We start from the raw sequence: 55073 nt of genomic DNA on the forward strand, positions 1-55073 counted from the left end.
ATTAACTTCTATCCATGGCTTTATTTGATTTATTCAAAAATAAGAAGAAAGGTAAGGGAGATGACGCGGTAACCGCGAAACCGGCTCGTGAGACAGCGACCGCTGAAACACGCGCGCGCGCAAAGCAATCGGGCACGAGTGCGGAGGCAAAAGAGAAAAAGCAAAACCGTGCGACGAAGGCAGCGGTAGCTAACACCCGTGATGCCGCAGAAGGTGGCGAAGTATACGCCCCGCTTATCTTGAAGCCATTTATCACAGAAAAATCTTCTTTTATGAGTGCCGACGGTGCATATGTTTTTGCAGTGAGTAATGACGCTACGAAAAACGAGATCAAAAAGGCCATCAAAGAAATGTACAAGGTTACTCCAAGGCGAGTAAACATTATGACCCAGACATCTAAGACCCGTTATCTTCGCGGTCGCATAGGTGTTCGCGCACGTCCCAAGAAGGCGATTGTCTTTTTGAAGAAGGGTGATAGAATCGAATTCGTGTAAAACCTTAGTCTATGAAGAAATTACGACCAACAACACCAGGGCAACGAGCCACCATTCTCCCCAGCTATAACGCTGTTTTGACTGCAAGCAAGCCTTTCAAGGCTCTTGTACGTGGCGGCAAAAGACATGGAGGTCGCGGCAATACTGGCCGTATCACAACCCGGCACAAAGGAGGTGGGCACAAGAGACGTCGTCGTCTTATTGATTTTCGTTTTGATAAAAAAGACATCCCTGCTCGCATCGAGACCATTGAGTACGACCCAGACCGCAGCGCGTTTATCGCTCTCGTTCTTTACAATGACGGAGAACGCCGCTATATCCTCGCGCCAAAAGGTATGCGCCCCGGAGACGCGTTTATTGTTTCTAAGACCGCAGAGTTAAAGCCGGGCAACCGTACTGTTTTAGGAAATATTCCCGTTGGTACTTTTGTACACAATGTTGAGCTCCAACCAGACGGGGGTGGCAAAATCGCAAGATCGGCGGGAGGTTCTGCGCAAGTGATTGCACACGCAGGAGCGCACACGCAACTCAAAATGCCTTCAGGAGAAATACGCAAGGTTTCACGTGTGGGATGGGCGACTTTGGGTGAGGTATCTCACGATGAGCACAAATTGCGAAGTCTCGGCAAGGCTGGGCGTTCGCGCTGGAAAGGTATTCGTCCGACTGTTCGTGGCGTTGCCATGAACCCTGTTGACCACCCACACGGTGGTGGTGAAGCACACCACTCGATAGGGTTAAGATCAGGTCCCAAGACGCAACAAGGAAAGCGCGTTGGAGGAGTGAAGACTCGCCACGTCAAGAAGTATTCCCGCAACCTTATCATGCAAAGACGCAAGAATGCCCGCGAGCGTAGGCGCTAAAACTCTTTCTTTTGTTTCTAGCATACTCACAAAATCACAAAACCAGGGTCCGGCTATAGCCGGACCCTGGTTTTGTATTGACTTTTACCTAGGCGTCATATAGGATACCCTGAAGGCCCGCAAGGGCTCATTTTAACTGATTTGCTATGGTGCGTTCATCCTATAAAGGTCCCTACGTTGACCCAAAGCTCATAAAGAAAGTTGAACAGCAGAAACCTCAGGGCGGGGTTATTAAGACATGGTCACGCGACAGCCAAATTGCACCCGAAATGGTCGGGTACACCTTTGGTGTTTACAACGGCAAAGAACACCTTCCAGTTCAGGTTACGGAAGAAATGGTGGGGCATCGTTTGGGTGAATTCTCGCCAACGAAGAAGTTCTTGCGGCACGGAGGCAAGATGCAGAAGGAGTTGGAACAGAAGAAGCGTGAGTCAGAGATTGCTGCGGCTGCAGCGGCGAAGGTTGAAAAAGCTCCTGCTGAGAAGAAGAAATAATCTAGAAAACCATGAAGGCCTTTTTACGAAACTATCGACAGTCACCAAGAAAAGTTCGGCTTCTCGCCGATCTTGTTCGTGGCAAGGAAGTTTCCGATGCTCTCGTTGTCTTGGAAGCGGCAGTGAAGCGTGGCGCGCTTCCCTTGCGAAAACTCTTGAGCTCAGCGATCGCTAACGCAAAAAAGAATAACGGCGCTAACGAAGGGGCGCTGTATATTAAGGAGATTCGTGTTGATGAAGGGCCGACAATGAAGCGTGGAATGCCTCGCGCATTTGGTCGTTCAGCGATTATTCGCAAGCGAACATCCCATATCTCTCTTGTCCTTGGAGAAAAGATGCAAAAGGCAGAAACCAAACAACCCGCTACGTTAAAAAGTTAACAGCTTTATTTCATGACACACGTCGTCCATCCATACGCACACAGATTAGGCATACTCCGTGACTGGAAGTCGCGCTGGTTTAAAAGTGGTCCGCAGTATAGAGAGCAGTTGCGTGGCGACACACTCTTGCGTGAATACCTTGTAAAACGCCTACGTGCTTTCTACATTGCGTTAATTGAGATTGAGCGAAATGGCAAGATGACTAAGGTTATCATCTCTTCTTCGCGCCCCGGAATGATTATCGGCAGACAAGGCGAAGGCTCTCTCAAATTGAAGAACGATATTGATGAGTTCGCTCGAAAGAAGAAGTTAAATCTCGGAGAATTTAAAATCGAGGTGACAGAAGTGCGTTCCCCAGAATCAAATGCGGCAGTGGTTGCCTACATGATCGCAGAAGGCCTTGAGAAGCGCCTTGCATTTCGCCGCGTGCTTAAGCAAACAATGGATAAGGTTATGGCGAACAGACAGGTCAAAGGTGCGCGTTTCGCGCTTTCAGGACGTCTCGGGGGTGCAGAAATGGGACGTCGCGAGGCCCTAAAACAAGGGAACATCCCACTTCAGACGCTCCGGGCTGATGTTGACTTTGCTCGAGAAAAAGCGTACCTTCCCTACGGTGTCATTGGTGTGAAAGTGTGGATTTACAAAGGCGAAGTGTTTGAAAAAAGCAAGGAAAAGCCCCGAAGATAGAAGGCGTCGACTTTAAACTTCAACCATGTTATTCCCCAAAAAGGTAAAACACAGAAAATGGCATCGAATGCGCAGGAACCCAAAAAAGGTGCGCATCGAGACGCGAGGTACGACAGTTGCCTTTGGCAACTTTGGCCTGAAGGTCATTGCGCCCGGTTTCATCCGTTCTAACCATATTGAAGCGGCTCGAAAAGTTGTCGCACGCGCGACCGCGAAGACAGGCAAGATGTGGATTCGCGTTTTCCCAGATCGTCCGTTTACCCAGAAAGCTGCAGAAGTAGGCATGGGTAAGGGAAAGGGAGATGTCCAAGGGTACGAAGTCGAAGTCTTGCCTGGGAGAGTTCTTTTTGAAATTGACGGTGTCGAGGACGTGGCTGCCCAGACCGCTCTGCGTAAGGCAGGATCAAAACTTCCAGTAAAGACGAAGGTAGTCGCTCGAATTTAGGCATATGGAATACAAAGAACTACAATCCAAACCAGCAAAAGAACTCGAAAAACTCCTCAGGGAGAAGCGCAAGGCGCTCAGGCTTTTTCGTTTTGGCTCGGCCGGATCCAGGACAAAGAACGTCAAAGAAGGAAGAAGCCTGCGAAGAGATATTGCGAGAATTTTAACCAAGGTTGGCGCTAACAAGATAGCTTCGTAACATGGCTACCGGAGACAGAAAAACACGTCGTCAGCTTAAGGGCACGGTTGTGTCTGACAAGGGGGACAAGACCGTCGTGGTCTTGGTAAACCGATATGTCGCACATCCCAAATATGGAAAGTACATGCAAGTAAGCAAAAAGTACAAAGCCCATGATCCGGAGAATAAATACAAAATCGGAGATACTGTCGTGATTGAGGAGTGTCCTCCCGTATCAAAAGATAAGCGTTTTAAAGTTTTAGCATGATACAACCAGAAGCAAAAGTCATAGTCGCTGATAACTCAGGCGCACGCTTGTGCGAGGTTTTTAAGATTTTGGGCGGAACCCGACGTCGATATGCGCGCATAGGTGACGTTGTTGTCGCGTCCGTTAAGGTTGCTGAGCCGCGCAAGCTTGTTAAGAAAAAGGATATCGTACATGCGGTTGTGGTGCGCCAACGGCAGCCGTTCAAGAGAAAGGACGGGACATACGTTCGCTTTGATGACAACGCGATTGTCATTATTGAGAAGGGCAAGAAAGAACCGCGCGCTGGACGTATCTTTGGACCGATTCCTCGAGAGTTGGGCGAGCTCGGGTATCAGAAGATTATTTCTCTAGCACCGGAGGTGGTATAACAGTTATTTTATGCGACTCAAAAAAGGCGACAATGTAATAGTGATTTCTGGCAAAGACAGAGGGAAAACGGGTAAGATTACCCATGCTTTTCCTATCGACGAACGAGTCATTGTTGAGGGGGTAAATATCCGCAAGAAACACAGAAGGTCAAAACAGTCACGCCAGAAAGGGCAAATTGTAGAGTTTGCCTCCCCGATCCATGCCTCTAATGTAATGTTTGTTGATCCAAAGACAGGGAAACGAACACGCCTCGGGGCGAAAGTTGAAGGCGGGAAGAAGGTTCGTGTAGCGAAGAAGAGTAACACGGCAGTGTAAGTATTCGTAGCCTCTGAATCATATGAAGCTAACAAAAGAAAAAGAAAAAACAGCTTTTGATGCCCTTAAGGCAAGGTTTGGATATGAAAATCCAATGGCTTCGCCACGTCTCGTCAAGGTGATCATAGGCTCCGGTACTGGCAAAGTATCCCGATCCGATAAGACACGTAACGAATTTATTGCCGAACGTTTGGGAAAGATTGCTGGGCAGAAGGCATCCCCCCGAGGCGCGCGAAAGTCAGTCGCGTCCTTCAAGGTGCGTGAGGGGGAACACATTGGCTTTTCGGCTACATTACGCGGTTCGAGAATGTATGATTTCTTGGATCGGTTTCTCTCTATTGCCTTGCCACGAACGCGTGACTTTCGAGGCATTTCTCGCAAAGTGATTGATCAGATGGGAAATATAACCATAGGTGTTTCAGAGCACACAGTTTTTCCAGAGACCGCCGATGAAGAGTTAAAGAACGTTTTTGGGCTTGCGGTAACTATTGTCACGACCGCAAAGACGAAGGAGGAGGCCGAGGCGTTTTTGACGCACATTGGTGTGCCTTTCAAAAAGGAGGAGGAATCAAAAAAGGCCTAAAAGCCGCAGATTGATTTTGGTTGACTTCCGGTACCACCTTCTATATTATGTGTGGAAGCCCGTTGGGGCTTTCATTTGATTTTTATGGCCAAAAAGTCCGTAGTCGCACGATCAGAAAAACCCCCCAAATATAAGTCGCGTGTTGTACGGCGTTGTTTTCGTTGCGGGAGGCGAAGGGGCTATATGCGCGACTTCAACCTCTGCCGCATCTGTTTCAGAGAGCTTGCAAACGAAGGCATGATACCAGGGGTCAAGAAATCTTCTTGGTAACCAAACTGTTTAATACGCAACACCATGGATCCAATCGCCGACATGTTAATTCAAATAAAGAACGGGAGCTTAGTCCGTAAAGAGTCGGTTCTTGTTCCCTATGCAAAGTTTTCGCAAGCTGTTGCGGATGTGCTCGTGCGTGAAGGGTACTTAACGGCGGCAAACAAAAAAGGGAGGAAGGAAAAAAAGATCCTCGAACTCGAGATTGCGTATGAGAACGGAAAGCCAAAAGTAGAAGATGTGCAACGTCTCTCAAAACTTTCGCGTAGGAAATATATCGGAGTACATGAGATCCGTCCGGTACGTCAAGGATATGGAACACTTGTTCTCTCGACACCCAAAGGTGTTCTTACGGGGGAGGAAGCGCGCAGGCAAAAGGTGGGGGGTGAGGCGCTCTTTAAGATTTGGTAATGCATATGTCCAGGATAGGAAAACGACCAATACCAATACCGGAAAAAACAGAGGTTACGGTGGATAATCACACCGTTGTTGTACGTGGTCCTCTTGGTGAGACTCGTCGCTCTTTTACCGATGAAATCTCGATTGAAGTTTCAAATGGCACGGTAGTTGTGACACCTCGACGGAATGCAAAGCGTACTCAAGCCCTCTGGGGTACATATGCCGCGCACGTGAAGAATATGCTCAAGGGAGTTAATGTTCCCTATGCAAAAGAGTTGCTTATTGAAGGAGTCGGGTATCGCGCGGAAGTTAAGGGGAAGTCTTTGGTACTACAGGTTGGATTTTCGCACCCAGTCTCAATGCCCATTCCTCCCGGTATTTCTGTAGCCGCAGAAAAGAACTCGATACGCATTAGCGGCATCGACAAGGAAGCTGTCGGCCAATTTGCAGCTAACATACGGGCCGTAAAGAAGCCAGAACCGTACAAGGGTAAGGGTATTCGTTACGCGGGCGAAATTATCCGGAGGAAAGTCGGAAAGAAGGCCGCATAGTCTAGGCACTGGGTGGCTAAGGAAAAATTATGTTAAACAAAACGACACAAAGGAAACGGCGCCATGTGCGCGTTCGCGCCAAGGTACACGGGACGGCAACACGGCCGCGGCTTTCGGTGTTCAGGTCAAACAAACACTTTTATGCGCAGCTCATCAATGATGATGCGTCACTGACCTTGGGGGCGTCATCTGACCTTACATTGAAGGGCGCTGGGAAAACGCCAAGGGATCGAGCGAAGCAGATAGGGGTTGATATTGCGCTCCAGGCACAGAAAAAAGGTTTTTCAAAAGTTGTTTTTGATCGTGGCGGCTTCGCCTATACGGGCATTATCAAGGAATTCGCAGAAGCCGCACGCGGAGCTGGTTTAGGCTTTTAATACTATGGCAGATATCCCAACAAACTTAGAACAAAAAGGCGCTGAGGAACCCAAGAGTCCCGTTCCCGAGACAAGCTCCCCCAAGAGCTTTGTTGGAGGAAGAGGGGGTGCCCGAGGGCCTCGAAGAGGAAGAGGTGGGCGCCCGTCTGAAGGCGGTGACCGTCGCGGTGGTGGCGGGCGTCCCCGTCGAACGAATACTCGTGCACGTCCTGAGTTTGACCAAAAAGTCATTGATGTTCGTCGTGTCGCACGTGTTGTTGCTGGTGGCCGCCGCTTTAGCTTCAGTGTCGTTGTTATACTGGGCGATAGGAAAGGAAGGGTTGGTGTCGGTATCGGCAAAGGAGGGGACACCTCAGTCGCCATTGATAAAGCAACCAGGTTTGCAAAGAAGAACATGATAAAGGTTCCGCTTACGGAATCTATGTCCATTCGGCATGAAACAGGCGCGAAATACTCAAGCGCCGTCGTTGAAATTGCTCCTGCGCCAGGAAAGGGATTGGTTGCTGGAAGTTCGGTCCGAACCGTCCTTGACTTCGCAGGAGTGACCGATGTCGCGGCAAAAATTATGGCGCGAAGTAAAAACAAACTCAACAATGCCCGCGCGGCAATTAAGGCTTTGCAAAAATTAGCATAATCCTATGCAACTCAGTCAATTAAAACCAACTACTTCTCGTAGAGGCAAAAAGCGTATTGCTCGTGGAGGCAAACGTGGTACGTATTCTGGCCGTGGAGGAAAAGGGCAGACAACACGTGCGAACACACACATGCGTCCAGAAATGCGAGACATTATTAAGAAACTCCCGAAACGGAGAGGTTATGGCAAGAACCGTGCTCGCACTGTTAATGACTCTCGAAGGGAATCTTTGCCAATAACACTCAAACTCCTTGAGGCAACCTTTTCTTCTGGAGAAACCGTGAGCCCAGCGACGCTTAATGCAAAAGGGCTTATCAAAAAAAGCCGTTCTGCTCGGCTCCCACTCAAGATTTTGGGGAGTGGCAAGCTTACGAAAAAGCTCTCTGTAACGGGCGTCCCGATTTCTAAGGGCGCAAAAGAAGCGATTGAAAAAGCTGGTGGCACGGTAAACTAGCTTCACAATTTTCTAGGGGTCAATGAAGCTAAGAGGCTATGAATACCTTCTTTCAAAAACTAAAAACTGCACTCGGCGATGAAACACTCCGACGAAGGATTTTCTTTGTCTTGGGCGCGCTCGTTGTTTTCCGTATTCTCGCCGTTGTCCCGATTCCTGGCATCGACCCCATCCGGCTTTCGGAATTTCTCGCAAACAACCAATTCTTTGGGCTTCTTAATATTTTCTCTGGAGGTGGCCTCTCAAATCTCTCTATTGTGATGTTGGGTGTGACTCCGTACATCACCGCTTCGATTATCATGCAGCTTTTGACTGTGATGTCACCGAAGTTAAAAGCGCTCTATCACGAGGAGGGTGAGGCAGGACGGAAGAGGTTTATGCAATATTCCCGCCTCATTACCGTTCCGCTTGCCGTTATCCAGGGCGTTGGTTTGATTCTCATCTTGTCACGACAGGGCGTTGTCGAACACTTGGGTTCTTTTGACCTGTTGGCTAACGTTATTGTTATTACAGCAGGCTCTCTCCTCCTTATGTGGATAGGAGAACTTATATCAGAATTTGGTATCGGTAACGGAGTTTCCCTCATCATTTTTGCCGGTATCGTCGCGGCATTGCCAGCAACTGTTCAGCAACTTATCTTTACTTTCGATGTTGCGCAGATCCCGCTCTACATAGGATTTGTGTCGGCGGCCATTGCTATCGTTGCGGGTATTGTCTGGATTACAGAAGCAGAACGACCAATTCCTGTTTCCTACGCAAAACGAGTCCGCGGAGGGCGCATGTACGGTGGTATTCAGACATATCTTCCGCTACGCCTGAACCAGGCCGGGGTTATCCCAATCATTTTTGCCCTCTCCATCCTCCTTTTTCCGCAGATGGTCATTAACTTTTTGGTCGGAGTAGACAATGCAGCAGTGCTTGCCGTAGGGAGGGTGCTCCAGGCATTCTTTAACAATACAGTGCTCTACGCCGCCTTCTACTTTTTCCTCGTGTTTTTCTTCACCTATTTCTACACCGCGGTAACGTTTGACCCACACTCGATTGCGACAAACCTGCAAAAGAATGGAGCGTTTATTCCAGGGGTGCGTCCAGGAGCTACAACAGCAGAATATATTGCGGCTATTTTGACGCGCATTACACTTGTGGGGGCGCTTTTCCTCGGCATTGTCGCAGTGCTTCCCGTTGTCATGCAGGGTATAACCGGTATAACCGCGTTTGCCATCGGAGGCACAAGCGTTCTCATCGTCGTTGCTGTTTTGCTCGATCTTGTGAAGAAGATAGACGCGCAGATAGCGATGAGAGAATATTAATCGGTCTTGACCTTTGCTTTGTCGAAAACACGGTCCGACTATGGTCGGACCGTGTTTGGCTTTGGAACATACACAAGATACTATATACTGAATACAATATACATATGAAAAATGCTTACATTTTCATCGGACGTTCCGGATGTGGCAAGGGAACTCAGGCGGAACTCCTAAAGACATATCTCGAGAAAAAAGATCCTCAACAAAAAGTTATTTGGTTTGGCACCGGTGAACGGTTCAGGAATTTCCTCAAAGAACCGGGGTATACGCAAGACATTGCGCGTGATTATGTCGAAAAGGGTAAGCTTTCTCCCGAATTTCTGGCAATCCACATTTGGTCCCACTTTTTTATTGAAGAGATTAAAGGTGATGAAAATATCATCTTTGACGGAACACCTCGCAAGTTAAACGAGGCTCGCGTACTCGACGATGCCCTTGGATTTTACAACACTAAGGTGTGTGTCATCTTCATGAATGTTTCTCGGGACTGGGCACGAGAGCGACTGCTTGGGCGCGGGAGGCAAGATGATACGGAGGAATACATTAAGAGTCGTCTTGATTGGTTTGAGACAGATGTTGCGGAAACTATTGCCTTCTACAAGAATTTGAATCACACCTTCCTTGAGATCAACGGCGAACAGCCAATACCCAAGGTGCACCAGGATATCATAGAAAAAGTTTCCCTCTCTACGGGAGGTCTCCCGAAGGGAGATAATTCCTAATTTTTTAATTTCTAACACCCGTGGCGATTTTTAGAGACGAGAAAGACATAGAGACACTTCGAGAGTCGGGACGCCGGCTTGCTTTTGTTGTGGGGGAAGTGGTGAAGCGGGCTAAGCCCGGGGTCTCAGAAGAAGAGTTGGATGCGTATGCAGAGAAGTTGATTCTCAAGGGTGGGGATACACCAGCGTTTAAGGGGTATAGGCCTTCGGGCACTCGTTCTCCCTATCCAGCGACAATATGCATACAGACGAACGACAAGGTTGTGCACGGCATCCCAACCAACTATATTCTTAAGGAAGGAGATATTGTTGTCATTGATACCGGGTTACAGCACCAAGGATTCTTTACCGATATGGCAGTCACTATTCCCGTTGGGAAGGTGGATGCTGTGGCGCAGAAGTTGATTACAGCAACACGAGACGCGCTTTATGCGGGCATTAAGGAGGCTCGGGCAGGCAATCGTCTTGGAGATATTGGGCATGCCGTTGAAGCTGTTATTAAAAAAGCTAAGTTCTCCATCGTACCCGAATTTGGGGGTCATGGTGTGGGCAAGAGACAGCATGAAGACCCCTTTATTGCCAATTACGGCCGGAAGAATACGGGCCCCCTTATTGAAGAGGGGCTTACCATTGCGATTGAACCGATTGTAAACGAAGGTTCAGCGCGGGTTATCTTTGAAAAAGACGGCCACACTGTGCGCACATACGATGGGAAACTCAGTGCGCAATTTGAGCACACTATACTTGTCACCAAAGAAGGGCCCGAAATCATTACAGACTTGAAGGGCTAGATGTGTATACGCCTATCGACTATCGTTCTCTCACTACGTATACTATAAGGAATGGCAGTCGAAAGAGCCCCCATCCCACAGCAGTTTGCTACACCAGAAGCAGAGCTTGCGTATCTGCGTGAACGCTTGCGTGCTACAGAACACGAGCTCGGGTCTCGTGGAGAGAAGAACGCTTCAGGAAAAGCCGCCGAAGAGGTCGTGCGAGAGCATACTGTTCGCGCCCCAGAAGAGGTCCTCCCCCAAGAGCGGATTCTCCCCGCCGCAGAAGCTGAAGCGATCGCGCTCAACTTGTCCCCAGAAAAGCATGATGATCGCATGGGCGAATTCCTGGGCCTCCTCCAGGAAAAGGGGATCAAAAACGCCCTTGCAGTTATCGAACAACTAAAGAACCCCCACCTCGCGGATGATTTTCATCGTTTTTTAATTGCCTATGTGAAGGGCGGACATTCTGTTTATGGGCTGAAGGAACGTGGAGAGTTGTGGAAATCCCTACACATGACACTCTACGAGGTATTTTTGCCCGAGGCAGTAAAAGAAGAGCTTAAGGGAAAGACGCTCAAAGAACTTCTTTCATCAATGGAGCAGTTTTTCGCTGGGATGGCCTCTATCTCTGATATTTCTCCTGACGCCCCTCGGCACTGGAGCGCCGAGCTTGCCCTTGCTGATTCTGGTTCCGAAGTCGTCTTTTACGTTGCCGTTCCTGACATTAAGAAGGATTTGTTTGAGAAGCAACTTCTCTCCGTCTTTCCTAAGGCGGAGCTCTATGAGCAAAAAGACGACCACAATGTCTTTAGCGAGAGTGGTTTTGCGGTGGGTGCCGTCGGGGCGCTCAAGCGTGAGGCGATCCTCCCACTTAAAACGTATGACGCCTTTGACTACGATCCTTTGAATATTATCCTCAACACATTTGCCAAACTAGCAAAAGAGGGAGAAGGCGCGGCGATACAATTCGTATTTGACGCCTCGCCCAACTCGCTCGTGACGAGTTATAGGAAGACGCTTGAAGAAGTAGAAAAGGGTAAGTCTTTGAAAGATGCCTTCAGTGCGTCGTTTGGAAGAGAGTTTACAAAGGTATTCGGTGAGTTTATGAGCGGAAAATCAGGCGAAGAGAAAGAAAAGCACGTTGACTCGTCGCTCGTCGAAGCAATTCGGGCAAAAATTGCCTCACCTATTATAAAAGCAAATATTCGCCTGGTGGCCTCTGCTGCGGATGAAGCGCGTGCGGGGAACATTTTGAACGACATGGTTGCAGCGTTTCGGCAATTTGAAAACACTACCGGGAACGCACTTGTTTTCGATGAAAAAAAGGGAGGAAGGAAGGACGTACTCTTGAAATCCTTCTCCTATCGTTTGTTTAATGAAAACGAATCATTCCCCTTGAGTCTTCGTGAAGCAACGACGCTTATGCACTTGCCATCGACGGGGATGGAATCTTCTCCGCACCTGAAGCAAGCAAAGAGCGGCTCCGCTCCTGCCCCGGTTGGGTTGCCGACGGCGGGCACACTCTTGGGAATAAACCACCACAGGAATACTGAAACAAAGGTATATTTGACCAAAGAAGATCGATTGCGGCACTTCTATGTCATTGGACAAACTGGAACCGGTAAGACAACACTCTTGAAAAACATGATTGCGCAGGATATCCGGGATGGCGAAGGTGTTTGCATGATCGACCCCCACGGCACTGACATTCAAGACGTCCTCGGTCTCATTCCTGACAGCCGTAAGGAGGATGTCATCTATTTCGACCCGAGCAATATGAACCGCGTCATGGGTCTCAACATGCTCGAGTACGACCCGCGATATCCGGAGCAGAAGACCTTTGTCGTGAACGAGCTTTTCAGCATTTTTCAGAAGCTCTATGGTGCTGTGCCCGAATCTATGGGCCCCATGTTTGAGCAATACTTCAGAAACGCCACCCTACTCGTGCTCGAAGACCCCGCATCAGGTAACACGCTTCTCGATGTCTCGCGGGTACTTGCCGACGCCGATTTTCGCAAGATCAAACTTTCGAAGTCCAAGAATCCAGTCATCAATCAATTTTGGGAAGAAATCGCAGAGAAGACGGGGGGAGAGGTAGCACTCTCGAACATCGTTCCCTACATCACGAGCAAGTTCGACATCTTTACCGCGAACGACTTCATGCGACCCATCATTGCGCAGACAAAGTCATCTTTCAACTTCCGGGAGATTATGGACACAAGGAAGATTCTTCTCGTCAATCTCGCGAAGGGTAGGCTTGGTGCCATTAACTCAAATCTCCTCGGACTCATTATTGTTGGTAAAATCCTCATGTCAGCACTCTCTCGCGTTGATATTGTGGGGAAAGGGGAGGTGGCGCCTTTTTATCTCTATATTGATGAGTTCCAAAACGTGACGACGGACTCGATATCGACGATTCTTTCGGAGGCTCGCAAATACAAACTCTCGCTTACGGTTGCACACCAGTTTATTGCCCAACTCGAAGAAGGGATTCGTAATGCCGTCTTTGGCAACGTTGGCTCCATGGCCGCCTTCCGTGTTGGACCAGAGGATACGGAGTTCCTCCAACAACAATTCGCTCCCATCTTTACCGCGAACGACCTCATGAACATCGACAACTTCAATGCATATGTGCGTTTGTTGGCCAATGGTCGCCCCGCGAAGCCGTTTAATATTCGTATTCCTGCGAAACCAGAGGGGAATCCAGCACAAGCCGAGGCGCTAAAAGAGCTTTCGGCACTCAAATATGGGCGGCCACGCGAGGAAGTCGAGGCCGAGGTTGCTGCACGCTACAATCTCTAATCTGTGGTATAGTTATACTACTAGTCGCCTAATCTCTTATGGCAAAGTTCGAAAAACCCATGGGCATTGGAGGAAATGAAGGGGCTCCTGAAGCGCCACGTAGCTTTTCTCGACAGGAAAAAGCGAAGCTCACCCGGGAGATTAATGCGCTCGAGCGGCAGCTAGAGCGACTTGCTCATGAAGACAATGGAAAGCCTGGCACAAAAGCAGAAAGAGAGCGGGTTGGAGCAGAACGCAACAGACTTTGGGATTTGCGGAATCAAATGGATGAAGCTCCCGCTGTTGCCCCTAAAGATGTGTTTTCTGAAGTGCCTTTGGGCGAAGGGTCTTTTGACGAGACCGATGATGTCTCTCCAGAGGCAATGCGTGTTGCGGGGGAAACGTACGGGAGTGCGCCTGTGAAAGACACGGAAGTACCTCTTGACCCGGAACTCCCCAAGGCGCCGCCAGCTCCTCCATACGCCTCTTCTGCGTGGACGGGAAGGTTTACGCCAGAAGAAGAGGCTGCAAACAAAAAGATAACGGCTTTCAAAAGGCGCATCCAAGCAATTAAGGAGGGAAAAGTCCCCGCGTCTTCAGCTGAAGACGAGCGTCAGTTTTTAGAAGAGTTAGGTAAAATGGTTCCCACTGTGGATCCTACCGAAGAGGACGCTGTAGAGGGTGGGTGGATTCACAAAAAGCGTGCTGACGCGGAAGTTTCGCCGCGTATGTCTTCTGACCGTGGTGGCGTACCCACTGTGCAAGATGCTGTAGATGCGGGGATTCTCGAGCAAGAACAAGAACCACGAAGGCCGCGTGGGCGTAGGCAAGCACTCGTAACACCAAAAGCGGACAGCGAATTCCCCCAGGCTGAAAGAGCGATGACTCCTGAGGAACAAGCAGAGCGTATGGAAGCGTGGTTGGGCGCAATGCAAGCGTCTCTTCAAGCTGAAGCAGAAAGAAAAAGCCTCTGGCAGTATATGAAGGGAGCGAGTGAGCGCTATAGCAAGCTTCCTTTTTATCAGAAAATTGCCGTTGGACTTGCCCTCACAGCGGGTGTCGGAAGCGGGGCCCTTCTTGGTGGACCTGCTGGACTTGCTGTTACCGCTGGGGCCATGGCAGCAAAACTAGGAGTTGGGTTTCTCACATTCCTCGGCACGTACGAAGCGGTTGAGTCGCTAGCAGAGAGGTCAAGGGAGAGGCAAATAAAATTTTGGAACAAATATCCGAAGGTGTTGGGGGCTGTTGCTGGAGCAATATCCGGTGGAATCTCTGCGTATAGTATTGGGCACGCACTCGAATGGGTTGCGGACACCTTTGCAGTAAACGCTACCGAAGGGGCAGCTCGTGTCGCTACAGAGGTTGCCGTAGGGTCTGGGGCGGATCTCAAGGCAGAACTCGGCGCATTAGGGGTTGAGACATCTTCGGCGTCAGACTACGCACCTGGATCAGGCGTCTACGGTACTGAAGTAGCAGCTTCTCAAGATGGTGTTGTGGAGGGTGTGGCGCAGGAGGCCGCACGTACTGCTCCTGAAATTACCGCAGAAGCTGTTCGCACTATTACAGCAGAAGTTGCAAAAGGCGACACGGTCTGGGGGCTTCTTAAGGGGGCGATCAGCACCGATCTCCAAGGGCTTTCTCCTGAGCAACAGACCTATGTCATCGATGGAATCAAAGACAAACTTGCGGCCATGAGCCCACAGGAATTAAAAGATATAGGCATTAAGAGCGGCAACATTGACCGTATTTTTCCAGGGCAAAAGATTGATTTCACTACTCTCTTGGGGGATTCTTCTTTGGTTGAGAAACTAAAGACGGGAGCAGAGAATCTCACAGCAGAACAACTCCAGAATATCCGCGAGGGGGGAGCCGTGGGTGCTGCACCCGCCCCCGAAGTAGTAGAAGCACCTACGGTGGGCGAAGTGCCCAAAACTGCGGAGGGGGCTCCCGAGACCAACCTTAATCAGGAAACGGAAGGTGTGGAGCGTATGGGCGCAGAGATTTTCTTTGACAAATCGGCGGCAAATATCTATGAACAAGCGAATGGAGAGCTCGTTGCGTGGGGTGGTACGGATGATGCAAAGGCGGCACTGGCGGAGCGTCTCGCAAGCGAGACAGGTAAGCAAGTCAGGGTAGATGCGTCTATGGGCTCGTATTATGTCACCCCAGAAGGCTCGCGTGTTTCGATTGAAGAAACCTTTAAAAGTTTTGGTGACTGGTGGGGTCGCCTTTGGGGGAATATGCCAGAGCCTGAAGGAGTAACCACCATGCTTACACGTAATAAATAATGTTTATTCATTAACTTAGTAATCATTTAATATTCATTATGCCCATGCTCCAAAGCAATCTCCAGCAGAAAATAGCGACCGAACTTGGTGTAGGTAGTCTCCCCCCTGAAAGCCAGCGGCGCATCATTGCACGGCTCGGAGAGATCATCCTCCAGCGCGCAACGATGAACATCCTTGATGTGCTTCCTCAAGAAAAACGGGGCGAATTTGGGAAGCTTGCAGCAGGCGAGGACCAAGGAGCTGTAGAGATGTTTTTGAAAGCACATGTACCAAATGCCGAGGAGCTTGTGAACGCAGCTATCAGGCAAGAAGTCGAGGCATTCAAAGGATTCAAGGCGCAACTAGCAGCAAACTAGATAGTGTTTTCATACGAAGCGAACAATGCTAGAGTGGAGACATCCGCTTTAGCATTGTTTATGAAGAACACATTTGAAGGGGCGTCAAAGCCAGAAGAAGGGAAAAAACGTCTTGAGGATATTGAAGAACTCAAAGGTCCCATTGAGGTAATCTTTGGCCAACTCGCTGAAAGTATCGAACGGGGTGAATGGCCCGACCTCATCGTCGGCGATGACGCATCAGGAAGAATCCCCACGTTAATTGTTGCAGGAGTGCTAAAAGAAATTGCCGAAGCACGCGGACTCGAGAAGCCGGACACGCTGTTTTTTGCAGGGGTTAAGAGCATTGATGAGGAGATAGCAAAAGGACGAAGAAATAAAATCCTCGAAAGCCTTAAGCAGCTCGAGAAGCGCAAGGATCGAAAAACTAGACGGGCTCTTTTGATCACCGACACTCTTGTAACGGGGGGTACAATACAAGATATTGCGGATGCAATAGTACAAGAAGCACGTATACCGATGGATATTGTCACTATAGCAGCAAAATCCTCCGCTGATTTACGGCAGCTTCTAAAGAATAAACTAGGTGCTCGCTCAATAATTTTTGGCAGATTTGATAAGACTCCCGGTATATACGGCGCCCACACGTTTGGTGGGGTGGAGAAGGCAGATAGAGTGTCTATTCACGCGCAAGCGATGAGAAAGGACCCCGATATGTTACTAGATGTTCTTCAGGACTCAATCAACCAAGCCCGCGCCGACGCCAAATCAATCGCCCACGAGATCGCGGAAGCGTACTTAGCAAAACACCCTCAAAAGGAGGAGAGAAAGAGGGCGGCGTAGTATTTTATGGAAAATCCATTTAAAAAAATTGAGTCAAAACCACAGGAAAAGATGGACACCAAACCACAGAAGTTTGAAGTCATCGTGGATTTAAAGGAACCGATCCAAAGAATCCTCGACCAACTCTCCGAGCGTATTGAACGCGGCGAGTGGTACGACCTCATCGTCGGAGATGACGCTTCGGGGCGCATCCCCGCACTCATTATTGCAGAAGTATTGAAGAAAATCGCAGACGCAAGGGGATTCGAGCACCCCAAAGTATTGTTTTTTGCCGGTGAACGTTCACAGCATACGCCTGGGGCGAAAAAGGAGCGACAGCAGAAAATTGCAGAAGCACTTCAAAAAGTTGAAAAGCAGAAAGTGGGCACATCGAGCAGTGCACTCTTGGTCACTGACACTCTAATTAGCGGAGAAACAATTGAAGATATTGCACGAGGTCTCACAATGCAAAATACTTTCTTTGATCTCGCAACAATATTTCTTAGCGAAAGCAGAGGCGCTACAATATTGGCATCTCAACTTGGCGCAAGGTCGGTCATCTCAGGAGATGGAACAACAGAAATTTATAAAAAGAGTGGCATCGGCGGGGTCATAAAAGGAAGCAATGTTTTTTCGATTCATGCCAACCCAGTCAGGGCGGATCCCTCTTTTGAGAGTCGCTCGCCAGAGGTGATTCAGAAGGTCATCAACCAAGCCCGCGCCGACGCCAAATCAATCGCCCACGAGATCGCGGAAGCGTACTTAGCAAAACACCCTCAAAAGGAGGAGAGAAAGAGAGCGGCATGATACAATGGCTTAACTATATGACATTCAATCCTTTTGAAGAGCGTGGCACACGGGGTAGGGAGCAAATGAACGCTGTTGAGCGTGCTCTCTTGGAACGGGCACACAAAGAGGCTGCTCTGATCTTGAATAGTACAAAAATTAAGCCCGAGGATTTTAAGGGTTTATACGATGCAGATCGAATAGCCAGAGACGTAGCGTACGTGAAGGAAAAACAGCTTCAATTTGAGGCGGACACTGACGAGGGGAGACGGGAGGCAAAGCGCCTTGCGGTTATTTTCGAAGGCATTTTTCACAAAGGAGCATCTGAATTTGGGTGGCTTGGGGAAGGAGCGCGTGTTATTAAAACCTCGGATGTTGATGACATTCGCCATGGTGTCGACGGTATCATTGAGTTTGATCGGGAGGACACAGGTATGGACCACCTGGCGATAGGGGTTGATGTGACGTATAGCGGCCAACTCGCAGACAAATTTAGGAAAATTCGTGCAGACATTGAAAATGGCACACTCCCGACCATAGAATATTTTAGGTCCGGTAACTACAGAGGAGAATTAGAGAATGTACCCCGAGTGGTAGTTGGTGCCGAACAGCCGCACATCATACAGTTGTGCAAAGATATTTTTCTCGACCCTAAACCAGAGCAATTGTCGCGGCACCCATTCCAAATGCTGCAACTGAGGCAGATGCGTCTTCAGTTGGAAGCGTTTGCCGATTATGCGGCGAAACTGAAACGTGGCCCCATTGAGCAAGTGTATCGCCGTGACGCAGAGATAGTACGAAAGATTCTTCAGCAAAAAAGTGTGGCCGGGGGTATCCGTCTGGGGGACTGGGAAAATGACCGCGTCTTTGCAGCAATCCAACGCGAACTCGAGACACTTAAGGGTGCGAAGTAAGGGCGATTGCCGAAATAATTTCTTTCCATTACAATACCCACATGTCAGATTACAAAAAATTCAAAGAAGAAAGGACGTTCGTTTTGGTCAAGCCAGACGGAGTTCGCAAGGGACTCATTGGCGAGATTATAGGACGCTTCGAACAGCGTGATTTAAAAGTGGTTGCCTTAGAGATGTTTTTGCCCACAAGACAGCAGATTAGTGATCACTATCCCAAAGACCAGAAATGGATCACGCGGTTGGGCGAAAAGTCGCTCGGTACGTATGGCAAATACGGCGTTGACCCGGTAAAGGAGCTTGGCACAGATGACGCCGCAAAAATTGGCGCGATGGTCCGCGAGTGGCTCGTCGACTATATGACCTCTGCCCCGCTCGTGCGGATGGTCGTCCAAGGGGTGCATGCTGTCGACATGGTGCGTAAGATCGCAGGCCCCACTATTCCCTCTATGGCAGACATGGGCACCATTCGCGGAGACTATTCTGCGGACTCGCCAGCTATCGCAAACACAGAAAGACGAGCAGTTATGAACCTCATTCACGCTTCAGAGACTCCCGAAGAGGCGGAACACGAGATTGAGCACTGGTTCGGCAAAAAACCGGCCATCTTTTCCTACAAACGTTTTCTCGACGTGTGGTAGACATCTCCCCAACGTGTTAAACTAGAAGTAGTTATTGGAGTAAAAATCCATATTGTGAAACCCTCGGGAGCTCTAATTGGCGTGTCTTGCTGATTCGTTCAGGGGATGCGTTCTGCGGGCACCCACGTAACTTACGCTTGGGTTTTTCTACTCCAATAACTATTTAAAAATAGATCGCTTACAGTGATCTATTTTTAATATAGAGCGAATGCGATATACTAGATACCATATACTTCGATTATGTTCCGCCATACATTTTTCTACTTTCTCTTCTCTATCCTTCTTGTACTTGCACCAGTGCATGTCCTCGGCATCAAACACTTTTGGTTTGCCGCCTATCCACCCCTCGATCTTGTGTTACATTTTGTCGGCGGTCTCTGGATAGCGGGCATGGGTTTGTGGCTGTTTTTCCTATCGGGCCTCTCCAAAGCCACGTACCGAGACAGAATACCCAAAGTCCACGTTGTTTTTGGTGCTCTTGTCTTCGCGCTCATGATAGGCGGCTTGTGGGAGATATTTGAAGTTATCAACGACTCAACACTTCGAGGATACCCCAACTATGTCTTCGACACCCTAACCGACCTTGTTGCTGATACAACGGGCGCTCTCTTGGTCGCTTGGTATTTTGTCAAAAAATATTTGTAGTTGTTCACACAATGAGCAAAGCACAGCTGACATTTTGCGGAGGAGCAGGAGAAGTAACAGGCTCCAATTTCCTGCTCCAGACCGGTGAGGCAAACATCCTCGTCGATTGCGGTTTGTTCGAGGGATGTGCGACATGTGGCGACAAAAATATAGACCCATTTCCATATGACCCGAAGAAGATCGATGCTCTTTTTGTGACCCATCCCCACGTAGACCATGTGGGGAGAATCCCCAAACTTGTAAAAGAAGGTTTCCGAGGAGTCATTTATTCTCTCCCCCCCACCAAAGATATTGTAGAAATTGTGTATGCCGATGCCTTGGAGATTATGAGGGAGGAGACAGCTAGAACGGGCACCCCGTTTTTGTACGGACCTGAAGATGTTAGACAAACACTTGCTTTGTGGGAAACAAAAGAGTACCACACCCCCTTTGTGGTAAAAGACCTTACCATCTCCTTCAAAAATTCCGGTCATGTCTTGGGTTCTGCAATGGTAGAGATTGCGCGCGGGGGCAAGAAGGTTGTCTTTACCGGCGACCTTGGCAACTTTCCTTCGCCCCTCTTGCCGGATCCAGACTCAGTTACTGATGCCGACTATCTCGTGATGGAGAGTGTATATGGGGATAGGAATCACGAGGAGCGCAACGAACGTCGCTCGAGGCTTGAAGACATTATAGAGGAAACCTCTCGAAACAAAGGAGTGCTCATGATCCCAGCCTTTTCTCTCGAGCGTACCCAAGCCATTCTTTACGAAATCGAACGCATGGTCGAGGAGCGGCGTGTGCCGCGCATGCCCGTCTTCCTTGATTCACCGCTCGCCATCAAGATTACCGACATTTATAAGAAGTATACCTCCTACTTTAACAAGAGCGCAGGCATGGAAGCGAAAGATGGTAGCGGCATTTTCAGTTTTGCCGAACTCTCCTTTACGAGGACATCTGATGAATCAAAACGCATCGTCGAAGTGCCCGCACCAAAAATTATTATCGCGGGAGGTGGCATGTCAGAAGGGGGGCGCATTGTCTTCCATGAGAAGCGCTATCTCCCCGAGGCAAAGAATACCCTCCTCATTATGGGGTACCAGGCTCCAGGCACGCGTGGGCGCGAGATAGAAGACGGCGCAAAGATAATAGAGATTTTTGGGGAGAAGGTTCCCGTGAAAGCGCGCGTGCTCTCCATTAGCGGCTATTCGGCGCACATGGATTCCGAGCGCTTGCTTGAATTTGTGGCAAATGACACAGACGCCGCCAAACGGATATTTGTGGTAATGGGGGAGCCCAAATCCGCCTTTTTCTTAACACAACGCATCCGCGACTATTTGGGCCTCGACGCCGTTGCCCCACAGCAAGGCGACACCTTCACCATCGACTTCTAGTCCGCGACACGCGCCACAAGGTTGTGTATGGTATACTATAGTCATAACGTAGCATTCAACATGCACCCCGACGAAAAAAAACACGTCCATCTGAAACTAAAGATCTGCGTTTCTGGCGCGGCGGAGACAGGACACTGCGGTCCCGATGCGCTCGATTCGGCAAAGGAGGTGGGTCGGCAGATTGCACGACAAGGCGCTGTTCTGGTGACGGGTGCAACCACTGGTTTTCCTCTCTGGTCGGCAATGGGTGCCAAGGAAGCAGGCGGCATTTCCCTCGGTCTCTCTCCTGCTTCTACGGAAGAAGAGCACATCGGGGTTTACAAGCTTCCCGTCGACTATCTTGATCTAATCATTTACACAGGCTTCGGGTATTCCGGAAGAAATTTGCTCTTGACCCGCTCATCCGATGCCGTTATCGTCGGATGCGGGCGTATCGGGACCGTAAACGAATTCACCATAGCGTTTGAAGACAAGAAACCAATCGGCGTTTTGGAAGGATCATGGGAGACAGACGAGGTGTTTAAAAACATTATCGAAAAAGCGCACCGGCCTAACGGTAAGATTGTCTTTGACTCCGACCCCAAGGCGCTCGTTGAAAGGCTTGTGGAGCTCGTGAAGAAAGAGAAGAAGCATTACTATCTTTACGAACGGAATAAGGCGATTGAGTAACATTGAAGAAACAAAAACAGGTCCGACCATGGTCGGACCTGTTTTTGTTTATCGAGATTTCTCCAACACCTTCTTGAATACTTCGGGATTGTTCTCGGCGAGATCGGCGAGGGACTTGCGGTCCAAACCGATACCCTTCTGTTTCAGCATGTAAATGAATTCTGAGTAGGGGATATTTCCGTATTCGCGGACTGCGGCATTGATTTTGACCTGCCACAGGCGGCGGAAATCCTTCTTTTTCTTGCGACGATGCGCAAAGGCGTGTACTCCGGCGTGCGCAATAGCTTCGTGTGCTTGGCGCACCTTTTTGCTCCTGCCAAATCGATAGCCCTTTACTTGCTTAAGGGTGTTTCGACGGCTCTTTGTTCGCATTGTCCCTCTTTTTACTCGTGGCATGGTAGTTAGATAATGAATCGCTGCTTTGCCTTTGCTGACATGTTAAATGAGCGCAAACGATTGCGGTCGAGCTTGTCCGACGACTTTTTCCTGGAACGAAAATGGTTCTGCCCGCCTCTGCGCGCAAGCATTTTTCCATTTTTCGTGACCTTCAGTCGCTTGGTGTAGGATTTGTTGGTTTTCATGAAAATTGCGTCCAGTTTTTTTTATTTCTTCGAGCGAAGACGAAATATAGGACTTACTACCCTCTATTTCTTTGCTCGTTCGAGTATGACAGCGAGACCTTTAGGGCTTCTCCTCGGCCCGTCAGCGATTTTGTATTCTTCAGTGATAAGGCGCAAGACCCGCTCCAGTCGTTCTTGCAGGAACTCTTTAGGCAGGTATTTTGCTCTACCCGCTAGAAAGAGGTCCATCTTAACTCGGCATCCCTCCTTCAAAAACTTAGACGCCTGCTTTGCCTTGAGTTCTAGGTCGTGCTCCCCGGTACCTATCTTAATCTGGAGGGATTTTGTCTCGGTTCCTTGTACTTTAACCCCCTTTTGCTTCTTCTGCTCCAGATACTGAAACTTACCATAATCCATGATTTTGGCAACCGGCGGGGTGGCATTGGGCGAAATCTCAATCAAATCAAGGCTCCGCCCTTGTGCCGCCTCAAGAGCTTCCTTAAAGGGGATAACACCGAGGTTTTCTCCGTCGTCGGTTACCACACGGAGTTCCTGTGCTCGTATTTGGTTGTTTATCCTCACCTTTGCTTTCAGATTACGCTAGTATAGGGGATTTCCTCTGAAAGAGCAAGCCCAAACACCAATGCGTGCATTGGTGTTTGGGCAAGCAAAAACCCGCTCCGCCATCCGCCAAATGGCGGAGCGGACGCGGGCTTGTCTCTTATATACGTATACGCGCGATTTCGTAGTTGGAGTACATCTTATTCCCAGTCACGTCCTTTGCTCCGGCAAAGAATGGAGGGAGAGAGACGGCGCTGTTCTCCTCCGTAAGCTCTATCTCGAGGAGTAGGAGCCCAGGAGCGGGTCCATGGAATCGATCAAGCTCGAAATATTGGCCCTGCCAGACGAAGCAATACCGGTCTTTCTGCACAACGGCAAACCCAGGGTCGCGCAACTGCGCGAGTTCTCCGTACGTTTCAGACGAGATATGCTTTTCTGTTTCTGCGCGGGCAAAAGTACCAGGAAGTTCCCACTTGTGCGTCCGGTAGTAGACAGATGCCCCGTTTTGGCCCCTGCGTCGGATGCGTCCTTCGTTACCAGTAGCACCTCCGCTCAGATACATCTGTTCTATGTCTACGCGGACAAAGGGAACAGGGAGTTGCTCCGGCTCAAAGGATGGGTCAATGAGATATTTGCGCTCAATCTCAAGCGGTACTGGAATGCCGAGCACACGACACACCTCCTGAAAGAGGCGCTTCAGCTTTCCTTCAAAGTCGGTTGAGTTATCAATAACACGGAGATGAGGGTGTCCAATCCATGCCTCGAGCGTCTTTGCGTCCTGCGTACGCGCTTCCTCGAGAGTCTCGCGACGAGCGGTATTGTTAGCAAGCGTGTAAAACGCCTCTGCGCCTAGTGCGGCAGTGACCAGATGGAACGCCGCGTGATAGGGGAGGTCGCGGATATGAGGAATTGAGAGTCCGAATTCACGCACCAGCGCCTCGAAGAATGCTGGCTTTGTGTACGCGAGGATATCCATGAACCCGCGGTCGCAGAGCACCACTTTCCTTTTTGCGCTTGAGTGTCGTACGTAACGACGGAAGTTCACCTCTTTTGCGAGCGTTTCCTCGAATACAATATGCTCGAACGTGTCAAAGTCGAACCCGTTCGCTTCTGGACGAATGCCGGCATTGATGAGGTTGGTCGGAGTCTCGGAAAAAATAAAGACAGTAAAACCTAAATTAGAGAGTTTTTCTTGGAGGTAACAAAAGCCCGTCGTCTTGCCAGCACATGGTCCGCCCTCGAATACGAGGAATACGGTATCATCCACCGAAAAACACTCAATGATTTCCCGTTCGTTCCTGAAGCGAGGAAGCATCGGCATCACCTCGTCTCCTTTCTCCCTGTATCCTAACTCGCCCACCACCTTTTTGAAAGCGTTGAAAAAGAGGTAGAATCGAGATACTCTACGCAAAGATGCAACGGCCCAAGAAAACTACAATGAACAAGAAAGCGGGAAGCGTCACGACCAAAGGTGGCGAGCTTGATATGAGTATCAAGCCGACAGACGATTTCTTTAATTTCGTAAATGGCACCTGGCGCGCGCAGAACCCCATACCACCCACTGAAAAGAGTTGGGGGTCATTTGACATCCTACAAAAGAAAAACCTGCAAGAACTTCGCGTGATTCTCGAGGAATTACGGAGAGGGGTGGCAGACGTGTCCGATAGAGAAGTTAGTCTCCTCCGAGGCTATTACGTGAGTGCCATGGATGCGCAAACGTGCAACGATCTTGGTGTGGGTCCGCTCCTTCCGGTCTTTCAAAGAATTGATGCTATCCAAACGATTGAGGAGATGGTTCTTCTTGTCGCCCAATTTCATAGAGACGGCATAAGCGCTCTATTCCCCCTCTACGCGTACAGGAATCTTGTCGAAGCAGATGTCGTCGAATTTGCCCTAGGACAAGGAGTGTTTGGGCTTCCGGACAAGATATACTATGTTTCTTCCGACAAGCATATGCAGGACATGCGTCGTGCGTACGAGAAACATGTGCAAGCCATGTTTTTGCTCTCTGGACTCTCGCGTAAGGAAGCACACGATAGCGGGCGCATTGTTCTTGAGATCGAAACTGCGTTCGCGAGTGCATCACGGACAAGTACTGAGTTGCGACAGATTGAGAAGACATTGAACCCGCGTACCTTGGAGGAGCTTGAGCGCGATGCCCCGGCGGTCCCATGGCAGCGCTATTTCAAGGAACTCGGAGCAGTTCCTCCCGAACGGCTGAACGTTGAAGTGCCGGAGTTTGTTATCGCATTGTCGCACATGCTCGAAGCAGTACCTCTGTCGAAGTGGAAAGCGTACCTTCGCTGGATGGCGCTTCTGTCTTGTGCCGGTGCGTTAAGTGATGACTTTGTGAAGGAACGCTTCAACTTTTACGGCCGCGTACTCTCTGGAGTAAAGAAGATGAAGCCGCGTTGGGAGCGGGTCATACCCGACGTTAACAATTCGGTGGGAGAGATTCTTGGCAAACTGTATGTGAAGCGTCATTTCAGCGAGGCATCAAAGATGCGAGTTCGCGCCATCGTACAGCATTTGCGAAAAGCGTACGAGGCGCGTATCGCATCACGCCCATGGATGGGGGAGGCGACGAAGGAGCGCGCCCGAGCGAAGCTCCGCGCCGTTGAAGAGAAAATCGGCTATCCAGACACATGGAGAGACTACACTTCGCTCGAATTACCCGGCGGCTCATATTTGGAAAATCGTTTCGCAGTCAATCGTTTTGATTTCGACTACATGCTTTCAAAAGTTGGGAAGCCGCAGAATCGAGAGGAGTGGTATTGTCCTCCGCAGACGGTCAATGCGTTCTTTGAGGGGCTCTTGGTTTCGATTACCTTTCCCGCCGCAGTGCTGCAGCCACCCTTCTTTGATCCAGATGCAGACGAGGCAACAAACTTTGGCGCGATCGGGATGATTATCGGGCACGAGCTCACGCACGGTTTCGATGATCAAGGAGCAAAGTTCGATGCCAAGGGGTATCTCAAGGACTGGTGGACACCCGAGGATCGAGCGGCGTTCGAAGAGCGCGCGCGCGAATTCACGAAGCAGATTGGCACATATCGAATTGTCGATGATATTCACGCAAACGGAGAGCTTACCCTCGGAGAGGCGGTTGCCGATTTGGGTGGGATTACGCTCGCGTACCACGCCATGCAAGAATATTTCAAGGAACATGGTAGACCAGAGAATGTGGACGGCTCGACTCCAGAACAGCGTTTCTTCTTTGGGCTTGCACGTGCGTGGCGCGATATCGTGCGCGACGAGCATCTCCGTGAGAGTGCGGTCACGGATCCACATCTGCCTCCGTATTGGCGTATCAATGGAATGCTTTCCAATATGACTGAATTTTTCTCTGCATTTGATGGTGGGCCTGGCGACAAGATGTGGCGTCCAGTAAACGAGCGAGTAGAGATTTGGTAATAGTTGAACGACCCAATTTGTGGGTCGTTTTATGTTATAGTCATGACATGGCGCTCGTGAGTAACAAAAAGGCATACCATAATTACGAAATCGAGGAAAAGCTCGAGGCGGGTATCGAATTGCTTGGTCACGAAGTAAAGTCTCTCAAAGGAGGTCGTGGTTCCCTTGAAGGGGCGTATGTAATCACGCGCGGAAAGGAGACCTTTTTGGTCAACATGAACATTCCTCCGTATCAGGTGGGAAATGTGGATAAGGAGTATGACCCCTATCGGCTTAGAAAGCTCTTGTTAAATAAGCGTGAAATTGCGACCCTGCTAGGTGTGGAAAAAGAAAAAGGCTTGACAATTATGCCTCTTTCGGTGTATAATAAGTCTAATAAGATAAAGGTTGAAATCGGTATTGCTCGTGGGAAGAAGAAGTATGACAAACGCGAAACACTGAAGCGCCGCACCGCAGAGCGCGATGTGGAAAGGGAAGCGAAGTCGCGCTTAAGCTAGCACGTTAAAAACTTTTGAACATTGAAACGTGGCCCACCCCGAACTCGGAAGGAGTTCTCATGCACACTGCCACGGTTACGCGACGCCACAAACCGACACCTGCCCAACTCGACGCGCAAGCGACGGGTTTCCTCATGTCCAACGGCTGCACCCCTGATGGTCGCCGCTTGGGCGAGTCACCGGATCCAGCACAGCGGGTGTTCGAACGCTGCTTGGTCCCGGTCGCCATCGTTCGGGTTCCCGTCGAACGGCAGTGGCCGCCGGCTCTGTCGGTAGCGTTGCAAGCGGCCTAGCACCGCTTCGGGTCAGGCCTGCGCACAACTAACGCGCAGGCCTGATCCCCACTTTTCAGTGTTTAATCTCACGGCCGGCCATTCGCCTAAAACAAGGTATACGGTATACTATTGTTTAGGGGGATGATCGGCTTCGACAAGGGGCGTACTTTGAAACGCGCAGGTAGAGCCGGGGTAACTCTTTAAAAGGCCCCAAACCACAAGTGCAAACAAATTGCGCTCAATCGTTTCTCCTTACTTTAAGGCGAACGACTTTGCGTTCGTGTACGCTTAAGCGACGAACGTGAACGCTCTCACTTTTGATTTCTGGTAGATGGATGAGAGTGTTATACCACCAGGATAGGCAAACGACTCGTTCCGATCGTTTCGCTGAAACCAAGGAGCTCGATGCAGTTCGATTTTGTATCTTTCATACGATCTGCATTTAAATCCGTCACATGACGGACTGAAAAATACTAAACCTGTAGATCCGTTTTAAACAACTCTTTGCACGCGGGTTCGATTCCCGCCATCTCCATTCGACTCGCCTCTTGAGGCTCGCTCATGGCAAGCCACCCAAGAAGTCATGCTATTCGCATGGCTTTTTGATTTACGCGAGACGCGAGTCGAATGCCCTGAGCGTTAGTCGAAGGGCTCGTGTATAATCGAATTATGTATTTTGTCTATATGATGAAAAACTCAATAAATAAATTATATGTTGGGATCACTCAAAATCCTGACGCGAGAGCCAGACATCATAATGAACAACGCGGAGCAAAATTTACAAAATACAAAACTGATTTTGGTATAGTTTTTCTGGAAAAATACACCACTCTCGCGGAAGCACGAAAACGAGAAATACAAATCAAAAAGTGGCGACGAGAAAAGAAAGAAAATCTGATTGAGCGATACAGCCAAGGATTGCCGACAAAAATGTCGCAGGTTTCCAAAGAGTGAGATAGCGAAGCGTCCCGTAATCTCCACTCAACAAAAATGAGCTCGCCACAAGCGGGCCATTTTTGTTGAGTGAAAAATGATGATAAAGAAAGCACCAGAAGTGTTTGCGAATTGCCGATCGCTATTGATTTTTTTGGAGGAGCTGGTAATCTTCCGATAGATTGATATGGGGTTTCTAGAGAAAAAATGCCACAAAAAATAAGCAGGCGTATAAACCTTTGTGATGAAAGAGGTGGTTTTCGGGTAATGGGTGAAGGCGGAATAGCCCTCAAGATCGGTGGTGGTGTGACAGAAGACGAGCGTAAAGAGATTCATGCGGCAGTGGAAGAGGCTATCAAAAAACTAGGATACGATACTGACTGGATTCCAATATTATAATCAACAAACAACAAACCCAACTGCACATTCGTGCAGTTTTTTCTTTATAAAACACGAAGCACGAGCACATTTTTTGATATACTTGTAACATGTCAGTTGGTCTTAAACGTGGCACAGTCAAAGTCATTCCCTATCAGAAGAAATGGGCTAAGGAATTTGAGAAAGAAAAAGCTCGCATTTTGAAGGTATGCGGAGACAAAATCATTGCCATTGAACACATAGGAAGTACATCAGTGCCAGGATTGGCTGCAAAACCGATCATTGATATTGCGGTCGGGGTAGCAAAGCTTAAGGATGCCGAAAAGTTACTACAACCACTTAAAAAGATTGGCTACAATTTTTATAAAAAGTTTCAACGCCAGAGATTGTTTATTGCGAAAGGTCCAGATGAGAGACGTACCCACTATCTCCATGTGATGCGCTACAACGGTTCTAAATGGAAAACAGATCAGCTCTTTCGTAATTACTTGCGCACGCATTCCGCAGAAGTTAAACGATACGCCGATCTTAAAAAAAGTCTTGCCAAAGAATATGCAGACGATAGAAAGAGCTACTCTGACCACAAAAATAAGTTTATACAATCGATTATTACTAAAGCCCAAAAATATTGAAGTTTTTTAAGTCTCCGAATACGCTATACTGTGCTTAGTCGACGAGTACACTAGTATGCCCCACGACATACCGCCGCCAGAAAAGCGTCCTGAACCAGGATACTATTACCATTACAAACACGATCCGAACGGACCTGTAAACAATTACGCATATTATATTTACGGGGTTGGTCATCATACTGAAGATAATTGTCGCCCCGAAGACGCATTCATGCAGGTGTATAGGCCGCTCTACGAAGCATATGTATACAAGAATGGTCGCATGTTTGATCTTCGCCCCCTGCATATGTTCTATGAACTAGCCGAACGGCATGGGCAAAAAGTGGAGCGCTTCACCAAGATTACTGATCCAGAGGTGATCGCTCTGCTTCGTGAGATTAAAGAGCGGATGTATTCTGACGAATAGGATAAATGAATAAGCACGACCTCGAGAGTCCCACCGCACGGACTCTTTTTGTTGATTATTGACACACACGCACTATGCGTGTTACTCTCTTGCAGGCTATCGGGTAGTACGAGTAGTAAAACCCCACAACAAGGATTCGGAGGAAAACGGTGGAAGCGATCGGGACGTATTGGTGGGTTTGGCTCTTGGGATGGGCTCTCTGTCTCGCGTACCTTGTCTTCAATCAACTTCGGCGCATGAATGGAATGCTTGGTGGCATCTGGAGGGCAGACGCACGTGGTGCCGTCAGGAGTTTCCAGCAAGGTCTCTTCGGCATGGTCATTGCTGGCGGTGCGGGAACGCTCTGCATTGTCCTTTTCATCGTCGCTGTTCTCATTAACATCGTCAGCTAATAGAGAGGAGCAACAGCAATGTGCATCTCGATGGCTAAGGCAGATTTCAGAGGTACGAAGATTTGCATCAATGCGACGAGAATGCCCAATGAGGGCATCGTGCACGTGCTCATGTACCAGAACGAAGTTGCGAACTTGGGTGTCGGACCCAATGCCATGTTGCTTCACATTCCTGCCGAGGGTATCGGCCAGAGGAATTTCATTGACACGCGCAAATTCAGCAGCATCATGGACGACATGGTTACTGCAGTAACGCCACGGTCTCGTGATAGCGGCGCGAAGAGCATGGGCTTTTCGAGGGTGGGTGGAAGCCGTGTGCAAGTGTTTGATGTCGGTATCTACACCATCATCCTTGCTGAAAAGGCCTCCGACATTCCTGCAGCGCTCAACCGTGTGCCGCAAGGGAAGCGCCCGAAAGTGAACAGGGAGCTCTTTGCGTTCTACGAACAGGCCTTCCCGGGGTATGCCGTCGCCTTGTGTTGTTTCAACAATCAAAGGTCGGTTAAGGCAGAGCCCATCATGGTGTGGTACAAGCCCCTGAAGAACACGGACGGCATGTACCGATTCCCGGCAATCGACTGCCACACGGGTGGAGTGCCCGATCTTACCGCCGATGTCGAGGTTGACCACTGGCTCTTCCTTGCCGCGGACGGGATGCGCGGCGGTAGCCACGTCACCTACAGTGAGGCGGCGGCGATTAAGCCTGAGGTTCACCAGCTTCTCCCGAAGCGCGTCTACGGCGCGTACTTCCGTGGACCGAGGCGGAACGGCGACTTCGGCGTTAGGCAGCCCGAAGATTTGAGCTCCTTTGGTTCGAACGACGCGGTACTGCGTCTTCCGCCTCCCGGGTTCAGGGTAGCGGCGTAAGTTCTTTAATCGTTGACCGCAGGGTTATTACCCCGCGGTTTTTTAATTACACCGATACGGCAATGTGCGGCGCCGACATTGACTCATCTCAAACCACGTGATACAACGTTGCAAGATATATAGTATCAACTCGGGACAAGGGCGGCCTGATGGGGAACAATGATGACGCTTGGTGAGAGATGGATGGAGAAACTGCGCTCGAGAAGCGCAGAAGCGGTGCTCTGGCTTGACCGCGAACGAAAGCGTGCCGACCAAATCATTGTGAATATCCAACGAACCATCGAGATTGCGGGGGACAACAGCAAACATCTTGCTGTTGCGATGGTCTTACAATACGGAGAAGATTATTACACAGAAGATGCGACCATGGAGAGTTTGCGCGGAGCCGCAAGATTGGTATGCAACTACTGTGTAGAAGAAGGTCTACACCCGCGCGTTGTTCGCGTGAATGGTCAGACCAATCTCGTCGTTTCGCCAAAGGAACTCGAAATCTAAAATATTGTCTTGGTTTAACGGCACCGCATCGGTGCTTTTTTGTTTACAAAAAAACCACCCTTCGACAAGCCCCGGGTGGCGATTGTATTTACTTCGGAAATTGAGAAAGTGCGACAAGAACTCCACTTGTAATATCTTTGTACGTATGTGCGGCCGTGACTTGGAAGCGAATCTCTTCTTCACCCCTCGGCACAACTGGGTATGTGATGCCCGTCGCGAGAATGTTCTTTTCGAAGAGATGCGCCACCAATTTCTGTGTTTTCTCTGTGTCTCGTGTGAGTAGGGGAACGATCGGGTGTTCATCTCCAAGCGTTTCAAATCCACGCGCTTCGAGCCCGAAGCGCAGATGCTCCGCCAAAGTGCGTGCTATTCTGACGCGTTCGATTCCCTCGAGACCGTCCAAGATCTGAAGGGCGCGCAAAGCGGCGGCCGCTTCGCCTGGAGTTATAGGGTTTGAATAGATGTAGGTAGGAGCTGTTTCCTTCAAATAAGCAACAGTTCTGCCATCTGCCACAACATACCCCCCATTGACCCCAAACGATTTACCCAAGGTGCCAATGAGTACATCTGCTTTCGCTCCGACATATTCTTCGGTGCCACGGCCAGTAGGCCCAAATGCTCCAACGCCGTGTGAATCATCGACGACGACGAACACCCCCTCCTCGTACTTGTCATTATGGGCTCGTGCGATTGCCATTATTTCGTGAAGTGGCGCATGATCGCCGCGCATACTGAAGATTCCATCCGTCACAATGCAGGCGCGTTTCGCCATGTGAGCATAGTGATCGAGTGACCACGCAAGCTCACTCATATCGAGGTGACGATAGACGGCACTCTTCACAGGGCGTGAGAGGCGAACAGCATTGATGATACTGTTGTGGTTGAGTTTATCGCTCACCACTAGTGTCTTGTCAGTGATGAGAGCATTCAAGGTTCCAAGAACAGCAGCATATGCGGAGCTAAAGAGTATCGCGTCTTCCCTCTCATGGAATGATGCGAGTCCCCGCTCCAATTCAATATGAGGGGTGGATGTGCCGGAGATGAATCGCACCGCTCCTGGGCCAACACCAAAGCGGTGAGTGGCCTCGACCTCGGCTGTGATGACTCGTTCGTCGCAGTCTAGCCCGAGATAGGAGTTTGAATTCATCTTTAAGAATGTTCTGTCGCCGTGCCCCAAAAGCATAACGCGTGGTCCCGTGCCGTCTTTGGCTGGCACGACAGCGGACACGACGTGTTCATTGCCTTTCAATGTGCCAGTAGCACCAAGCTCTCGCAATTTTGCCGAGAAAACGTGAGCGAGCTTCTCTGTGGGCATTGTTACACCCTGCCTTTCGCAGACAATTTATTCAACATGTCCGCAACCATTGGCTCTAGATCAAATACGTGATTCCAACCCCACTCATGACGTGCAGCGGAATCATCGAGGGACTGTGGCCATGAATCCGCAATGGCTTGCCGAGCCGGATCAATCTTGTAGGTCATCCTGAAGGTCGGAATGAAGTTCCTGATCTCTAGGGCAAGTTCCCGGGGAGTGAAGCTCATGGCGGTAACGTTGAATCCGTTACGGTGCATGAGTCGTGTCTCGGGAGCCTCCATGAGTTCAATGGCGGCGCGTACAGCATCGGGCATGTAGATCATCGGGAGCGCAGTCTCTGGCTTCAGATAGCATTCGTAGTGCCCGCGAGTGAGGGCCGCCTTGAAGATTTCTACTGCGTAGTCTGTCGTGCCGCCGCCTGGCGTGTGGGACCACGAAATGATCCCTGGGTAACGAATACCACGAGTGTCAACGCCATGGTGACGGTGATAATAGTCGCACAGAAGTTCCCCAGTCAACTTTGTAATCCCGTACATTGTATTGGGGCGCTGAATCGTATCTTGTGGCGTATTCATCCGCGGCGAGAGTGGGCCGAAGGTGCCAATAGAGCTTGGAAAGAAGACTCGACATCTATGAGCACGAGCGGTTTCCAGGACATTCAACAGACCGTCCATGTTGACTCTCCATGCTCGTACCGGCTCCTTTTCCGCTACTGCCGAAAGCACTGCCGCGAGGTGAAAAATGGTGCCAACTCCGTAATCGACAACAACCTCATTGAGTTCGTCTTTGTCACTCGTGTCAAGGCGTCTCCACAATCCAACATGTTCAAGATCGTTCTTGTCGCTTGCTACCACGTTTCCATCGCCGTATCTCTGCCTAAGCGCTGTGGTCAGATCAGAACCAACCTGTCCCCCAGCCCCTGTTACCAAGATTTTTCCTGGCGTACTCATTTCGTTCACCTTGCCGCAAGGCTTGTGGTCTTGTTCTAGCGTAGCAGTGCCTGGCAGGGTGTCAATTCCGGTTTGGCAAAGAGAATTGCCTAATTTCTTGTGTGGAAAAGATTCCTATTCCGCAGTGTGGTTTACTGCTATTATGTATATATCGCGCAAGGCGCCTTATTTCATGCCCGAAGGAATCCCAGAAGACAAGAAAATACTGATAGTTGAAGATGATTTGTTTTTGAGCGACCTACTCGCGAAGCGTTTGGGTAAAGAGGGCTTTCACTTTGCCATCAAGTTAGACGGGGAGACAGGGTTGGAAGAGGCACGGAAAACACATCCGAACCTCATCCTGCTTGACCTCCTTCTTCCTGGCATGGACGGGTATGAGGTTCTGCGGCAGATCAAGGCTGATCCAGCACTTAAGGACACTCCCGTGCTTATCGTCTCCAATCTTGGCCAAAAGGACGAGGTTGAGAAGGGTATGCAGCTTGGTGCGGCGGGCTTCCTTGTTAAGGCCCACGTCGACCTAGACGATATTGTGGCAAAGATCCAGCAATTTCTTAAATAGTAAAGTTATTAATAATAATGAGGTTTTTCTCCGGCGTTTAACCAGGAGACGACCTTAAGCAGATTAGACTATGGGACACTTTTTAGTTTTATTACCACTCCTTATCATCGCGTCGGCGTTTCTGCATCGAGCATACAAGAAGGATCCAGACAACCTTTATGCTCACTACTTTAGGAACTTCGCCGTGGCTTGGACAGGGTGTACGTTGGTTGGGGCTACGGCCGTCGTCGTTGGTGGAACCGTCTACGCCCAGCTTATGGGAGCAGCGTTCAGCTTGCCGCTCCACTATTTTGCAAGCGCATATCTCGTGCTCTTGGCATTTGCGTTGTACAAAAAACACGGATTTCTGCCGAAGTTTATTGTCGGAGTCATTATCGCGGCAGGTCTCTTTATCGGCTCAGTCATCTTGTTTAGTCCGAAGGTGCTGAACCTTTTTGGCGAGCTCGGCCCACTCACCGCTGTCTATAAATGGACGTCCGCACACTTTGCATATGTGCGACTCGGCGTGCTAAGTGGAATACTAATTCCGTTAGGACTCTTCTTCTTGAGTGAGTCGTTCAGGGCGGTTAGCAAGAGAGTTCGCGTACGCGCGCTCCTTATTGGTCTTGGTACGATTGTTATCGGTATTTTCGGTGGAGTTCACGTGTTTCTTGGCCCTGTCCCACTGGAATTCAACGTTCACTGGGCAGACCTTGTCGTCCCGCTTGGCTTCCTCCTCGTTTTTATTGGTCTCGTCTACGGCAAGACGCCGTCTGGCATCGACAAATAACAGAATCAAGTTTTGGTCTATTAGTTCATGGATGCTGAAGAGAACCGCATACCGGATGAGGGATTGATAAAGGAAAACCTACTGACGCTTTCTGCTGGGCTCCTTATTGGTGCCTACGCGGGAATAGCGTTCGTAGCGTTTTTTGTGTATGAAGTGCCCACGCGCGACATCGAGGCACTGAGCGTCTTCTTTAGTGCGGTATCGTCATCAACAAAAGCATTTTTCCAGTTCCTGATACTCTTTACGGCGTTTGCTCTCCTTGGAGCACTTGCGAGTTACGCTCTGGTTCTTACCCGAACTGTGAACAAACTTCGTCGAGAGGTGGTGGTCGTGCGCACCGTAGACAAATCAAAGGATCAGTTCATCTCAATGGTGCTTCACCATATTCGCACCCCACTCGCGGGTATCAAATGGAGTATCAAAGAAGCGTTCAAGGAGGCAGAGAAGCAGAGCCTCGGCAATGATGGTGTCAAAAGCATCCAAGATGTGCTCCTGGAAAATGAACGTGTGCTTACTGCAGTAGAGCATTTAATCGAAGCATCACAGGCAAGCATGGGCAGGGTGACCTACAACTTCAAAGTGGTTCCTGTGCAGGATGTGGTTACGCGCGTGAAGGAAATAGTGACCTCCCTAGAGGCGCTCGTCACCGCCAAAGGTATTTCGCTCCGATCAGACATCAAGGTGGCGTCTAACTCGTCTGTCAAAGTCGATATGGAAAAAGTAGCGATTGTAGTACAGACGCTTTTTGAAAATGCTGTGTCGTATAGCGACCCAGGTGGTTCGATCGCGGTAGAAACAGAAGAAGTTGCCTCTCACTTCATCTTTCGCATTACTGACACTGGTATCGGCATTCCGAAAGAGGATCAGGCAAAGATCTTTCAGCAGTTTTTCCGAACTGAAAGTGCACGACGGAAGGACCCTGGGGGGTTTGGTGTCGGTCTCTTCATTGTAAAAACCTTTCTTAAAGAACATGGTGGCGATATCTGGTTTACCTCCGAGAGTGGAAAGGGGACAACCTTTAGTTTCAAAATCCCGCTTATTACATCAGAGACAGAAAAGCATCTTGAAAAGCTATAGATTCGAACAAACAAAAGACCTCCATGGGTTTGACTGTGGAGGTCTTTTGTACTACAACAAAGGGCAGAAGGGGGTGTTTGCGCACCCCTAAGGAGGCAGAAATGGCGCGCAGTTCTCGTATTGGCATCCTTCGCGAGCGCATGGATGGCGAGCACAGAGTGGCTCTCACACCCGATGGTGTTCGCGCGTTACGTGCAGATGGTCATATTGTCTATGTTGAGATGGGTGCTGGAGCGGGGTCAGGTTTCTCGGATGATGAATACAGAGCAGTTGGAGCTGCACTCGCCCCCACCACTGAACATGTTGTTCGTAACTCAGGCGTTGTCGTCAAAGTAAAGGGTCTTCTTCCCGAAGAATCGCCACTACTCCCACTCCTTCACGGCAAAACACTTTGTTGTTTTCCGCACTTTGCTGGTACATCAAGAGAGTGGCTACAACGTTTCTTGGACGAACAAATCACCGTGTTTGGTTACGAGACGGTCCGCGATGACAACGGGAGGTTCCCCATACTTGCTCCGATGAGCGCGATTGCAGGTGTTGCTGCTGTACAATACGGCGCGCACTATCTTCAGAAATATTGCGGCGGGCTCGGTGTCCTACTCGGGAATTTTTCACCCACCGGTCACATCATGACGCCGCGGATCCTCACGGATTTTCCAAGGGCACACGTCGTCATCATTGGAGGTGGTATTGCAGGATATCATGCCGCAGAGACTGCGTGTGGGGCGGGTGCCCTTGTTACCTTGTTTGAGAAAAACCCCGAGACGCGCAAATACCTAGCGGGGCATTATAGAAACAATCTAAATGTCATTGTTGCAGGAGATCATCCTGATAACAAAGACCTGTTTCCGCAGTCGCTTCAAAATGCAGACATGGTCGTGAGCGCTGTCGCAAGTCCGGGAGCTCACGCTCCAGTCGTTCTCACAAAAGAACGTGTGCGTTTGATGAAATGCGGAGCAGTTATTGTCGATATCGCTATTGATCAGGGTGGTTCGGTGGAAGGGATGGTGGGCCCCACGACACACAAGGAGCCCATACGTGTGCTGGAGAACAAAGTCTTATACTGCGCAATCCCCAATATCCCAGGACAATTTCCTCGACAATCGACTCCCGCATTCTCACGAGCGCTTCTGCCAATTCTTTCGACACTTGCCGCGGAAGGGTTAACGCTAGGGGTACTAAGACATCCAGTCCTTGAGTCAGGTATCCAAACGCATACCGGGTTTATCACAAATGTGGCCGTTGCTAACGATCTTGGTATGGTAGACGGTTATCGCAATGTAAGAGATGTTATCTAAAGGTGTGGCGCCATCGGCAGACCGACGGCGCCTTTTTCATGATTTGCCACCAATATTCGTTTGTTGTACAATGCTTTTATGCAAAGTAAGGAGAAAAATAAAGGCCAAAAGATAGGCAAAAGGATACTAAAGGGGGTCAAGGATGGTAGCAAGAGCCTGTCGCCAAGGCAGGGCTTTTTCGGTAATCTCCTCACGACCTTTGTCATTCTCCTCATGATTATTTTGGCGACCTCTCTTTTTATAACAGGGGAAAACAAAACAGAAGAAATCGCCATCTCCCAAGTTGCCAAAGATATTCAGGCGGGGGCTGTGACAAAAGTTGTTGTTGAGGGAGAAGAGATCACGCTCACATACAAAGACGAGACTATCAGAAAATCAAAAAAGGAACGCGAAACAGCGCTTTCAGAGACACTTGCTAATTACGGAGTCACCACAAAAGAGCTCGCTACTATCGAGGTTGAAATCAAAAAAGAATCGGGCTTTCTCTTTTGGCTCCTCCAAGTAGCACCTTTCCTGTTGCCACTCATACTTATTGTCATTTTCTTCTGGTACGTCTCGCGTCAGGTGAAGGGGGCTGGCATGCAGGCATTTACCTTTGGCCAATCAAAGGCGCGGATGATTGATCCAGACGACAAAGCGCAACGCGTGCTCTTCAAAGATGTTGCCGGGGTAAAAGAGGCCAAACATGAACTCGAAGAAGTCGTAGACTTCTTGAGGAGTCCGAAAAAATTCCTCGACATTGGTGCGCGCATTCCCAAGGGCGTGCTCCTCATGGGTGCTCCAGGCACAGGCAAGACCATGCTCGCGCGTGCAGTTGCGGGTGAAGCAAAGGTGCCCTTTTTCTCCATCTCCGGTTCAGAATTTGTAGAAATGTTTGTCGGTGTCGGTGCTTCTCGAGTACGAGATCTCTTTAAGTTGGCAAAGAAAGTTGCTCCCGCAATTGTTTTTATCGATGAGATCGACGCAGTCGGGCGCATCCGCGGTACGGGAATGGGTGGTGGGCATGACGAGCGCGAGCAGACACTGAACCAGATTCTAGTTGAGATGGACGGCTTTGAACCAAACGAGAAGGTGATCGTGATGGCCGCAACCAACCGACCAGATGTGCTTGACCCGGCACTCCTTCGTCCTGGTCGTTTCGATCGTCGCGTAATTCTCGACCTCCCCGATGTACATGATCGTGAAGCGATCTTGAAAATCCATGCAGAAAAAAAGCCACTTGCAGAAGACGTGAACCTCCACGTGATTGCCGAACGCACCCCGGGCTTCTCTGGAGCAGATCTCTATTCGCTTATGAACGAAGGAGCTATTCTCGCTGCGCGTCATGACAGAAAGACAGTGACACAGCACGACCTTATTCGATCCATCGAAAAGGTCATGTTGGGACCGGAACGCCAAAGCCACCTCCTTACAAAGAAAGAAAAAGAAATCACTGCATATCACGAAGCGGGTCATGCGCTCGTCGCTTCAGTACTTCCCTACGCAGACCCTGTGCACAAGATTTCTATTGTTTCGCGTGGACATGCTGGTGGGTACACGTTGAAGCTTCCCCTCGAAGAAAGGCGTCTTCAGTCACGTCGCGAATTTCTTGATGATATTGCCGTCTCGCTCGGTGGATACGTTGCCGAAGAGATGATCTTTGGTGATATAACAACTGGGCCGTCTAACGACCTTCAGGTTGGGTCCGCACTTGCTCGTGACATGGTTACAAAGTATGGCATGTCAGACGGATTGGGTGCCGTGGCTTATGAAGAATCGGGTGGCCGTTCATACTTAGGTCGTGCGCGCGGAAGCGCCGATCGAGAATATTCCGAAGATATTTCTGCAAAGATCGATAGAGAAGTCGCCAAAATCGTTGACAACGCCTTACAACAGGTGAAAGATCTTTTGGGGGAACACCGGAAAGTATTGGAGTCCATCGCTCAAGAACTTATTCGGGTTGAGACGCTTGAACGTGCTGAATTTGAATCTCTCCTCCGCAAGCACGGCATAGAACCTAAAAGAAAAGTTGAGGTGGTGGCAGAAACAAAGTAGTATAAAGAAGGCTAAAGGCTCTTACGGCTTAAGCCCGACCCGTAGCTCAATTGGTTAGAGCACAGAGCTTCCAATGTCGAGCGAGGATGACAAAAACGAATACATGTGCCCGTAGCTCAATTGGTTAGAGCACAGAGCTTATACCTCTGCGGTTCCTGGTTCGAGTCCAGGCGGGCACACATTTGTTTTTGTCCCGAGCGAAGGCATTATATCAGTTTGTGATATACTCTGCGGTTCCTGGTTCGAGTCCAGGCGGGTCGATTCATAATCATGCGTTCTGTATTTGAGAAAAACGGTATAACGTGGGTAAAGATCACTGAACCCGGGAAGGGCGACTTTAAGTTTATAAAAAATCTCTTTCCTTTTCACCCCCTTGTTATCGAATCCATTGAAACGCCAACACTTCATCCGGCGCTAGAAAAATACAAGGATCACTTATTCCTTATCCTCCACTTCCCGATCATCTACAGAGACCAATCGAAAAATAAGGCGGTTGAAGTAGACTTTCTCATCACTAAGAACGCGCTTGTAACGTTGACGTACGAGTCGCACCCCCAACTCGACGAACTGTTTAAGAAATTTCAGAAAGATGAGGAGTGGCAAAATGAGCTCCTCGGGGATAACACGGGGAAGCTTGTCCACGGCATTATTGAGTGGCTCATGAAGTCACTCTTGAGTGACCTCGATTTCCTTGAAGAGACGGTGACGGACATCGAAGACCGTATCTTTGACGAGAAGCATGCCTCAATCATTGAAGAAATCTCAAACGCAAGGCGCGACATACTTGATTTTCGTCGGGTGACTGCCCCACACCAAACGATTCTAAAGCAACTTTTACCGCAGGTGGCGAAAGAGTTTTATGGTGCCGAGATGGAACCATACTTCGTCGACCTTGCGAGAAATGAAAGTAAAATTAGGCACTTGATTGAAAACCATAAGGAAACTATTGAGGCTTTGCACGCCACAAACGAGTCGCTCACCTCTAACCGAGTCTCTAAGATTGTGACCCTTCTTACTATATTTTCAACCATCATTTTGCCACTTAACTTCATGGCCTCACTTTGGGGAATGAATCATGAGTTCTTGCCGCTTCGGGACGGGCCTTATGATTTTTGGGTCCTTCTAGGATTGATGCTCCTCATCGGGTCAACGCTCATTTTCTATTTCCGCTACAAGAAATGGTTGTAAGTGACGGAGGAAACTCCTCATGAATAAGAAAAACATTTTCTATTGGTCCCTCTACGATTTCGCGAACTCTGTTGTCGAGATTGTTTTCTTTCTCTATTTTGCCCAGTGGCTTGTCGTTGAAAATGGAGTTGCCGATATCTGGTACAATTTGATCTTTGCCATCGGTTCACTCATGCTTCTGGCGACTGCGCCTATTTTGGGGAGTATTGCTGACAAAACCGGCCGGCAACAGAGATATTTGAACTCCATCACCTTTCTCACTTTCTTCTGCTTTCTCGGTGCTTCACTCACAACGCTCTTCTTTTCAGGCGAAGTGGTTCTTGCGGCCCTTTTCTTCCTTTTAGCGAATTACTTTTACCAGTTTTCATTTGTTTTTTACAACGCCCTCCTCCACTACATTGCCCCTCGGGAGAAATGGGGCCTTATCTCTGGCATCGGCCAAGCGGGCAATTGGTTGGGACAGATTGTCGGGCTTTTAGTTGCTCTTCCCTTTGCCGAGGGGGCGGTCTATTTGATCGGCGAAGTTGGGCGCGCGCAAGCGTTCCTTGTGCCGACCGTTCTATTCTTTGTCCTCGCTCTTCCAATGGTTTTCTTTTTTAGGTTGCCGAAACAAAAAGAAATCGTGGCAGATGTTAGTTTGAAAGACGAATATCGAAGTCAATGGAAAAAGTTTAAGACACTCATTAAAGCACCGGGCATGGGACTGTTTCTCCTCGCGTACTTCTTTTTCAATGACGCCATCATAACTGCTTCAAATAACTTCCCCATCTTTCTCGAGAATGTGTTTTCTATACCAGACGACACCAAGTCGTTACTTTTGGTGGGTATCCTTGGGACTTCGGTCGTTGGCGCACTCGGCTCTGGCTTCGTTGCAGATAAGATCGGGTTGAAGAGGGCAGTGCTCCTCGTTATTGGGAGCTGGGTCGTGCTCTTTCCACTCCTCGGCGTTATCACTGACTTCACCCTCTTTGTCGTCGCCGCTATTTTCATGGGATTTCTTTTTGGGGCGATTTGGACGGTGACGAGAGCGGCAATGATCGCACTTTGTCCAAAGGACCAGCTTAACTTTGGATTTAGTTTCTACACTCTCGCGGAAAGGGTCTCGACTCTTTTGGGGCCCGTGGCGTGGGGGCTTATCACAACCCTCCTTGTACCCTTGGGGCCAGTTCGTTATAGGATCGCACTCATTGCCATGGGGGTCTTTGTCGCCATTGGGTTTTATTTCATGAGAAAAGTGCATGTTCCGGAGTTGGAACGGATCCATCAAGCATAAACTTGCCTTTTGATTCTTGGTGTGACACTTCTCCTCTATTTCCGGCACAAAAAGTGGTTGTAAGTTGTTTTAAGGTAATCATGCTCATCGAAAGTTTTCCACTTGATGGGCGTTTTTGTGATATAATGAAAAGGAAAATTAGTCACATTTAATAATTAGTCGCAAGAGGAATATCTATGCAAAAAATGATTCATTGTGCGTGTACAGAGCGTTGTGCTGATGTCGCACCGCTTGTTCTTCGCATTGCTACAGGTCTCGTCTTTTTTATACACGGGTACACGAAACTCACGACGCAGGGTGTCCCAGGAGTCTCAGAGTTTCTGGGCTCTCTCGGGTTTCCAGCCCCAGATCTGTTTGCAATAGTTCTACTTACTGTTGAGATCGTCGGAGGTATTGCGTTGATTGCCGGTCTCTTCACGCACTGGGCGGCAAAGCTTACTGGTATTGTGGCCATTGTTGCCCTTGTGTTAGTTCACGTCAGCAACGGCTTTTTTGTGCAGAATGGTGGCTATGAGTTTGTTCTTCTCCTCATTGCCGCACTAGTCTCAATCATGGTAACTGGTCCAGGAAAGTACTCGCTCGATCACCACTGGCTCAAGAAGCACATGTAATTTGTGCGGAGATTAGTAGCTGTGTGTAATAAAGAGGCATTCCTCTCCTAAACTTACAGAATATGAACACTGAGACAAAAATTAATCCTTCTATGATTGGGGTGGGAATTCTCGTCCTCGCTCTTATCGTTGCCGGCCTTTGGTATTTGACCAAGAATAAAGAGGGGTCGGGGGGCGTTGTGCAAAGCGTCGAAGAAGTAAGCGATGCAGTACCAGAAATCTCGACTAACCCGGCCGAAGATGTGCCGGAGGTGAACCCTGTCGATCGGGCAAACCCCTTTAAATACGATAATCCACTCCGATAACCTATGTCTCTTGCTCTATCTAAAAAAGTCTTAGCCCTCCTAATTCTTTCTGTTGGGCTATTTGCAAGTTTCGGAATGATTGCCTTTGCTGCGGCGCAGGACTCCTCAATCTCCCTCAAGAAAGATGAAAGCAGCGGTTTCTACACTCTTACCTTGAGAGACCCCGACGGTATCCAGGAATTTTCGATGAATCCCGCGAAGGGGTCATCGTACGGAGGTGGGCTTGGCGGCTGCCCAAGATCTTTTAGCAGCAACAACATCGCGGTATTTAATGATCTCTCATTTGATCCTGCGATGCCAGCGTACATTATTGACTGTGCCAACAATACCACCAAGCTTGAAATTGGAGCCCCAAAGAACGGCATCGCATCAAGTAAAATTGTAAAAGAGGAGCCCAAAGAAGATGTCGTCTCTTCTAAAGCGGTAGAACAAAAAGAGGACAAGAAGAGCAATGAGGGTTCGTTAGGAAACGTAACATTCCCAGTCAGAGAGTTAGGTAACTGCAAAAACGAAGGAGACTGTCGGACGTATTGCGATAATGCAGACCACGCACGTGAGTGTCTCGCCTTTGCGAAAAAGCACCAACTTATTTCCGAAGATGAGGAGAAAGACGCCAAGGAAAAGTTTTTGAATGTTCAAAACGGCCCCGGCGGTTGCAACTCGTGGTCTTCATGTGAGGCGTATTGTAGCAGTATAGACCGCTTGGACGAATGCATCGCCTTTGCGGAAAAAATGGGGCATGCAGACGAAAAGATACAAGAGGCAAAGAAAATTCAGGCATTAGTCAAAAGTGGTAAGCAGTTCCCTGGAGGCTGTAAAGACAGAAACTCCTGCGAGCTTTACTGCGCTGATGTCAACCACATGGACGAGTGTATCGCTTTTGCGGAAGACGCGGGCTTTATGCCGGAAGAAGAGTTGAGGCAGGCAAAAAAGATATTGCCACTTATGAAGCGTGGGGAAACACCAGGAGGGTGTACATCAAAGGAGCAATGTGAGAAGTATTGTGAAGCAGAAGGCCATCTTGATGAATGTATAGCCTTTGCAGAAAAAGCAGATCTTCTCTCTGCTGATGAAAAAGAAATGATTCGAAAAACCGGCGGCAAAGGGCCAGGGGGCTGTAAGGGCAAAAAGCAGTGTGAGGCATATTGCGAAGCCAACGGTGAGGAATGTTTTAAGTGGGCACAGGCGAACGGCGTTATGAAAGAAGAGGATTTGGCACGGATGCGAGAGGGGACAGACCGTTTCAGAAAGGAACTTGAGCGAATGCCTCCCGAGGTTGTCTCGTGTCTGAAGGAAAACATGGGTGAAGAGAACTTCAGCAAAATGTCGAGTGGTGAACCGGTGTTTGACCGCTCACTCGAAGGCAAGATGAAGGGATGCTTCAGCCAGTTAACTAAGCAAGTGGGTCAACAGCTCAATTCACTTCCACCAGAAGCAGCCGAATGTATCAAAGAAACAGTGGGCGAAGACGGATTGCGGAAACTTCAGGGTGGTGAGTTTGACCCAACCAAAACTGACTTCAGTGAATTAGAGGGTTGCTTCCAGAAATTACAGGAATCATTTGGCGGACCCGGAGGATTCGGCGGCCCAGGCGGATGCAAGACACGTGAAGAGTGTGAGGCGTATTGTGAGGAGCATGGTGAAGAATGCCAAGGGTTCGGCCCCCCAGGCGGTGGTCCCGGAGGTGATTTCCGCGGCGGTGGCCCGGGTGGTTTTTCAGGCCCTGGTGGTTGTACCTCGATAGAGGAGTGTACAAGCTATTGCCAGTCAAATCTAGAAGAATGTGAAAAGTTTATGCCGCCTTCGGGAGCTCCCGGAGGGGAGAGGCGCGGCGAAGAGCACCGAGAGTTTCCTGGTGGCGGGGCGACTGAAGAGCAATTCCCTGGTAGAGGGAGAACTGGCGGTGAGTTCCCCGGTGGGCCAGGAGGATGCAAGACAAAGGAAGAATGTCAACGCGTTTGTGAAGAACACCCCGAAGAGTGTCGAGGCTTTAGTGGCGGAGTAGGTGGAGAGGGGAGATTAGACAGCATTCCGCCGCAAGGTAATTCACAAAAGCCGTTTGAACAACCCGGAAGCGATGAATATCGCAAGCAATACGAAGAGCAGTACAAGGCACAATATCAAAAACAATACGAAGGGCAGTTTGAAGGACGACCGCGAGAGCTCCCAATGGAACCTCCGCACAGGGAAGGAGTTGAGATCCAGCAAGAGCAATATCAGAGACAATATGAGGAGCAATACAAAGCGGAGTATCAGAAACAGTTTGAGCAACAGCAACAGTATCAATATCAACAAAACACACTGCCGTCACCAGAACCAACCCATCAGGATGTACCAGTGTATCAACAGTACCAACAACCTCCGCAGTCATCTGAAACTCAGCAATATTACAAAACAGATGAAGTGAATTTTGTGCCGCCTCCCGCTTCAACCCAAGGGGGAGCAGTGCGGCTCTACCGGGCTCCCAGAGGGTCACTCTACGAAAATACCAATCAACTCCTCAAGGGTTTTTCTCCTAGTCAATAAAGACTATAAAGTGAAGAAAGTAAAAACTACTCCGACCATAGTCGGAGTGGTTTTTACTTGATAGCGGGAGCGAGATTACGTCAATTGTGTCCCAACTTTCGTTATGGTATCCCTAGATAAGATCCCTGGTGCACATAGTAAGAAATGAAGACACCAAGACGTGGTGGGGGCCGAAGAATGGTAAAGAGAGGAGCATCTCCTCAAGAGGCAGGTGAACAGCTTTCGGCATTTATTCAGAGCACGGTTGCCGATGTTGCGAGCGATCTTCTAGGCAGTCTCTGGGGGCGTGTGTACTTGCCTCTAATATTAAAGCGGCGCGTCCTTCTTTTTGGCGTAATCGATGAGGATGCGGCAGAACGCTTAACGGAGCAATTGTTACTGCTTGATGCAGCGGCGTCTTTTCCCATCACACTTTTCATAAACTCTCGAGGCGGCGACTTTGAAGAGACGCTCAAGATAGTGGACACCATCCAACATCTTGAGTCGCCTGTTGATGCCGTTGTGGTCGGAAATGCACAGTCGTGCGCGTTCTTCATTCTTCAGGCATGTCGGAGAAGGGTCGCCTATCCGCACGCCTCCTTCATGATTCATGGGGTGAGCTTGCCAGACTCACGAATAGACCAGACTGATTTCGGGAGTATTGTGAGGGGCGCCAAAGATGAGCTAGATACAGTGTTTGAGATGATGGCCAAGAAAAGCGGTCTCTCGCTCTCACGTATCCAGAAATTGAGCAAGAAAGAAAAGATCTTGAACGCAGAGGAAGCGCTAAGCTCCAACTTCATCGATACCATATCGAAAAATCGACAGCGCCCATAATCGGGTGCTTTTTTCTAACAAAAATACTCCAACAATCTTGAGATTGTTGGAGTATTTTTGTGCTATTCCCAATGTGTTTCTTCTGTCGTCATGCGTTCGCGAAGAAGGGGATATTTCACAAGGCCAGAGTCTTTTTCGAGAAGGATTGCCGCTTCAGCACGCGCTGCCTCGACCATCTTTAGGTTTTGGATCGCCTCCATCCCAATGTCCGAGATGCCCCATTGTTTTTTGCCGGAGAGTTCTCCGGCACCGCGTAGGCGGAGATCCAGTTCAGCGAGCTCAAACCCATTTTTTGCATCACGAAGTGCACGCAATCGCGCGAGTCCCGCTACTTTTGTGTCGGGAAAGACAAAGCAGTATGCCTGATGGGTCGAGCGGAGCACGCGTCCACGAAGTTGATGGAGTTGTGAGAGGCCAAATCGTTCCGCGCCCTCAATAATAATCACGGTTGCATTTGGCACGTTCACGCCAACCTCAATGACCGATGTCGCGACGAGAATATTGACCTCTTTTTTCAAAAACTTTTGCATTACGCTCTCGCGCTCTTTTGGTTTCATCTTGCTATGAAGGATTGCTATCTCATACTCAGGAAACACCTCTTTTTTGAGCCGCGCCGCCTCCTCCTTTACCGATTTCACCATAAGCGCACCCTCTTTCTCTGGATCGGGCTCGTCGATGCGAGGGCATATGACATACACCTGTCGTCCTGCTCGCAGCTCTTCCAGCGCCTTTTCATATGCACGTGCCCGCTCTTTGGGCTCAACAATCTCGGTCATAATGGGCTTTCTGCCTCGTGGCATTTCTGCAATAAGGGTGAGGTCCAGGTCGCCGTATATGGTGAGTGCGAGCGTACGCGGTATTGGGGTCGCAGTCATTGAGAGTAAATGCGGCACACGTTTGTCCTTTCGCACGAGCTCAAAACGCTGCATGGTACCGAAGCGGTGTTGTTCGTCAATCACCACAAATGCAAGGTCTTTAAACTTCACGTGTTTCTGAATGAGCGCGTGCGTGCCGACGACAATAGGAATCTCACCATTCGCTACCCACTTTAAAAGTTGCGTGCGCGAGATGGGGGTTGAACCGTTGCCGTTCTGCCAGCTAGCGGATACTTTCGAAGGAAACTTGCGACACTCGCTTCCGGTGATGAGTCCGATCTGGATTGGTAGGTGGGAAAACAGTTGTATGAACGATTCAAAATGTTGTCTGGCGAGGATCTCTGTTGGTGCCATTATGGCGGCTTGGAGATTTCCAAAGTCTTGCCCCCTGGGGCGTGAGGTAACCACAGCGTGCGCCGTCACGGCCGCAACCGCCGTTTTACCCGAACCGACATCTCCTTCGAGGAGTCGTGTCATTGGTTTACCCTTACAGAAGTCATCGAGAATCGCGTGAATCGCATCCTGTTGCGAGTGTGTGAGTTCAAACGGGAAACGCTCGGCAAATCCAGAGATTGCCTCGTCTGCAACCTCCACAGGAAATGTCTCATGTGTCTGGTATTCCTGGCGAGCCTTTTGTCGTGAGAGCTGGATGAAGAATACTTCTTCAAACGAAAAACGTTTGCGTGCCGCCTCCGCATTCCCCATCGTCTTAGGTTGGTGCATCCAGACAAGTGCAGTTGAGAGAGAGGGGAGGTGGTACTTCTTGAGGATTGCCTCTGGAAGATATTCCTCTATCTTTTTATGTACGTTTGCGGCAAATACCTTTTTCAAAGCGTAGTAGAACCAGCGACTTGAGATGCCACGACTTTCGGAATAGCTCGCTTGCAGGGTGCCACTTTCTCCCTCTCCCCCCAAGAGTCCGCCCTTCACACCGGGGAGGATGTTTGTCGTATCTGTCGTCGGGTTTGCAAGATACAATCCGTTCTTGTCCTCGCCAACCTTACCTTTAAGGGTCACGATTGCCCCCTCCTGCATCATCTTTGCAAGGTAGGGCTGGTTGAACCAAACGATGCGTAGTTTGCCACTCTGATCTTCTAAGGTTGCCCGGGTCATAGAGATTCTCTTTTTCCAACCCCTCGTTTTTTCGAGTTTGAGCAGTTTCCCCGAGACGACCACCTCATCACCTTTCTTGAGCTCGTTAATGTTTTTTTGAGGCATGGCCACTCCATAACGCGTGGGGAAGTGATAGAGCAAATCACTAACCGTCTCTATCCTTAGTTTTTTGAGCGCAGCCTTCTGCTGTTTGATAAGACGAAAATGTTTTTCGAGAGCGTCTTTGGGATGCATCCCTATACTTTACCCTGTCATACATAGAAGGTAAACAAAGAAAAAACCTGGCACACAGTGTGTCAGGTTGTACGAGGCTCCAAGAACCCTTTTTGTATTTGCTCGGGCGTTGGTTCATGCAAATCCCAAATAATCCCGATTCGCTCGAGCCACTTGATGATTGGGTACGCCCAGTCTTCTTCTCCGTCAAAGAGCGCAAACCGGACGCTTTTTTCATGACGGTGATGATTGTTGTGGTTCTGCTCTCCGGCGGTTGCGCGTAGAGCGGGGGTGTTTTTGCTCGTGTCCTCCGGTGTGATCTTGTAGTTCACAGTACCAAAGACGTGCGCAAATGAATTGATCGCGTATGTCCAGTGCCAGACAAGAAAGGTCGAGAAGAAGAATCCGACAATGAGCGTCGAAATGCCACCCACCCATCCGCCCCAAGCGAAACCGAGAAGGAAAACAAGTATGCCGAGAATGGACGGTGGCACAACATACCACCGATCGAGCCAGACAATTTCTGGGAACTGCCCAAAATCTCTGAGTACTCGAGTGCTTCGATAGTCCGCGTATTTGGGAGACATTATCCAGCCAACATGGCTCCACCAGAACCCCTTCTTTGGAGTGTGGGGGTCTTTTGGTGTGTCTGACCATGTGTGGTGGTCACGATGATTGCTTGCCCACTGGAGGACACCTTTTTGCAACGCCATTTCTGTAACAAACGCGAGTACGCACTGGCTCAATCGCCCCGTCCTGAACCCTGTGTGACTGAAGTAGATGTGGTGCCCCGTGTGGACGAAAAAGAGTCTCACAAAAAAGAGCACAAAGCAGATATCCATACTCAGGAGCACGAGGAAGTCTGAGGGGGACGGGAGGGAGAGGAGGATTGCAGCGTGTGTCACAAGAAGTATGCCCGCCGTCGTTTCCCACGTTTTCTTTTTGCATGCGAGCGTATAGAGGAGCAGAGCAAAGACCGCGGACACAAGGATCGCATGCCAAAAGGGGAGGAAAGAGAGAAGCAGGAAAGGTCCCGCTACAGCGATTGCGTTAAAGACAAAGTACAGAGTTGAGCCCCGCCAGTCGATTATTTCGTCGGGTGCTCGAGGGATTTCAGGCGGCTTGAAGAGTAGGCGAATCAACGCAAACATTGCATTTTTTCACCCCCATTGTTCTGCGCCAAGCATAGCGGAGAACCATGGGAAATACAATGGAATGTTTGACAAGGTACTTTTAAAGTGTTATTTTCTAAGTTAGCGAGAAACCGAGCCTTGAGGTATTCAAATGGCAACTCCCTCGCGCGAACTGCGGAGGTTTGTTGGAAACGCGCTTGCGTTGACCGCTATCGTGACCTATGGGTGCTTTGTGATTGGCCTCATCTGGATGACCTTCGCAGACAGCGAGACGGTAGTCACGGTTACTTTTGAAGGATGGCTTTGGGTAAGTTTAGGGATCTCGGCCGCAATTACCACGTGTGCGGCGACCATTCCCTCATGGAGGAAGGAGTGGACACAGCCGTGGTTGGATCTACTTGCCATTGATTAGATATCACCTATGCTTTGAAGGTGCTTAGAATACGCAAAACTGGCCGCCGAGCGCGACCAGTTTTTTAATTTTTTCTGACGTTATAGTGTAGGTATGCTCACTCGGCTTTAAGCTTTAATATACTTCTTGTTGATGGTGATGGAGGCGTACCCTAGACCGATGAAGATGAAGCCCAAAATGACAAGCGAGATAGGCCAACCGAGCGAATCTGCGAAATACTCACTCGTAATATATCCGACATAGGCAAGGAGGAATACCGTGCTCATGACAAGAACATTTCTGCTCTTCATGTATACCGAAAGGAAAAGGCCCCCAAAGACAAGTGGGGCGTAAATAAGCTCCCAGAAAATGTTGTCCCACACTTGGGTAAATGCGGCCCCAAGAAAGCCCGCGACGCCGAAGAAGTAGAGAGCATCGACAAGTTTCTTGTTCCAGCTGTCGCGGAAGGAGTGTCCCAGCAACAAATAAGAAGCTCCAACGACCATGGTTAGGTACGCATCCAGATCTCGCCACTGGAGGCCCGTGCTGTCTACGATCGCGTGGACGATAAGGTATACAAACGCCGTACCGTTCGTTATGGCGAAGAGTGTCAAAACAAGGTGTTTGTGTACGGTGCTCAAGAGTACATACGAAAGGAAAAGTACCCCAAAGATAATGGCGAGAGGCCACACGGAGTCGACTTTAACACCTAACTCGGAGAGAGTCACCACGACTCCGCTCGGAATAAGCACTCCTCCGATAAAGTGGAAGACTGCACCAATGTATTGGTCAGGTTTTTGTTTCAACAGCACTGATCCGGTGACGGCAAAGATGAGGCCAAGTCCGAGTGTTACCAATATGCGTCCGATAGAACCGATATCTTCCCAGATTTGCGCGATAAAGATGATGATACCGACTGCCACGATTGCTGCGCCGATGATATAGAGAATCTTGGTTATCGAAAGATGCGAGAGCTTGCTCATAATCCCGCTTGCGGCTAGAGATTCTCCCTGCGCTGTTTGTGTTGGTACTGTGCCCAACCGGCTCATCACTTCCGCGCGAGTAACTTCCCCAGCGCCCACCTTTGCCGAAAGTTCTCTTAAGAGTTCTTCCTTATTCATAGATCGTTGTCTCGGTTACACTTCTCCCTGGTAAGACCCACCCAATAAACTGAAAATTGTTTTGATAATAATATCTACCGTTGTCGTTAATGAGGTTAAGCCGCGTTTTGCTTTTCCCCTTGGTCAGGTAGTGACCGTACGAAGAACCCCCGCCGAAAAACGGAAACATCTCGGGTGCGCGGCTATAGTCGCTCGATATACTCACTCCGTCGGGGGAGGTGAGAAGGTTGTTTAACGTCAATTGTTTTGCCTCTTCAATCGTAATCTCGCGGCTCTCGTTTGTCTTTGTATCGTGGAGGAACAATCGGGCAGTATAGCTTTCCTTCACATCCAATACCCCGTTTTTATCTAAGTCCTGGTTTGGGTCTATGTTGTTTACGACAAGAGAGCCCTCTCCCACTGAATAGCGCTGTTGCAGATATTTATCACAGGGTTGGGGACGATATTCAGAGCCGTCGACACAAGATGCGTACACAAAGTTGTGGTCAGTGGAGAGGAAAAGTGACGGGAGATAAGCGCCCACAGCAATGATGGTAATAAGTGCCAAAGGAAGCGCAAAAGCGAGTACTAATGCGAAGTTTTGCTTTACAAAGTCTTTCATCCCGTACGAAATAGGACGCGGACAAAAAATGTCCGTCTTCCTATTGTTAAATTACGAATAAAGTTTTTTATCTGTGCTATTAAACACATGGTAGTGGCGTCCGCGATTTCGTACGGGATTCATGCGTATAACTGTAGCACAAAATAACAGCAGATTGAAGCAGGACTTTCGTCGGTGGACATTTGTAAACTACTCCGATATTCTGGAGGCCAGATAGGTGAAGGGGATATATAGAGATGATTCAGGTCTATGCCCACGAGCATCACGAGGAGACAGGAGGCCCAAGCATTTTCCTCGCCGGTCCCAGTCCGCGCACAAAGCGCGATTACAATTGGCGACCACTCGCTTTGCGCCACCTCTCGGAGGTAAGGTTTCCAGGGTCTGTCTTTATTCCGCTTCCGCGGGATGGAAAGTGGCCCGATTATTTTGACCACGCACAGATTGAGTGGGAACTGAAGTATTTGAACGAAGCGACAGTAATCGCATTCTGGGTTCCACGCGACTTGAGGCACCTTCCCGGCTTTACGACCAATGTTGAGTTTGGCATGTTCTGCGGGTCGGGGAAAATTGTGCTCGGATACCCGCGTGGCGCGCCGAAAATGGAGTATGTAGATCACGTCGCGCGCAAATACAACGTCCCCGTATGTCATACACTCGGGGAAACAATGATCGCAGCAGCTGTGATGGTGGCGACGCGGACACCCAAAGGTTAAAGGCTCCAGTTTCGGAGTCTTTTTTAAAAGTGTCTTTCGGGAGAATTAGATATTCCGAAAATAGCAGGTGTAATCCGTGCCCTTCTCGAATCCGAGTGCGGCGTAGCGTGCCTCGAAATCTTTGTTGCCCACAGGTGCCAAGACGAGGACTTGGGAGTGCCCGCGGCTTTGCAAGATTGCGAGCGCCTTGTCGCATAGGACAGTAAGGACATCTTTTTCATTTGCGTCTTTCAGTACCGCAAAACGGAAAAGCCATGCAGTCCGCGTATCTTCAATGAGTGAAATTGTTCCCACTGTCTTTCCTCCGGACTCGCAGATGAGAATTGCCTCCGGGTCCTCGGCAATTTTCCGTGCCAAGCGTTCTTCTGAGTCGCGATTGAGGTCAAATTGCCCACCATAAAGTTCGCCTTGTTTGTAAAGCGAAGCAACCGCCGCGTAATCAGATGTTTTGTAATTCCGTATGGAAAACATTGTGTTTATGATGTCTCAGGGAGTTTTTGTAAAATCGTTGGTTGGTTTCCTATACCATTTTGAAGGATTCTGCATCTTTTCTCGGTAACCATTTTTTGTATGATTTCTTCTATGTTTGTGTCACGGGAGAATGCAAGTGCGGGTGCATACCGCAACTCTCCGCCAACTTTTAAAACGCGCAAAGCCTCCTTAAAAAACTGACTTACCTGTTGGTGCGTGCCGTAAAGCGGCAGAGAATAGTGAGCAATGATTAAATCAAAAGTCTCGTCTTCAAAGGGAAGCATCTCCGCAATTCCAGCAACAGTTTTTTCGCGTACCCCGGGAGTGTTTGTTTCTTGTAAAAGTTTTTCTAGGGGCTCTTCAACGCGTATCCTCTCATGAAAACGTTGTTTTTCTTCCGGAGACGCAAAGACGGGGTCGAGTGATACCACTTGAGCGTCTATTCCCGCCTCTTGTAATTCTTTGGTGAATCTTCTCGTCCCGCTCCCCACATCAAGAATTGTCTTACCACTCAAAACCTCCGGCGTTAATTGCAGGTCACGCATGTAGTCCTTCAGCCCCCAATTAGTTGTTGGTATCTCCACCCACTGTCTAGGAGGTTTTTCCATAGATTGCTTACTAGTTTATATTGAGTCCTTACCCATGAAGCAGGGATTCAGTCTTCCTTACTCAAAAGTTTTCCAGAGAGCGTCGTCCTTGTCTATTGGCAGATTCCAACATTCTAATATTCTATAGAATGTTGGAATGTTTTTTAACGTGCTTCAACGGCGAGGAAGAGGGGAATTTCTTTGCGTGCTCGATCTTCGCCCTCGGTGCGCGGGCCCTTCTGGCTTTTCTTGTGCGAGATCCACTCCTCCATACGCGTAATAGCGAAGCCCGCCGTACGGAGTGCTTTCGCAAAGTCCTGGAGCGAACGGTGGAATGTCCACGTGTATGAACTGTCTGCACCGGGATGCATTTCTATTTTTGCTTTCGCGGGAGTGAGGTATTGCTCGACGCGGCGGTATTGTGTTTTGTTTTTGTCGTCCCAGACCCAGCTTGAATGTTTGGGTATGCGAAAGGCCGGATGATTCACGACAAAGATAAATCTGCCGTCTTTGGTAAGCACCCTGCGCACCTCTTTGAGTGTCGTGAGAAGGTTCTCGATGTTCTGTAGTGCAAGGATGCACACGACCGTGTCGAAGGTATCGTCGCCGAAGGGGAGCTTCGCTGCATCTGCGACATGAAAAATTGCTTTCGGAAGTGCGTGCCTAGCTTTTTCTACAAGCGCCTCTGACGCATCAACACCGACGACACCCGCCCCTTTTTCGAGCAAGTGTTTTGCGAAGTACCCTTGTCCGCAAGCAAGGTCGAGCACCCGCTCTCCCTTCTTGAGCTCTAGGATGCGGAGCAGGTTCGGCAGGATTACTTTCTCCTGATACGTGTCAGCGCCCGTAAGGTACTCATCGTACCACTCTGCCGACTCTTCCCATGATGTTTTAGTTTGTTTCGGCATAGTGTAAGTGTACACCATTACCCGTGGAGTATGTATTCAACGGCAACGAAAACTATGTAGAGCAAGACAAGGAGAACACCTTCTTTTTTAGTCAGCAGTTTTCCCGAGCGCATGAATTGGAACAGCACTAAGGCCGATGCGACCATGAACGCGGCGGTGATGTAGACGATCTCTTTGGGAAAGTAAAAAGGGCTAATGAGGGCCAAGATACCAACAACAATCGTTGCGTCAGAGATGACGGTGCCGAGGATATCGCCCAGGGCAAGCTCATCTCTGTTTTGCCGGACAGCGCGAATGGAGAAAAGGAGTTCAGGAAGAGTGGTGCCCAAACCGACAACAAGCATGCCGATGAGTATGGGGCTCAAGCTCACCGATTCGGCGAGGGCGATACCGTATTGTACGGTTAAATGCGAGCCCACAATGAGACCACCCGTACTCAAGAGTAGGTACAAGAGGTTCAAGAGGTAGTGATAGTGGTGGTGTTCTCCCTGCGAAGGGGCGTGGTGATGATTTTCTCTGAATGTCCAGTAGAAAAAGAAGAGACCAGCGGCGATGAGGAGTACGCCCTCGATTCTCGAGTAGTAGCCATCGAAGCCGACGAAAATCGGCAAGGCGAGGAGGAGGGGATACCAGCGGTTCTGTTCGAGGATCTTACTCCCGACTTTTATCCCGCTCACAGTTGCGAAAACGACAATGGCAAAGACGAGTGTGAGGTCTGCCACGTTTGAACCGAAAAGTGTCCCCAATCCGAAAGCGGGGACACCGCGTAGCGATGCGTCTATGCCGATAAGTGTCTCCGGAAGTATGGAAATGACTGCGACAACAAGAAAGCCAACGACATATTTGGGGAGCCGGAGGATGTGCGCAAAATATGTAGCGTATTTGATCGCCAGGTCAGCGCTTTTAATGACCACAAAGAGCGACGCGGCGAGAAAGAGTAGGTTGGACATGAGTTTCAATTGTACAAAATTGCAGTGTGAGTCGGTCGGGATAGGAGCGACTACT

At 49.4% G+C, this 55073-nt stretch carries 65 protein-coding genes, 1 tRNA gene and 1 other RNA gene; 53 read left to right on the top strand and 14 right to left on the bottom strand.

The features are described from left to right. The first annotated feature begins 14 nt into the window (after nt 1-14). The 30 genes from rplW (at nt 15) to HY455_01115 (ending at nt 21811) form a co-directional block, all read left to right on the top strand. Nucleotides 15-494 (top strand): 50S ribosomal protein L23, encoded by a 480-nt coding sequence (gene rplW / locus HY455_00970; protein MBI4118098.1) that lies wholly within the window; start codon nt 15-17, stop codon nt 492-494. An 11-nt stretch (nt 495-505) separates the two neighbouring features. Beyond that, complete coding sequence (rplB, locus tag HY455_00975) at nt 506-1354, top strand: 50S ribosomal protein L2 (GenBank protein MBI4118099.1); 849 nt, start codon at nt 506-508, stop codon at nt 1352-1354. A 146-nt stretch (nt 1355-1500) separates the two neighbouring features. Further along, on the top strand, nt 1501-1848 hold the full coding sequence (gene rpsS, locus HY455_00980; protein ID MBI4118100.1) for a 30S ribosomal protein S19: 348 nt from the start codon (nt 1501-1503) through the stop codon (nt 1846-1848). 11 nt (nt 1849-1859) lie between these two features. Then, nucleotides 1860-2228, top strand: coding sequence for a 50S ribosomal protein L22 (gene rplV / locus HY455_00985; protein MBI4118101.1), 369 nt, complete (start codon nt 1860-1862; stop codon nt 2226-2228). Between the two features lie 12 nt (nt 2229-2240). Then, the gene (gene rpsC, locus HY455_00990; GenBank protein MBI4118102.1) at nt 2241-2915 is read left to right on the top strand and encodes a 30S ribosomal protein S3; all 675 of its coding nucleotides are present in this window, start codon (nt 2241-2243) and stop codon (nt 2913-2915) included. A gap of 25 nt (nt 2916-2940) precedes the next feature. Beyond that, entirely contained in the window at nt 2941-3360 is a 420-nt protein-coding gene (gene rplP, locus HY455_00995) for a 50S ribosomal protein L16 (GenBank protein ID MBI4118103.1), read from the top strand. Nucleotides 3361-3364: 4 nt separating this feature from the next. Next, a complete protein-coding gene (rpmC, locus tag HY455_01000) occupies nt 3365-3559 on the top strand; it encodes a 50S ribosomal protein L29 (GenBank protein ID MBI4118104.1) in 195 nt (64 codons plus the stop codon). Nucleotide 3560: 1 nt separating this feature from the next. Beyond that, the gene (gene rpsQ, locus HY455_01005) at nt 3561-3806 is read left to right on the top strand and encodes a 30S ribosomal protein S17 (protein MBI4118105.1); all 246 of its coding nucleotides are present in this window, start codon (nt 3561-3563) and stop codon (nt 3804-3806) included. After that, nucleotides 3803-4174 (top strand): 50S ribosomal protein L14, encoded by a 372-nt coding sequence (gene rplN, locus HY455_01010; protein MBI4118106.1) that lies wholly within the window; start codon nt 3803-3805, stop codon nt 4172-4174. The genes rpsQ and rplN overlap by 4 nt, the downstream gene beginning before the upstream one ends. Nucleotides 4175-4184: 10 nt before the next feature. Next, the gene (gene rplX, locus HY455_01015) at nt 4185-4490 is read left to right on the top strand and encodes a 50S ribosomal protein L24 (protein ID MBI4118107.1); all 306 of its coding nucleotides are present in this window, start codon (nt 4185-4187) and stop codon (nt 4488-4490) included. A gap of 22 nt (nt 4491-4512) precedes the next feature. Then, nucleotides 4513-5073: a 50S ribosomal protein L5 gene (gene rplE, locus HY455_01020; GenBank protein ID MBI4118108.1), complete on the top strand. Its 561-nt coding sequence runs from the start codon at nt 4513-4515 to the stop codon at nt 5071-5073. An 84-nt stretch (nt 5074-5157) separates the two neighbouring features. Continuing rightward, entirely contained in the window at nt 5158-5343 is a 186-nt protein-coding gene (locus HY455_01025; protein ID MBI4118109.1) for a type Z 30S ribosomal protein S14, read from the top strand. Between the two features lie 24 nt (nt 5344-5367). Then, nucleotides 5368-5754: a 30S ribosomal protein S8 gene (gene rpsH, locus HY455_01030; GenBank protein ID MBI4118110.1), complete on the top strand. Its 387-nt coding sequence runs from the start codon at nt 5368-5370 to the stop codon at nt 5752-5754. Between the two features lie 5 nt (nt 5755-5759). After that, nucleotides 5760-6293 carry a 50S ribosomal protein L6 gene (gene rplF, locus HY455_01035; protein MBI4118111.1) on the top strand — a complete coding sequence of 178 codons (534 nt, stop codon included), beginning with the start codon at nt 5760-5762 and terminating at the stop codon, nt 6291-6293. A gap of 29 nt (nt 6294-6322) precedes the next feature. Next, nucleotides 6323-6670: a 50S ribosomal protein L18 gene (locus HY455_01040; GenBank protein ID MBI4118112.1), complete on the top strand. Its 348-nt coding sequence runs from the start codon at nt 6323-6325 to the stop codon at nt 6668-6670. A 4-nt stretch (nt 6671-6674) separates the two neighbouring features. Next, nucleotides 6675-7304 (top strand): 30S ribosomal protein S5, encoded by a 630-nt coding sequence (locus HY455_01045; protein ID MBI4118113.1) that lies wholly within the window; start codon nt 6675-6677, stop codon nt 7302-7304. 4 nt (nt 7305-7308) lie between these two features. Further along, nucleotides 7309-7758, top strand: coding sequence for an uL15 family ribosomal protein (locus HY455_01050; GenBank protein MBI4118114.1), 450 nt, complete (start codon nt 7309-7311; stop codon nt 7756-7758). Nucleotides 7759-7796: 38 nt separating this feature from the next. After that, a complete protein-coding gene (gene secY, locus HY455_01055; protein ID MBI4118115.1) occupies nt 7797-9068 on the top strand; it encodes a preprotein translocase subunit SecY in 1272 nt (423 codons plus the stop codon). 104 nt (nt 9069-9172) lie between these two features. Then, complete coding sequence (locus tag HY455_01060) at nt 9173-9787, top strand: nucleoside monophosphate kinase (protein ID MBI4118116.1); 615 nt, start codon at nt 9173-9175, stop codon at nt 9785-9787. Nucleotides 9788-9807: 20 nt separating this feature from the next. Beyond that, nucleotides 9808-10578, top strand: coding sequence for a type I methionyl aminopeptidase (gene map / locus HY455_01065; protein ID MBI4118117.1), 771 nt, complete (start codon nt 9808-9810; stop codon nt 10576-10578). Between the two features lie 51 nt (nt 10579-10629). Continuing rightward, a complete protein-coding gene (locus HY455_01070) occupies nt 10630-13362 on the top strand; it encodes an ATP-binding protein (GenBank protein MBI4118118.1) in 2733 nt (910 codons plus the stop codon). Between the two features lie 38 nt (nt 13363-13400). Next, nucleotides 13401-15629, top strand: coding sequence for a hypothetical protein (locus HY455_01075; GenBank protein MBI4118119.1), 2229 nt, complete (start codon nt 13401-13403; stop codon nt 15627-15629). A gap of 38 nt (nt 15630-15667) precedes the next feature. Further along, nucleotides 15668-15985, top strand: a complete 318-nt coding sequence (locus tag HY455_01080; GenBank protein ID MBI4118120.1) for a hypothetical protein — start codon at nt 15668-15670, stop codon at nt 15983-15985. A gap of 60 nt (nt 15986-16045) precedes the next feature. Further along, nucleotides 16046-16807, top strand: a complete 762-nt coding sequence (locus tag HY455_01085; GenBank protein ID MBI4118121.1) for a hypothetical protein — start codon at nt 16046-16048, stop codon at nt 16805-16807. 6 nt (nt 16808-16813) lie between these two features. Beyond that, on the top strand, nt 16814-17593 hold the full coding sequence (locus HY455_01090; GenBank protein ID MBI4118122.1) for a hypothetical protein: 780 nt from the start codon (nt 16814-16816) through the stop codon (nt 17591-17593). Then, nucleotides 17590-18486 (top strand): hypothetical protein, encoded by an 897-nt coding sequence (locus HY455_01095; protein MBI4118123.1) that lies wholly within the window; start codon nt 17590-17592, stop codon nt 18484-18486. The genes HY455_01090 and HY455_01095 overlap by 4 nt, the downstream gene beginning before the upstream one ends. A gap of 41 nt (nt 18487-18527) precedes the next feature. Further along, entirely contained in the window at nt 18528-19124 is a 597-nt protein-coding gene (locus HY455_01100; protein ID MBI4118124.1) for a nucleoside-diphosphate kinase, read from the top strand. A 240-nt stretch (nt 19125-19364) separates the two neighbouring features. Next, nucleotides 19365-19769 (top strand): hypothetical protein, encoded by a 405-nt coding sequence (locus HY455_01105; GenBank protein MBI4118125.1) that lies wholly within the window; start codon nt 19365-19367, stop codon nt 19767-19769. An 11-nt stretch (nt 19770-19780) separates the two neighbouring features. Next, on the top strand, nt 19781-21142 hold the full coding sequence (locus HY455_01110) for an MBL fold metallo-hydrolase (protein ID MBI4118126.1): 1362 nt from the start codon (nt 19781-19783) through the stop codon (nt 21140-21142). A 27-nt stretch (nt 21143-21169) separates the two neighbouring features. Further along, nucleotides 21170-21811, top strand: a complete 642-nt coding sequence (locus HY455_01115) for an LOG family protein (GenBank protein ID MBI4118127.1) — start codon at nt 21170-21172, stop codon at nt 21809-21811. A 48-nt stretch (nt 21812-21859) separates the two neighbouring features. On the opposite strand, the gene rplT is transcribed toward HY455_01115, so the two are convergent. The 4 genes from rplT to HY455_01135 all read right to left on the bottom strand — a co-directional run bounded on the left by rplT (nt 21860) and on the right by HY455_01135 (nt 24253). After that, entirely contained in the window at nt 21860-22207 is a 348-nt protein-coding gene (rplT, locus tag HY455_01120; protein ID MBI4118128.1) for a 50S ribosomal protein L20, read from the bottom strand. Between the two features lie 5 nt (nt 22208-22212). Beyond that, entirely contained in the window at nt 22213-22392 is a 180-nt protein-coding gene (locus HY455_01125) for a 50S ribosomal protein L35 (protein ID MBI4118129.1), read from the bottom strand. Between the two features lie 63 nt (nt 22393-22455). Continuing rightward, nucleotides 22456-22965 carry a translation initiation factor IF-3 gene (gene infC, locus HY455_01130; protein MBI4118130.1) on the bottom strand — a complete coding sequence of 170 codons (510 nt, stop codon included), beginning with the start codon at nt 22963-22965 and terminating at the stop codon, nt 22456-22458. A 127-nt stretch (nt 22966-23092) separates the two neighbouring features. Beyond that, on the bottom strand, nt 23093-24253 hold the full coding sequence (locus HY455_01135) for an AAA family ATPase (protein ID MBI4118131.1): 1161 nt from the start codon (nt 24251-24253) through the stop codon (nt 23093-23095). A 116-nt stretch (nt 24254-24369) separates the two neighbouring features. Between HY455_01135 and HY455_01140 the strand changes: the two genes are divergently transcribed. The 9 genes from HY455_01140 (at nt 24370) to HY455_01180 (ending at nt 31221) form a co-directional block, all read left to right on the top strand. Next, the gene (locus HY455_01140; GenBank protein ID MBI4118132.1) at nt 24370-26346 is read left to right on the top strand and encodes a M13 family metallopeptidase; all 1977 of its coding nucleotides are present in this window, start codon (nt 24370-24372) and stop codon (nt 26344-26346) included. A 47-nt stretch (nt 26347-26393) separates the two neighbouring features. Next, nucleotides 26394-26843 (top strand): SsrA-binding protein SmpB, encoded by a 450-nt coding sequence (gene smpB, locus HY455_01145; protein ID MBI4118133.1) that lies wholly within the window; start codon nt 26394-26396, stop codon nt 26841-26843. 412 nt (nt 26844-27255) lie between these two features. Beyond that, nucleotides 27256-27656, top strand: a transfer-messenger RNA (tmRNA) gene (gene ssrA / locus HY455_01150). A 131-nt stretch (nt 27657-27787) separates the two neighbouring features. Further along, nucleotides 27788-28072 (top strand): GIY-YIG nuclease family protein, encoded by a 285-nt coding sequence (locus HY455_01155; GenBank protein MBI4118134.1) that lies wholly within the window; start codon nt 27788-27790, stop codon nt 28070-28072. Nucleotides 28073-28539: 467 nt separating this feature from the next. Then, nucleotides 28540-29061, top strand: a complete 522-nt coding sequence (locus tag HY455_01160; GenBank protein ID MBI4118135.1) for a GrpB family protein — start codon at nt 28540-28542, stop codon at nt 29059-29061. Nucleotides 29062-29116: 55 nt separating this feature from the next. Further along, nucleotides 29117-29467: a DUF1653 domain-containing protein gene (locus HY455_01165; protein ID MBI4118136.1), complete on the top strand. Its 351-nt coding sequence runs from the start codon at nt 29117-29119 to the stop codon at nt 29465-29467. Nucleotides 29468-29616: 149 nt separating this feature from the next. Further along, nucleotides 29617-29859 carry a hypothetical protein gene (locus HY455_01170; GenBank protein MBI4118137.1) on the top strand — a complete coding sequence of 81 codons (243 nt, stop codon included), beginning with the start codon at nt 29617-29619 and terminating at the stop codon, nt 29857-29859. Nucleotides 29860-29877: 18 nt separating this feature from the next. Next, a complete protein-coding gene (locus HY455_01175; protein ID MBI4118138.1) occupies nt 29878-30726 on the top strand; it encodes a hypothetical protein in 849 nt (282 codons plus the stop codon). A gap of 159 nt (nt 30727-30885) precedes the next feature. Next, nucleotides 30886-31221 carry a hypothetical protein gene (locus tag HY455_01180; protein ID MBI4118139.1) on the top strand — a complete coding sequence of 112 codons (336 nt, stop codon included), beginning with the start codon at nt 30886-30888 and terminating at the stop codon, nt 31219-31221. 88 nt (nt 31222-31309) lie between these two features. On the opposite strand, the gene HY455_01185 is transcribed toward HY455_01180, so the two are convergent. Together HY455_01185 and HY455_01190 are read right to left on the bottom strand one after the other, a co-directional pair. Continuing rightward, nucleotides 31310-32536, bottom strand: a complete 1227-nt coding sequence (locus tag HY455_01185; protein ID MBI4118140.1) for an aminotransferase class I/II-fold pyridoxal phosphate-dependent enzyme — start codon at nt 32534-32536, stop codon at nt 31310-31312. 2 nt (nt 32537-32538) lie between these two features. Further along, the gene (locus HY455_01190; GenBank protein MBI4118141.1) at nt 32539-33486 is read right to left on the bottom strand and encodes an NAD-dependent epimerase/dehydratase family protein; all 948 of its coding nucleotides are present in this window, start codon (nt 33484-33486) and stop codon (nt 32539-32541) included. 172 nt (nt 33487-33658) lie between these two features. Between HY455_01190 and HY455_01195 the strand changes: the two genes are divergently transcribed. From HY455_01195 to HY455_01250, 12 genes are all read left to right on the top strand, one after another. Continuing rightward, a complete protein-coding gene (locus HY455_01195; GenBank protein MBI4118142.1) occupies nt 33659-34045 on the top strand; it encodes a response regulator in 387 nt (128 codons plus the stop codon). Nucleotides 34046-34115: 70 nt separating this feature from the next. Continuing rightward, nucleotides 34116-34814 carry a hypothetical protein gene (locus tag HY455_01200; GenBank protein MBI4118143.1) on the top strand — a complete coding sequence of 233 codons (699 nt, stop codon included), beginning with the start codon at nt 34116-34118 and terminating at the stop codon, nt 34812-34814. A 27-nt stretch (nt 34815-34841) separates the two neighbouring features. Next, nucleotides 34842-35891, top strand: a complete 1050-nt coding sequence (locus tag HY455_01205; GenBank protein MBI4118144.1) for a HAMP domain-containing histidine kinase — start codon at nt 34842-34844, stop codon at nt 35889-35891. A 101-nt stretch (nt 35892-35992) separates the two neighbouring features. Further along, nucleotides 35993-37189 carry an alanine dehydrogenase gene (locus tag HY455_01210; GenBank protein MBI4118145.1) on the top strand — a complete coding sequence of 399 codons (1197 nt, stop codon included), beginning with the start codon at nt 35993-35995 and terminating at the stop codon, nt 37187-37189. A gap of 78 nt (nt 37190-37267) precedes the next feature. Continuing rightward, a complete protein-coding gene (locus tag HY455_01215) occupies nt 37268-39223 on the top strand; it encodes an ATP-dependent metallopeptidase FtsH/Yme1/Tma family protein (GenBank protein MBI4118146.1) in 1956 nt (651 codons plus the stop codon). Nucleotides 39224-39328: 105 nt separating this feature from the next. After that, nucleotides 39329-39402, top strand: a tRNA-Ile gene (locus HY455_01220). Between the two features lie 91 nt (nt 39403-39493). Beyond that, nucleotides 39494-40411 carry a magnesium transporter CorA family protein gene (locus tag HY455_01225; protein ID MBI4118147.1) on the top strand — a complete coding sequence of 306 codons (918 nt, stop codon included), beginning with the start codon at nt 39494-39496 and terminating at the stop codon, nt 40409-40411. 19 nt (nt 40412-40430) lie between these two features. Next, the gene (locus HY455_01230; GenBank protein MBI4118148.1) at nt 40431-41684 is read left to right on the top strand and encodes an MFS transporter; all 1254 of its coding nucleotides are present in this window, start codon (nt 40431-40433) and stop codon (nt 41682-41684) included. Between the two features lie 176 nt (nt 41685-41860). Then, nucleotides 41861-42295, top strand: a complete 435-nt coding sequence (locus HY455_01235; GenBank protein MBI4118149.1) for a DoxX family protein — start codon at nt 41861-41863, stop codon at nt 42293-42295. A 62-nt stretch (nt 42296-42357) separates the two neighbouring features. Next, a complete protein-coding gene (locus HY455_01240) occupies nt 42358-42600 on the top strand; it encodes a hypothetical protein (protein MBI4118150.1) in 243 nt (80 codons plus the stop codon). A gap of 75 nt (nt 42601-42675) precedes the next feature. After that, nucleotides 42676-45126 (top strand): hypothetical protein, encoded by a 2451-nt coding sequence (locus HY455_01245; GenBank protein MBI4118151.1) that lies wholly within the window; start codon nt 42676-42678, stop codon nt 45124-45126. Between the two features lie 177 nt (nt 45127-45303). Next, entirely contained in the window at nt 45304-45942 is a 639-nt protein-coding gene (locus HY455_01250; GenBank protein MBI4118152.1) for an ATP-dependent Clp protease proteolytic subunit, read from the top strand. 62 nt (nt 45943-46004) lie between these two features. On the opposite strand, the gene HY455_01255 is transcribed toward HY455_01250, so the two are convergent. After that, nucleotides 46005-48164 (bottom strand): ATP-dependent DNA helicase RecG, encoded by a 2160-nt coding sequence (locus tag HY455_01255; protein MBI4118153.1) that lies wholly within the window; start codon nt 48162-48164, stop codon nt 46005-46007. 62 nt (nt 48165-48226) lie between these two features. Next, nucleotides 48227-49294, bottom strand: a complete 1068-nt coding sequence (locus tag HY455_01260) for an acyl-CoA desaturase (protein MBI4118154.1) — start codon at nt 49292-49294, stop codon at nt 48227-48229. Nucleotides 49295-49427: 133 nt separating this feature from the next. Between HY455_01260 and HY455_01265 the strand changes: the two genes are divergently transcribed. Then, on the top strand, nt 49428-49688 hold the full coding sequence (locus HY455_01265; protein ID MBI4118155.1) for a hypothetical protein: 261 nt from the start codon (nt 49428-49430) through the stop codon (nt 49686-49688). A gap of 107 nt (nt 49689-49795) precedes the next feature. Here the strand turns inward: HY455_01265 and HY455_01270 are convergent, their stop codons facing one another. Next, nucleotides 49796-50788 (bottom strand): DUF2157 domain-containing protein, encoded by a 993-nt coding sequence (locus HY455_01270; GenBank protein ID MBI4118156.1) that lies wholly within the window; start codon nt 50786-50788, stop codon nt 49796-49798. Next, entirely contained in the window at nt 50781-51389 is a 609-nt protein-coding gene (locus HY455_01275) for a hypothetical protein (protein MBI4118157.1), read from the bottom strand. The genes HY455_01270 and HY455_01275 overlap by 8 nt, the downstream gene beginning before the upstream one ends. A 236-nt stretch (nt 51390-51625) precedes the next feature. Here HY455_01275 and HY455_01280 point away from each other — a divergent pair, with 236 nt between their 5' ends. Then, nucleotides 51626-52102, top strand: a complete 477-nt coding sequence (locus tag HY455_01280) for a nucleoside 2-deoxyribosyltransferase domain-containing protein (protein ID MBI4118158.1) — start codon at nt 51626-51628, stop codon at nt 52100-52102. 45 nt (nt 52103-52147) lie between these two features. Here HY455_01280 and HY455_01285 read toward each other — a convergent pair whose 3' ends face one another. The 4 genes from HY455_01285 to HY455_01300 all read right to left on the bottom strand — a co-directional run bounded on the left by HY455_01285 (nt 52148) and on the right by HY455_01300 (nt 55018). Next, nucleotides 52148-52573 carry a GNAT family N-acetyltransferase gene (locus HY455_01285; GenBank protein MBI4118159.1) on the bottom strand — a complete coding sequence of 142 codons (426 nt, stop codon included), beginning with the start codon at nt 52571-52573 and terminating at the stop codon, nt 52148-52150. A gap of 5 nt (nt 52574-52578) precedes the next feature. Beyond that, complete coding sequence (locus HY455_01290; protein ID MBI4118160.1) at nt 52579-53181, bottom strand: class I SAM-dependent methyltransferase; 603 nt, start codon at nt 53179-53181, stop codon at nt 52579-52581. Between the two features lie 143 nt (nt 53182-53324). Next, nucleotides 53325-54068, bottom strand: a complete 744-nt coding sequence (locus tag HY455_01295) for a class I SAM-dependent methyltransferase (GenBank protein MBI4118161.1) — start codon at nt 54066-54068, stop codon at nt 53325-53327. A gap of 17 nt (nt 54069-54085) precedes the next feature. After that, nucleotides 54086-55018 (bottom strand): sodium:calcium antiporter, encoded by a 933-nt coding sequence (locus HY455_01300; GenBank protein MBI4118162.1) that lies wholly within the window; start codon nt 55016-55018, stop codon nt 54086-54088. Between the last annotated feature and the right edge of the window lie 55 nt (nt 55019-55073).

It is taken from the genome of Parcubacteria group bacterium (assembly GCA_016204045.1).
In the GTDB taxonomy this organism is placed as follows: Bacteria; Patescibacteriota; Minisyncoccia; order Phycocordibacterales; family UBA2135; genus JACQLQ01.

Excerpts from the sequence above, each read along its gene's own strand:
- rplW (MBI4118098.1), top strand. The coding sequence starts at position 15 with ATGGCTTTATTTGATTTATTCAAAAATAAGAAGAAAGGTAAGGGAGAT.
- rplB (MBI4118099.1), top strand. The coding sequence starts at position 506 with ATGAAGAAATTACGACCAACAACACCAGGGCAACGAGCCACCATTCTC.
- rpsS (MBI4118100.1), top strand. The coding sequence starts at position 1,501 with ATGGTGCGTTCATCCTATAAAGGTCCCTACGTTGACCCAAAGCTCATA.
- rplV (MBI4118101.1), top strand. The coding sequence starts at position 1,860 with ATGAAGGCCTTTTTACGAAACTATCGACAGTCACCAAGAAAAGTTCGG.
- rpsC (MBI4118102.1), top strand. The coding sequence starts at position 2,241 with ATGACACACGTCGTCCATCCATACGCACACAGATTAGGCATACTCCGT.
- rplP (MBI4118103.1), top strand. The coding sequence starts at position 2,941 with ATGTTATTCCCCAAAAAGGTAAAACACAGAAAATGGCATCGAATGCGC.
- rpmC (MBI4118104.1), top strand. The coding sequence starts at position 3,365 with ATGGAATACAAAGAACTACAATCCAAACCAGCAAAAGAACTCGAAAAA.
- rpsQ (MBI4118105.1), top strand. The coding sequence starts at position 3,561 with ATGGCTACCGGAGACAGAAAAACACGTCGTCAGCTTAAGGGCACGGTT.
- rplN (MBI4118106.1), top strand. The coding sequence starts at position 3,803 with ATGATACAACCAGAAGCAAAAGTCATAGTCGCTGATAACTCAGGCGCA.
- rplX (MBI4118107.1), top strand. The coding sequence starts at position 4,185 with ATGCGACTCAAAAAAGGCGACAATGTAATAGTGATTTCTGGCAAAGAC.
- rplE (MBI4118108.1), top strand. The coding sequence starts at position 4,513 with ATGAAGCTAACAAAAGAAAAAGAAAAAACAGCTTTTGATGCCCTTAAG.
- HY455_01025 (MBI4118109.1), top strand. The coding sequence starts at position 5,158 with ATGGCCAAAAAGTCCGTAGTCGCACGATCAGAAAAACCCCCCAAATAT.
- rpsH (MBI4118110.1), top strand. The coding sequence starts at position 5,368 with ATGGATCCAATCGCCGACATGTTAATTCAAATAAAGAACGGGAGCTTA.
- rplF (MBI4118111.1), top strand. The coding sequence starts at position 5,760 with ATGTCCAGGATAGGAAAACGACCAATACCAATACCGGAAAAAACAGAG.
- HY455_01040 (MBI4118112.1), top strand. The coding sequence starts at position 6,323 with ATGTTAAACAAAACGACACAAAGGAAACGGCGCCATGTGCGCGTTCGC.
- HY455_01045 (MBI4118113.1), top strand. The coding sequence starts at position 6,675 with ATGGCAGATATCCCAACAAACTTAGAACAAAAAGGCGCTGAGGAACCC.
- HY455_01050 (MBI4118114.1), top strand. The coding sequence starts at position 7,309 with ATGCAACTCAGTCAATTAAAACCAACTACTTCTCGTAGAGGCAAAAAG.
- secY (MBI4118115.1), top strand. The coding sequence starts at position 7,797 with ATGAATACCTTCTTTCAAAAACTAAAAACTGCACTCGGCGATGAAACA.
- HY455_01060 (MBI4118116.1), top strand. The coding sequence starts at position 9,173 with ATGAAAAATGCTTACATTTTCATCGGACGTTCCGGATGTGGCAAGGGA.
- HY455_01070 (MBI4118118.1), top strand. The coding sequence starts at position 10,630 with ATGGCAGTCGAAAGAGCCCCCATCCCACAGCAGTTTGCTACACCAGAA.
- HY455_01075 (MBI4118119.1), top strand. The coding sequence starts at position 13,401 with ATGGCAAAGTTCGAAAAACCCATGGGCATTGGAGGAAATGAAGGGGCT.
- HY455_01080 (MBI4118120.1), top strand. The coding sequence starts at position 15,668 with ATGCCCATGCTCCAAAGCAATCTCCAGCAGAAAATAGCGACCGAACTT.
- HY455_01085 (MBI4118121.1), top strand. The coding sequence starts at position 16,046 with ATGAAGAACACATTTGAAGGGGCGTCAAAGCCAGAAGAAGGGAAAAAA.
- HY455_01090 (MBI4118122.1), top strand. The coding sequence starts at position 16,814 with ATGGAAAATCCATTTAAAAAAATTGAGTCAAAACCACAGGAAAAGATG.
- HY455_01095 (MBI4118123.1), top strand. The coding sequence starts at position 17,590 with ATGATACAATGGCTTAACTATATGACATTCAATCCTTTTGAAGAGCGT.
- HY455_01100 (MBI4118124.1), top strand. The coding sequence starts at position 18,528 with ATGTCAGATTACAAAAAATTCAAAGAAGAAAGGACGTTCGTTTTGGTC.
- HY455_01105 (MBI4118125.1), top strand. The coding sequence starts at position 19,365 with ATGTTCCGCCATACATTTTTCTACTTTCTCTTCTCTATCCTTCTTGTA.
- HY455_01110 (MBI4118126.1), top strand. The coding sequence starts at position 19,781 with ATGAGCAAAGCACAGCTGACATTTTGCGGAGGAGCAGGAGAAGTAACA.
- HY455_01115 (MBI4118127.1), top strand. The coding sequence starts at position 21,170 with ATGGTATACTATAGTCATAACGTAGCATTCAACATGCACCCCGACGAA.
- rplT (MBI4118128.1), bottom strand. The coding sequence starts at position 22,207 with ATGCCACGAGTAAAAAGAGGGACAATGCGAACAAAGAGCCGTCGAAAC.
- HY455_01125 (MBI4118129.1), bottom strand. The coding sequence starts at position 22,392 with ATGAAAACCAACAAATCCTACACCAAGCGACTGAAGGTCACGAAAAAT.
- HY455_01135 (MBI4118131.1), bottom strand. The coding sequence starts at position 24,253 with ATGCCGATGCTTCCTCGCTTCAGGAACGAACGGGAAATCATTGAGTGT.
- HY455_01140 (MBI4118132.1), top strand. The coding sequence starts at position 24,370 with ATGAACAAGAAAGCGGGAAGCGTCACGACCAAAGGTGGCGAGCTTGAT.
- smpB (MBI4118133.1), top strand. The coding sequence starts at position 26,394 with ATGGCGCTCGTGAGTAACAAAAAGGCATACCATAATTACGAAATCGAG.
- HY455_01155 (MBI4118134.1), top strand. The coding sequence starts at position 27,788 with ATGTATTTTGTCTATATGATGAAAAACTCAATAAATAAATTATATGTT.
- HY455_01160 (MBI4118135.1), top strand. The coding sequence starts at position 28,540 with ATGTCAGTTGGTCTTAAACGTGGCACAGTCAAAGTCATTCCCTATCAG.
- HY455_01165 (MBI4118136.1), top strand. The coding sequence starts at position 29,117 with ATGCCCCACGACATACCGCCGCCAGAAAAGCGTCCTGAACCAGGATAC.
- HY455_01175 (MBI4118138.1), top strand. The coding sequence starts at position 29,878 with ATGTGCATCTCGATGGCTAAGGCAGATTTCAGAGGTACGAAGATTTGC.
- HY455_01180 (MBI4118139.1), top strand. The coding sequence starts at position 30,886 with ATGATGACGCTTGGTGAGAGATGGATGGAGAAACTGCGCTCGAGAAGC.
- HY455_01185 (MBI4118140.1), bottom strand. The coding sequence starts at position 32,536 with ATGCCCACAGAGAAGCTCGCTCACGTTTTCTCGGCAAAATTGCGAGAG.
- HY455_01190 (MBI4118141.1), bottom strand. The coding sequence starts at position 33,486 with ATGAGTACGCCAGGAAAAATCTTGGTAACAGGGGCTGGGGGACAGGTT.
- HY455_01195 (MBI4118142.1), top strand. The coding sequence starts at position 33,659 with ATGCCCGAAGGAATCCCAGAAGACAAGAAAATACTGATAGTTGAAGAT.
- HY455_01200 (MBI4118143.1), top strand. The coding sequence starts at position 34,116 with ATGGGACACTTTTTAGTTTTATTACCACTCCTTATCATCGCGTCGGCG.
- HY455_01205 (MBI4118144.1), top strand. The coding sequence starts at position 34,842 with ATGGATGCTGAAGAGAACCGCATACCGGATGAGGGATTGATAAAGGAA.
- HY455_01210 (MBI4118145.1), top strand. The coding sequence starts at position 35,993 with ATGGCGCGCAGTTCTCGTATTGGCATCCTTCGCGAGCGCATGGATGGC.
- HY455_01215 (MBI4118146.1), top strand. The coding sequence starts at position 37,268 with ATGCAAAGTAAGGAGAAAAATAAAGGCCAAAAGATAGGCAAAAGGATA.
- HY455_01225 (MBI4118147.1), top strand. The coding sequence starts at position 39,494 with ATGCGTTCTGTATTTGAGAAAAACGGTATAACGTGGGTAAAGATCACT.
- HY455_01230 (MBI4118148.1), top strand. The coding sequence starts at position 40,431 with ATGAATAAGAAAAACATTTTCTATTGGTCCCTCTACGATTTCGCGAAC.
- HY455_01235 (MBI4118149.1), top strand. The coding sequence starts at position 41,861 with ATGCAAAAAATGATTCATTGTGCGTGTACAGAGCGTTGTGCTGATGTC.
- HY455_01240 (MBI4118150.1), top strand. The coding sequence starts at position 42,358 with ATGAACACTGAGACAAAAATTAATCCTTCTATGATTGGGGTGGGAATT.
- HY455_01245 (MBI4118151.1), top strand. The coding sequence starts at position 42,676 with ATGATTGCCTTTGCTGCGGCGCAGGACTCCTCAATCTCCCTCAAGAAA.
- HY455_01250 (MBI4118152.1), top strand. The coding sequence starts at position 45,304 with ATGGTAAAGAGAGGAGCATCTCCTCAAGAGGCAGGTGAACAGCTTTCG.
- HY455_01255 (MBI4118153.1), bottom strand. The coding sequence starts at position 48,164 with ATGCATCCCAAAGACGCTCTCGAAAAACATTTTCGTCTTATCAAACAG.
- HY455_01260 (MBI4118154.1), bottom strand. The coding sequence starts at position 49,294 with ATGTTTGCGTTGATTCGCCTACTCTTCAAGCCGCCTGAAATCCCTCGA.
- HY455_01265 (MBI4118155.1), top strand. The coding sequence starts at position 49,428 with ATGGCAACTCCCTCGCGCGAACTGCGGAGGTTTGTTGGAAACGCGCTT.
- HY455_01270 (MBI4118156.1), bottom strand. The coding sequence starts at position 50,788 with ATGAATAAGGAAGAACTCTTAAGAGAACTTTCGGCAAAGGTGGGCGCT.
- HY455_01275 (MBI4118157.1), bottom strand. The coding sequence starts at position 51,389 with ATGAAAGACTTTGTAAAGCAAAACTTCGCATTAGTACTCGCTTTTGCG.
- HY455_01280 (MBI4118158.1), top strand. The coding sequence starts at position 51,626 with ATGATTCAGGTCTATGCCCACGAGCATCACGAGGAGACAGGAGGCCCA.
- HY455_01285 (MBI4118159.1), bottom strand. The coding sequence starts at position 52,573 with ATGTTTTCCATACGGAATTACAAAACATCTGATTACGCGGCGGTTGCT.
- HY455_01290 (MBI4118160.1), bottom strand. The coding sequence starts at position 53,181 with ATGGAAAAACCTCCTAGACAGTGGGTGGAGATACCAACAACTAATTGG.
- HY455_01295 (MBI4118161.1), bottom strand. The coding sequence starts at position 54,068 with ATGCCGAAACAAACTAAAACATCATGGGAAGAGTCGGCAGAGTGGTAC.
- HY455_01300 (MBI4118162.1), bottom strand. The coding sequence starts at position 55,018 with ATGTCCAACCTACTCTTTCTCGCCGCGTCGCTCTTTGTGGTCATTAAA.